At 59.2% G+C, this 48046-nt stretch carries 47 protein-coding genes; 16 read left to right on the forward strand and 31 right to left on the reverse strand.

Features of this window, described 5'->3' with window-relative positions:
- The 10 genes from C0623_03100 to C0623_03145 form a co-directional block, all read left to right on the forward strand.
- Window positions 1–259: hypothetical protein (locus C0623_03100; GenBank protein ID PLY02760.1), on the forward strand; the 259-nt coding region annotated here is incomplete at its 5' end.
- Window positions 260–409: 150 nt separating this feature from the next.
- The gene (hrcA, locus tag C0623_03105) at window positions 410–1459 is read left to right on the forward strand and encodes a heat-inducible transcription repressor HrcA (protein ID PLY02761.1); all 1050 of its coding nucleotides are present in this window, start codon (window positions 410–412) and stop codon (window positions 1457–1459) included.
- Window positions 1460–1463: 4 nt separating this feature from the next.
- A complete protein-coding gene (locus tag C0623_03110) occupies window positions 1464–2117 on the forward strand; it encodes a nucleotide exchange factor GrpE (protein ID PLY02762.1) in 654 nt (217 codons plus the stop codon).
- 44 nt (window positions 2118–2161) lie between these two features.
- Complete coding sequence (locus C0623_03115; protein PLY02763.1) at window positions 2162–4087, forward strand: molecular chaperone DnaK; 1926 nt, start codon at window positions 2162–2164, stop codon at window positions 4085–4087.
- Window positions 4088–4171: 84 nt separating this feature from the next.
- Window positions 4172–5284 carry a molecular chaperone DnaJ gene (dnaJ, locus tag C0623_03120; protein PLY02764.1) on the forward strand — a complete coding sequence of 371 codons (1113 nt, stop codon included), beginning with the start codon at window positions 4172–4174 and terminating at the stop codon, window positions 5282–5284.
- Window positions 5285–5292: 8 nt separating this feature from the next.
- Window positions 5293–7278: a hypothetical protein gene (locus C0623_03125; GenBank protein ID PLY02765.1), complete on the forward strand. Its 1986-nt coding sequence runs from the start codon at window positions 5293–5295 to the stop codon at window positions 7276–7278.
- Between the two features lie 112 nt (window positions 7279–7390).
- A complete protein-coding gene (locus tag C0623_03130; protein ID PLY02766.1) occupies window positions 7391–8047 on the forward strand; it encodes a hypothetical protein in 657 nt (218 codons plus the stop codon).
- A 196-nt stretch (window positions 8048–8243) separates the two neighbouring features.
- Window positions 8244–8648, forward strand: coding sequence for a hypothetical protein (locus C0623_03135; protein PLY02767.1), 405 nt, complete (start codon window positions 8244–8246; stop codon window positions 8646–8648).
- A gap of 107 nt (window positions 8649–8755) precedes the next feature.
- A complete protein-coding gene (locus tag C0623_03140) occupies window positions 8756–10048 on the forward strand; it encodes a B12-binding domain-containing radical SAM protein (protein ID PLY02768.1) in 1293 nt (430 codons plus the stop codon).
- Window positions 10049–10056: 8 nt separating this feature from the next.
- Window positions 10057–11205 carry a hypothetical protein gene (locus tag C0623_03145; protein ID PLY02769.1) on the forward strand — a complete coding sequence of 383 codons (1149 nt, stop codon included), beginning with the start codon at window positions 10057–10059 and terminating at the stop codon, window positions 11203–11205.
- A gap of 794 nt (window positions 11206–11999) precedes the next feature.
- Here the strand turns inward: C0623_03145 and C0623_03150 are convergent.
- The 30 genes from C0623_03150 to C0623_03295 all read right to left on the reverse strand — a co-directional run bounded on the left by C0623_03150 (window position 12000) and on the right by C0623_03295 (window position 40511).
- On the reverse strand, window positions 12000–12266 hold the full coding sequence (locus C0623_03150; protein ID PLY02770.1) for an acyl carrier protein: 267 nt from the start codon (window positions 12264–12266) through the stop codon (window positions 12000–12002).
- A gap of 18 nt (window positions 12267–12284) precedes the next feature.
- A complete protein-coding gene (locus C0623_03155) occupies window positions 12285–13601 on the reverse strand; it encodes an ABC transporter permease (GenBank protein PLY02771.1) in 1317 nt (438 codons plus the stop codon).
- A 7-nt stretch (window positions 13602–13608) separates the two neighbouring features.
- A complete protein-coding gene (locus tag C0623_03160; protein PLY02804.1) occupies window positions 13609–14346 on the reverse strand; it encodes an ABC transporter in 738 nt (245 codons plus the stop codon).
- A gap of 40 nt (window positions 14347–14386) precedes the next feature.
- Window positions 14387–15391, reverse strand: coding sequence for a peptidase (locus C0623_03165; protein ID PLY02772.1), 1005 nt, complete (start codon window positions 15389–15391; stop codon window positions 14387–14389).
- Entirely contained in the window at window positions 15388–15834 is a 447-nt protein-coding gene (locus C0623_03170; GenBank protein PLY02773.1) for a hypothetical protein, read from the reverse strand. The genes C0623_03165 and C0623_03170 overlap by 4 nt, the downstream gene beginning before the upstream one ends.
- 3 nt (window positions 15835–15837) lie before the next feature.
- A complete protein-coding gene (locus C0623_03175) occupies window positions 15838–16422 on the reverse strand; it encodes an acyloxyacyl hydrolase (protein PLY02774.1) in 585 nt (194 codons plus the stop codon).
- Between the two features lie 7 nt (window positions 16423–16429).
- Window positions 16430–17491, reverse strand: a complete 1062-nt coding sequence (locus C0623_03180; GenBank protein ID PLY02775.1) for a beta-ketoacyl synthase — start codon at window positions 17489–17491, stop codon at window positions 16430–16432.
- The gene (locus tag C0623_03185; protein ID PLY02776.1) at window positions 17484–18671 is read right to left on the reverse strand and encodes a beta-ketoacyl-[acyl-carrier-protein] synthase family protein; all 1188 of its coding nucleotides are present in this window, start codon (window positions 18669–18671) and stop codon (window positions 17484–17486) included. Before C0623_03185 ends, C0623_03180 begins: the two co-directional genes overlap by 8 nt.
- Before the next feature lie 3 nt (window positions 18672–18674).
- Entirely contained in the window at window positions 18675–18923 is a 249-nt protein-coding gene (locus C0623_03190) for an acyl carrier protein (protein PLY02777.1), read from the reverse strand.
- A gap of 2 nt (window positions 18924–18925) precedes the next feature.
- Window positions 18926–19873 (reverse strand): lipid A biosynthesis acyltransferase, encoded by a 948-nt coding sequence (locus C0623_03195; protein PLY02778.1) that lies wholly within the window; start codon window positions 19871–19873, stop codon window positions 18926–18928.
- Entirely contained in the window at window positions 19857–21032 is a 1176-nt protein-coding gene (locus C0623_03200; protein PLY02779.1) for a DUF2062 domain-containing protein, read from the reverse strand. The genes C0623_03195 and C0623_03200 overlap by 17 nt, the downstream gene beginning before the upstream one ends.
- Window positions 21022–22470, reverse strand: coding sequence for a B12-binding domain-containing radical SAM protein (locus tag C0623_03205; GenBank protein PLY02780.1), 1449 nt, complete (start codon window positions 22468–22470; stop codon window positions 21022–21024). The genes C0623_03200 and C0623_03205 overlap by 11 nt, the downstream gene beginning before the upstream one ends.
- A gap of 7 nt (window positions 22471–22477) precedes the next feature.
- Entirely contained in the window at window positions 22478–23836 is a 1359-nt protein-coding gene (locus C0623_03210; GenBank protein ID PLY02781.1) for a lipid biosynthesis B12-binding/radical SAM protein, read from the reverse strand.
- Window positions 23833–25092: a radical SAM protein gene (locus tag C0623_03215; protein PLY02782.1), complete on the reverse strand. Its 1260-nt coding sequence runs from the start codon at window positions 25090–25092 to the stop codon at window positions 23833–23835. Before C0623_03215 ends, C0623_03210 begins: the two co-directional genes overlap by 4 nt.
- Before the next feature lie 37 nt (window positions 25093–25129).
- The gene (locus tag C0623_03220; GenBank protein PLY02783.1) at window positions 25130–25840 is read right to left on the reverse strand and encodes a hypothetical protein; all 711 of its coding nucleotides are present in this window, start codon (window positions 25838–25840) and stop codon (window positions 25130–25132) included.
- A complete protein-coding gene (locus C0623_03225; protein PLY02784.1) occupies window positions 25837–26955 on the reverse strand; it encodes a beta-ketoacyl synthase in 1119 nt (372 codons plus the stop codon). Before C0623_03225 ends, C0623_03220 begins: the two co-directional genes overlap by 4 nt.
- Window positions 26952–27416, reverse strand: coding sequence for an acyl-CoA thioesterase (locus C0623_03230; protein PLY02785.1), 465 nt, complete (start codon window positions 27414–27416; stop codon window positions 26952–26954). The genes C0623_03225 and C0623_03230 overlap by 4 nt, the downstream gene beginning before the upstream one ends.
- Window positions 27410–27790: a hypothetical protein gene (locus tag C0623_03235; protein PLY02786.1), complete on the reverse strand. Its 381-nt coding sequence runs from the start codon at window positions 27788–27790 to the stop codon at window positions 27410–27412. The genes C0623_03230 and C0623_03235 overlap by 7 nt, the downstream gene beginning before the upstream one ends.
- On the reverse strand, window positions 27787–28455 hold the full coding sequence (locus C0623_03240) for a hypothetical protein (GenBank protein ID PLY02787.1): 669 nt from the start codon (window positions 28453–28455) through the stop codon (window positions 27787–27789). Before C0623_03240 ends, C0623_03235 begins: the two co-directional genes overlap by 4 nt.
- On the reverse strand, window positions 28455–30827 hold the full coding sequence (locus C0623_03245; GenBank protein PLY02788.1) for a hypothetical protein: 2373 nt from the start codon (window positions 30825–30827) through the stop codon (window positions 28455–28457). Before C0623_03245 ends, C0623_03240 begins: the two co-directional genes overlap by 1 nt.
- Window positions 30827–31501, reverse strand: a complete 675-nt coding sequence (locus C0623_03250) for an outer membrane lipoprotein carrier protein LolA (protein ID PLY02789.1) — start codon at window positions 31499–31501, stop codon at window positions 30827–30829. Before C0623_03250 ends, C0623_03245 begins: the two co-directional genes overlap by 1 nt.
- On the reverse strand, window positions 31458–31880 hold the full coding sequence (locus C0623_03255; protein ID PLY02790.1) for a 3-hydroxyacyl-ACP dehydratase: 423 nt from the start codon (window positions 31878–31880) through the stop codon (window positions 31458–31460). Before C0623_03255 ends, C0623_03250 begins: the two co-directional genes overlap by 44 nt.
- The gene (locus C0623_03260; GenBank protein PLY02791.1) at window positions 31880–33469 is read right to left on the reverse strand and encodes a histidine ammonia-lyase; all 1590 of its coding nucleotides are present in this window, start codon (window positions 33467–33469) and stop codon (window positions 31880–31882) included. Before C0623_03260 ends, C0623_03255 begins: the two co-directional genes overlap by 1 nt.
- The gene (locus C0623_03265; protein PLY02792.1) at window positions 33466–34785 is read right to left on the reverse strand and encodes a CoF synthetase; all 1320 of its coding nucleotides are present in this window, start codon (window positions 34783–34785) and stop codon (window positions 33466–33468) included. The genes C0623_03260 and C0623_03265 overlap by 4 nt, the downstream gene beginning before the upstream one ends.
- Window positions 34786–35538 carry a 1-acyl-sn-glycerol-3-phosphate acyltransferase gene (locus tag C0623_03270; protein PLY02805.1) on the reverse strand — a complete coding sequence of 251 codons (753 nt, stop codon included), beginning with the start codon at window positions 35536–35538 and terminating at the stop codon, window positions 34786–34788. It lies immediately after the preceding gene.
- Between the two features lie 63 nt (window positions 35539–35601).
- The gene (locus C0623_03275; protein ID PLY02793.1) at window positions 35602–35856 is read right to left on the reverse strand and encodes an acyl carrier protein; all 255 of its coding nucleotides are present in this window, start codon (window positions 35854–35856) and stop codon (window positions 35602–35604) included.
- Window positions 35853–37085, reverse strand: coding sequence for a beta-ketoacyl-[acyl-carrier-protein] synthase family protein (locus tag C0623_03280; GenBank protein PLY02794.1), 1233 nt, complete (start codon window positions 37083–37085; stop codon window positions 35853–35855). Before C0623_03280 ends, C0623_03275 begins: the two co-directional genes overlap by 4 nt.
- Window positions 37076–38548 carry a hypothetical protein gene (locus C0623_03285; protein ID PLY02795.1) on the reverse strand — a complete coding sequence of 491 codons (1473 nt, stop codon included), beginning with the start codon at window positions 38546–38548 and terminating at the stop codon, window positions 37076–37078. Before C0623_03285 ends, C0623_03280 begins: the two co-directional genes overlap by 10 nt.
- 3 nt (window positions 38549–38551) lie before the next feature.
- Window positions 38552–39766, reverse strand: coding sequence for a beta-ketoacyl synthase (locus C0623_03290; GenBank protein PLY02796.1), 1215 nt, complete (start codon window positions 39764–39766; stop codon window positions 38552–38554).
- A 13-nt stretch (window positions 39767–39779) separates the two neighbouring features.
- Window positions 39780–40511: a 3-oxoacyl-ACP reductase FabG gene (locus tag C0623_03295; GenBank protein PLY02797.1), complete on the reverse strand. Its 732-nt coding sequence runs from the start codon at window positions 40509–40511 to the stop codon at window positions 39780–39782.
- A 334-nt stretch (window positions 40512–40845) separates the two neighbouring features.
- Here C0623_03295 and C0623_03300 point away from each other — a divergent pair, with 334 nt between their 5' ends.
- Window positions 40846–41433, forward strand: coding sequence for a hypothetical protein (locus C0623_03300; protein PLY02798.1), 588 nt, complete (start codon window positions 40846–40848; stop codon window positions 41431–41433).
- Between the two features lie 140 nt (window positions 41434–41573).
- Here C0623_03300 and C0623_03305 read toward each other — a convergent pair whose 3' ends face one another.
- Window positions 41574–42482, reverse strand: a complete 909-nt coding sequence (locus C0623_03305; protein ID PLY02799.1) for a 2-dehydropantoate 2-reductase — start codon at window positions 42480–42482, stop codon at window positions 41574–41576.
- 167 nt (window positions 42483–42649) lie between these two features.
- On the opposite strand from C0623_03305, the gene C0623_03310 reads away from it, so the two are divergent.
- The 5 genes from C0623_03310 (at window position 42650) to C0623_03330 (ending at window position 47744) form a co-directional block, all read left to right on the forward strand.
- Complete coding sequence (locus C0623_03310) at window positions 42650–43132, forward strand: CarD family transcriptional regulator (protein PLY02800.1); 483 nt, start codon at window positions 42650–42652, stop codon at window positions 43130–43132.
- A 95-nt stretch (window positions 43133–43227) separates the two neighbouring features.
- The gene (ispD, locus tag C0623_03315) at window positions 43228–43923 is read left to right on the forward strand and encodes a 2-C-methyl-D-erythritol 4-phosphate cytidylyltransferase (protein PLY02801.1); all 696 of its coding nucleotides are present in this window, start codon (window positions 43228–43230) and stop codon (window positions 43921–43923) included.
- A 6-nt stretch (window positions 43924–43929) separates the two neighbouring features.
- Window positions 43930–44421, forward strand: a complete 492-nt coding sequence (locus C0623_03320; GenBank protein ID PLY02806.1) for a 2-C-methyl-D-erythritol 2,4-cyclodiphosphate synthase — start codon at window positions 43930–43932, stop codon at window positions 44419–44421.
- A gap of 14 nt (window positions 44422–44435) precedes the next feature.
- The gene (locus C0623_03325) at window positions 44436–46124 is read left to right on the forward strand and encodes a glutamine--tRNA ligase (GenBank protein ID PLY02802.1); all 1689 of its coding nucleotides are present in this window, start codon (window positions 44436–44438) and stop codon (window positions 46122–46124) included.
- Between the two features lie 138 nt (window positions 46125–46262).
- Window positions 46263–47744 (forward strand): cysteine--tRNA ligase, encoded by a 1482-nt coding sequence (locus C0623_03330; GenBank protein ID PLY02803.1) that lies wholly within the window; start codon window positions 46263–46265, stop codon window positions 47742–47744.
- Window positions 47745–48046 lie beyond the last annotated feature (302 nt).

Genomic DNA, 48046 nt, shown 5'->3' on the forward strand with positions numbered 1-48046 from the left:
GACGGACCACGATCCGGCTGAGAGAATCGAATGCTTTAACAAGGCTGCGGCGATGTTTGAAACCCTCTACCTCGGCCTGCGCACAGACCGGGGAGTTGATGACAAAATGTTCTCCAGCCGGTTCGGCTGTACAGTCAACGAAGCTTACCCCGAAGCAGTCGAACATTGCGGTGCCAGGATTGAGCGGAATGAGGGTTTCTGGCGACTCGATATCGAAGGCTGGCTGCTATTCAATACCCTTCTCGCCCGTTTCGATTAAACACCACAAAAACTCCGGATAATACCTCGTAAAGCCTTGACAAAGCAGGGGGCCATTGCTATGTTGAAACCGTTAGCACTCGAACGCATTGAGTGCTAACAAGGGCTGGCCGGTCGGACCGGCTTCAGTTTTTACAGGGATTTGCATGATATGAGCAACGAACTGAATGATCGCGGACGGGCGATTCTCGAAGCAATCGTTGATGACTACATTGTCTCCGGGGAACCGGTCGGATCACGCGCGGTCACCAAAAGACATAATATGGATATTTCGCCGGCGACGGTACGCAATGTCATGTCCGATCTCGAGGATATGGGTTTTCTCATATCACCTCATACCTCGGCCGGCCGGGTGCCGACCGACAAGGGCTACCAGTATTATGTCGACACCCTGCTGCAGATTCGCGACTTGAGCGAACTGGAAAAACAGACGATCGACAGTCATTATCATGGCAAAAAGGGGACGGTCGAAAGTTTATTGCAGGAGACCGGAAAGGCCCTCTCCTCGCTCTCGAATTACGCCGGTGTGGTCATGGTGCCGCGTTTCACCTCGACGGTTTTCCGGCATATCGAGTTTGTCCGGCTCTCGGACGGCAAGGCGCTGGTTGTTTTTGTCTCCCAGACCGGCATGGTTCAGAATAAACTGATCGATCTCGACAAGGAAATCAGCCAGCGCGATCTGGAAAAGATGACCAACTATCTGAACCGTAAGCTTTCCGGCATGACGATTCAGGAAGTGAAGAAGGTGATCGCCGAGGAGATGAAGCAGGAGAAGGCGCTTTACGACAAGCTGATGAAAAAGGCGCTGGAGCTTTCCGGGGCGGCCCTGGCTGAAGATATCGAGGGACAGCTTTTTATTGAGGGGGCATCGAGTTTTCTCGAGCTTCCGGATTTTGCCGAGGTCGGCAAGATGAAGAGACTGTTTCAGGCGTTTGAACAAAAAAACCATCTGATAGAACTGCTCGACAAGAGTCAGGAGGCCAGCGGCGTCCAGATTTTTATCGGCAGCGCCAACAGCTACAATCAGATCGAAGGCTGCAGCCTGGTAACGTCGAGCTACCAGAACGTTCACGGAACCATTGGCACGCTCGGTGTGATCGGGCCGAACCGGATGTCGTATTCCAAGGTCATACCGATCGTTGACTACACGGCCAGGCTGGTGAGTCGACTGCTCGAAACCGGCCTGGGTAAGGAGAAATAAAAAGGTGGGAAAAAAGAAAAAAGAGGAGAATGTTGTGGCCGAAGAAGAGAGCTGGAAATCTCCGGAAGAAGTTCCGGAAGATGCGGAAGAGAACGGGGCGGTGACAGAGTCATCTGAAGCTGATGCCGCGAGTGATGACGCAGTTGATTACCAGAGCGAAGCGCTCCACAACAAGGATCTTTATCTGCGGGCCCTGGCGGATCTCGAAAATTATCGTAAGCGGGCGCAGCGGGAAAAAGAAGATGCGATCCGTTATGCCAACAGCAATCTTCTGCGGGAGATGATCCCGGTGATTGATAACCTTGAACGGGCGGTTGAACACGCCAACGACGGCGATGATCAGGATCAGGGCCTGCTTGAAGGGGTTCAGATGACGCTTGAGCAGTTCCGTAAGGTTCTCGAAGGCTTTGGCGTCAAGATCATTGAGTCGCTCGGTCAGCCGTTCAATCCGGAATTTCATCAGGCAATGGGCGAGATGGTCACCAGCGAACATCCGCCGCACGCGGTTGCCCAGGAGATGCAGAAGGCCTATACCCTGAATGGACGCCTGCTCCGACCGGCACTGGTCATGATTGCGAAAGCACCGGAAGCAGAGACCGAAGAGCTCGGTGAGGGCGCAGATGATAATGAACCGGATTCAACTCAGGAAAACGAATAAGCGAGAAGCTTACAGAATAAACAGACCTTAAAGGAGGATGACTCATGGGTAAAGTAATCGGAATAGACCTCGGGACCACGAATTCGTGTGTCGCGGTTATGGAAGGTGGCGAACCGGAAGTCATCGCCAATGCTGAAGGAGCCCGGACGACCCCGTCGATGGTCGCCTTTGCCGAGAGCGGTGAGCGCCTGGTTGGTCAGCAGGCCAAACGCCAGGCGGTGACCAATCCGGAAAACACGCTGTTTGCGATCAAGCGTCTGATCGGCCGTAAATTTGATTCGGAAGCGGTCAAGAAGGATATCGAGATCAGCCCGTTCAAGATTATTGAAGCGGACAACGGTGATGCCTGGGTTGAAGCCCGCGGCAAGAAATACAGTGCTCCGGAAATTTCGGCGATGATTCTGCAGAAGATGAAGCAGACCGCTGAGGACTATCTTGGCGAAGAGGTTACCGACGCAGTTGTTACCGTGCCGGCCTACTTCAACGATTCGCAGCGCCAGGCGACCAAGGATGCCGGCAAGATTTCCGGCCTCAATGTCCTGCGGATTATCAACGAGCCGACGGCGGCATCGCTCGCCTATGGTCTCGATAAGAAGGAGGATGAAAAAATCGCGGTTTTCGACCTCGGTGGTGGTACCTTCGATGTCTCGATTCTTGAACTCGGTGACGGCGTATTTGAAGTCAAGGCAACCAACGGCGATACTTTCCTCGGCGGCGAGGATTTTGACCAGCGGATCATCGATTACGTTGCCGATGAATTCAAGAAAGAACAGGGAATAGATCTGCGGGGCGACAAGATGGCCCTGCAGCGCCTCAAAGAGGGTTCCGAAAAAGCAAAATGTGAGCTCTCCTCTTCCGTGGAGACCGATATCAACCTGCCGTTTATTACGGCTGACGCCTCAGGCCCGAAGCATCTCAACATCAAACTGACCCGGTCGAAGCTTGAGAGCATTTGCGAAGACCTTATTAAAAAGCTGGTTGAGCCGTGCAAGATGGCACTCAAGGATGCCGGCTTGTCGGCTTCGGATATTGATGAAATCATCCTGGTCGGTGGCATGACCCGGATGCCGGCGGTCCAGGCCAAGGTTCAGGAAATTTTCGGCAAAGCGCCGAACAAAGGGGTCAACCCGGACGAGGTTGTCGCCATTGGTGCTGCGATTCAGGGTGGTGTTCTCAAGGGCGAGGTCAAGGATGTCCTGTTGCTCGACGTTACCCCACTCTCCCTCGGCATCGAGACCCTCGGTGGCGTCATGACCAAACTGATCGAGAAAAACAGCACAATACCGTGTAAAAAGAGCCAGGTCTTTTCGACCGCTGCTGACAACCAGCCGGCCGTATCGGTTCATGTCCTGCAGGGTGAGCGCGAGATGTCGAGCGACAACAAAACGATCGGTCGATTTGAACTGGTCGGTATTCCGCCGGCACCCCGGGGCGTTCCCCAGATCGAGGTCACCTTCGATATCGACGCCAACGGTATTCTCAATGTTTCGGCCAAGGACCTCGGAACCGGCAAGGAACAGTCGATCCGCATTACCGCCTCTTCCGGTCTGAGCGAAGAGGAGATCGACAAGATGGTCAAGGAAGCCGAGGCTCACTCCTCCGAAGATCAGAAGAAACGTGAGCTGATCGAGGTTCGCAACCAGGCTGACGGCATCATCTACACAACCGAGAAGTCTCTCAAGGAGAATCCGGAAGCGGTTGATGCCGAGACCAAGAAGAAGATCGAAGACGCTGTTGCCGAATTGAAAACCGCCATGGAAGGCGATGACAAGGATGCTATAAACAGCAAAATGGAAGCCCTGGCCCAGTCGGCCCACAAGCTCGCCGAAGCGATGTATGCCAAGGCCGAAACCGAAGGCGGTACCGGTGCCGATGAGGCAGCCGGTGGAAGTGATGAAAACGTTGTTGACGCCGAATTCGAAGAAGTCGACGATGACAAGGATGAAGACAAGAATGAAGACAAGAAGTAGAACCTGTCAGTGCTGGAAGCAGCAACAGATTATGGAAGCCGGGCTTGCCCGGCTTCCTTTTAGCTGTAATACAAGGGAACCGTTTTGAGTAAACGCGATTACTACGACATACTCGGGGTCAATCGAAACGCCAGTGAGACCGAGATAAAAAAAGCCTACCGCAAGTTGGCAATCCAGTACCACCCCGACAAGAACCCGGGAGACAAGGCGGCCGAGGATAAGTTCAAGGAACTCTCCGAAGCTTACGCGATTCTCTCCGATCCGCAACAGCGGGCGACCTACGACCAGTTTGGCCATGCCGGTCTTGAAGGCGGTGGCTTTTCGTCCGGCGGCTTTAATTTTGGCGGAGCTCCTTTCGAGGATATTTTCGGTGACATTTTCGGTGATATTTTCGGTAGCAGTCAGGGTCGGCGCGGGCGCGGCCGGCGCGGTGATGATCTGCGCTATAATCTGTCGATTTCGTTTGAGGAAGCGGCCTTCGGGCTGGAGACCAAGATCCAGATTCCGCGCCACCATACCTGTGAAAAATGCGCCGGTAGCGGTGCTGCCGAAGGGACCGAGCCGAGAACCTGTGACACCTGCGGTGGTGCCGGACAGGTCCGTTTCCAGCAAGGCTTCTTTTCCCTGACCCGCCCCTGTCCGGACTGTTCCGGTGAAGGGAAGATTATCGACAAGCCGTGCAAGGAGTGCAAGGGCAGCGGTCGGACCCGGGTCAAGAAATCGATTTACCTGAAGATTCCGGCCGGGGTAGAAACCGGGACCCGCCTGAAGATGAATGGTGAGGGCGAGGTCGGAGAAAAAGGGGGGCTCCCGGGCGATCTGTATGTTGTGATTTCGGTTGACGAGCATCCGATTTTTCAACGCGAAGGGCAGGATGTGATCTGCGAGGTTCCAATCAGCTACACCCAGGCGGCTCTCGGTTGCGAACTGCAGGTGCCGACGCTCGACGGCAAAGTCAAGATGAAGGTACCGCACGGCACCCAGTCCGGTAAAGTTCTGAAGCTCTCCGGCAAGGGGATTCCCTCGTTGCAGGGTTATGGGCGCGGTGACCAGCTGGTTGTCATCCGGGTTGAAACACCGACCAAGCTGACCGCCCGCCAGAAGGAACTGCTCGAGGAGTTTGCCCGTGAAGGGGGCGAAGACGTTAATCCCCTGGGTAAAAGTTTTTTCGACAAGGTTAAGGAAATTTTTGACTGATTTATGATATGCTGTGCCTCTCTCTGGGAAGAATGATGCGCAACCTGTCCGTAAATACTTTGATTCTCCTGCTGCTTCTGGTTCTGCCGTCCGGAACAGTACGTGCCGAAGACCGGGATCTGTTTGGTGCTGAACCGCCGGTGGCCATCGATCTTCTGTCGGAAGGACTGGAGCTTTACCGGGCCGGGCAATATGAGGCGGCCCTGCCGATGCTTCAGTCGACGCTCGATGTCGAATCTGATCCGACCCGGCTCTACCAGGCCCACCTGGCGCTTGCCCGAATCTATCTCCACAAGAAAAAATTTGATGCGGCCCTCTCGGAAGTTGCGGCGATCCCGGTAGCAATGCGGGATGATGAGGCGCGCTATCTCGAAGGCCGCGCCCTGCTCGCGATCCATCTGACCGCGGAAGGGGTTGTCGCCCTGCAGGGGGTGCGTCCGGAGAAAATCGCTCCGGTTGACCGGGTGAACCGTCTGCGCGCTCTGGCCGAGGGGAATGCCGGTCTCGGGCAGTATCAACAGGCCCTCTGGTTTGCCCACCAGGCGATGCGAGGAGCTGCATCGGCCGACATCTCTGCCCTTTACGATTTTTCCCAACAGCTGGTCGATAAGAGAATCAATGGCGAACTGCTTCCGGAAATCGCTTTCATGTTTGCCGATTCACCGGTCGGTGCCGCCGCCCGGCTCCGGCTCGTCGAAAACGCGCTTGCGGATGGCGACCAGCAGCAGGCCCGGACCCAGGTCGCTCAGCTTAATATCGGATTGATTCCGGCCTCACACCGCAGCGAGGCGATTAAGCTCTATACCCGGTTGACCGGCGAGAGTTGGCTCCAGCGTGCGGTTGGCGTTGTTTTGCCCCTTTCCGGGCGTTTTTCGGCTTTTGGTAATCTGGTCAGACGGGGGATGGACCTGGCTCTGGAGATGCAGGACAACGACGAGAGCGGGGTCCGCTTCCTTTACCGTGACAGCGAAGCTGACCCGGTGGCCAGCCGCGAGGTCGTTCGCAAGTTGTCGGTCAGTGATAAAGCGCTGGCGATTGCCGGACCGATTACCGGTTCGGCTTCGGAAGCCGCTGCCGAACAGGCCCAGACCGAAAAGATTCCACTGCTCACCCTGTCGCAGAGGAGCGGCCTGCCGGAGATCGGCCCGTATGTCTTCCGCAACTCCCTGACCAGCCGATTGCAGACCCAGGAACTGGCCCGCTACGCAGTCGAGGAACTCGGAATGAGTTCATTCGGCGTACTCTACCCGGACAACCGGCTCGGCCGGGAAATGGCCCGGCTTTTTTCCGAAGAGGTCAAAAAAAGAAACGGTCTGGTCACCGATATCGAGAGTTATGGCGATGAAGATACCGATTTTGGTCGGCCGATCAAGCTTCTCAAGGGCGATGATCCGGGCTTTAACGAAGAGGAGATGAGCGAACAGGAGATCCTTGAAGATCTTTTCATTCCCGATTTCCCGCCGGTCAGCTTTGATGCCCTGTTTATTCCCGATTATGCTGATCGGATCGGCATGATCGCACCGCAGCTTGCCTATTACGGAATTGAAGATCTGCCGCTGCTCGGCATCAATGGCTGGAATTCACCTGACCTGATCCGCCTGGCCGGGCCTTTTGTCGAGGGCGCTGTTTTTGTCGACGGCTTTTTTGCCTACAGCAAATATCCGTTCGTTGAGGAGTTTGTTAATCGCTATTTTGCCAGGTACGGAGAAGAGCCGACGATTCTCGAGGCCCAGGGTTTCGATGTTGCCAATATTTTCATGACCCTGTTGAACCGTGACGATGTTCGCACCCGCGAAGACTTCCGTCTCGCCCTGAGCCAGTTGGCGAATTATCCCGGGGTGACCGGAGCAACGACCTTCAACCTGGTCGGCGATGCCGAAAAGGTCCTGTTCCTGCTAAAGGTTGAAAATGGCAACATCAGGCAGATAAACGGTCCCGACCACCTTGAGAACGAAATCCCGATCGAGGAAGGTGATGCGCTTTCTGTCGAATAGTCGATTAGCTTCCGCATCAATCCCCCTGTTCCTACTGTTGCTCACGGCATTGGCCTGCAGTCCGCTGTCTGGCGGGCCAGAAACGCCCGGAAGCTCTGCCGTTACAACCGGGGTGACCGGATCTGTACTGAAAAAGGACGGAACCGCCGCCGTCGGAGCCTATGTCTACGCCTACCGTTCGGCCAAAAATGGTTTGCGTGGCCCGGCTGATTTCGCGGCCCGGGTCGATTCCGCCGGCAACTATTTCCTCGATCTTGTCGAAGGCGATTACCATCTGGTCGCCCGCCTGCGCAAAAAAGGTGCTGACTCCGGACCGCCCCGACCGGGTGATGCCTGGGCCCTGTTTGCCAAAAACCCCCTGACAATCGGAGCCGCAAAGGTCGAACAAGTCAATTTCCTGTTGCAGGGCGGTGCCCTGCCGCGCCAGGCACGAAAAGGGAGTCTGACCAGCGGTGATACCGGTTTTACCGGGCTTCTGGTTGACCAGAACCGGGAGCCCCAATCGGGAGCACTGGCGCTTGCTTACCGGACAGCCGAATTCCACCGGATGCCGGATTGGACATCGATGCCGGCTGGTCCCGGCGGTCGTTTCACTCTCTTTGTGCCGAATGGCGGAGTCTACTGCCTGGCGGCCCGGATGAGTAGCCGTGGTCAGCCCCGGGCCGGTGAACCGTATGGGCGTCTCGGCCCGGGTGAAGAGAGTTGTCGGGAGATCTCGGACGGGGAAATGCTTGAAGTCGGCGAGATCGTTCTGCAGCCTTACCGCTGAATCAACAGAATGATTTCGGGTAACGAGGTTCAAAGGAGACGAACCATGCGCTTCCATTTTATATTACTCATTGTTATTCTTCTTTTCCTGTCGGGATGTCAGACCATGGAAGGTCTCGGCAAGGATATGAAAAAAGCCGGAGAGTGGGTCGAAGACAAGGCGGGAAAATAATAACCGTGACAGCAGGGAGGACAGGTTGAACGAGGAAAGTCTGCTGACAGCATTTGACAACCACAACGGACCGGGAGTCATCGCGAGCTCTGACGGCAAGGGCGAGGTCAACGCCGCGGTATTCGGTTCGGTTCGCCGACTCGATGATCAGCACGTCGCGATGGCTCTTGGCGAGGGTCGAACCCTGGATAATCTCAAGGTCAACGGCCGGGCCGTCTACCTCTTTTACCGCGAAGGGAAAACCGTACTCGAATGGCAGGGCGCCCGCCTCTATCTCGATGTCGTCCGTTTTGAAGATGAAGGAGGCCTGTTTGCGAGTCTGGTTGCCGAGGCCGAGCAGCAGGCCGGTAAAATGGCGGCCCGGATGCTCCGATGTGCTGTCGTCTTCCGAATCGATTCGGTGCGCCCGCTGATCGACTTCGGAGCCTGACGAGATCTCTGGTCTGTTTACAAGGATAACCTGGCAAGGTACAATCGGGGTCCGACTGAAGGTGCCTGATCCATTTTTTCAAAATAGGCAGAAATGACCATACTAAGATGAAGATACTCCTCGTAAACCCACCCAACAGCGGCCGATCGATTCCGGAAGAAAACTACGGCATTACCTCAGTCAAGCAGATCTTTCGCGGTGAGCCGTTGGCCCTCGAGGTCCTGGCCGGCAACCTGCCGGAGCACGATCTTGAAATTCTTGATCTCAAGGTTGAGCCGGGCCGTCTCGGCGAAGTGATGACTTCGTTCTCTCCGGATCTGGTCGGCTTCACCGCTATGACCTGTGAAGCGCAGGCCGTGCTCAAGCTGGCGGCCGAGGTGCGCCAGACGAGCCAGGCGGCTATCGTTGTCGGTGGTGTTCACGCTTCGGCTGACCCCGATTTTTTCAACCGGGAGGAGATCGACTGGATCGTTGTCGGCATCGGCAAGCAGAGCTTCCGGGAACTGGTAGATGGGCTTGCAAAAGGGGACGCAGAGTTCACTGTTCCGGGCATTGCCAGAGTCACTCCGGATGGCCCCCTGCAGTACCAGCCGCGCACTTACAGCAGCAAGGATATGGTCGAAGATGTAGCGCCCCGCTACGACCTGGTTGAGCGCTACCGTTCCGACTACTACCTGGAGAGTCTCGGCATAGAACTCGGTTTCGTCAACTCGGCCGCCGGCTGTCCATACGACTGTTCGTTCTGTTGTATCTCACCAATAACCGGCGGCACGTATCTGACCGTTTCTGCCGATACGGTGATTCGCGATATTAAAACGCTACCGACCCCGGTGGTCCGGCTGGTCGATGCCAACACCTTTGGCAACCCGAAACACGCGCTGGCGCTGGCCGATGCCATTGAAGCGGCCGGCATCCGCAAGCAGTTTCTCGCCGATGTCAGGTCCGACTCGGTGGTGCGGTATCCGGAGATGATGGAGCGCTGGAAGCGGATTGGTCTGCGCGCCGTTGTCATTGGATTCGAAGAGATCGACGATAACGCCCTCGGCGCAATGAACAAGGAAAACAGCGCCCTGATCAATCAGCAGGCGATCGAAATCCTGCACCGGATCGGCATCACAATTGTTGGTGACTTTATTATCTCGCCCGACTATACTGAGGCGCAGTTTGACCGGCTCGGTGCTTTTGTCCGGACACAAAAAATCGAGCTGCCGATGTATACGATCCTGACGCCTTTGCCGGGAACCCGGCTTTACCAGGAGATGAAGGATCGTATCAGAATTCATGATCTTGACTACTACACCCTCACTAATGCTGTTCTGCCGACCAGGCTCGATGAAAAGATCTTTTATCAGCGCTACGCAGATTTATTGGTCGAGGGCCATAAAACAGCGAAGGTTTGATATCGAGCATGTCTGTTTTTATTACTGATCTGGCTTATTTTCTGCCGAACGATCCGGTCTCCAACGAGCAGATGGAGAGCATTCTCGGGATGGTCAACGAGCTACCCTCCCGCACCCGCCGGATTATCCTGCGCAACAACGGAATCAAGTCGCGATATTATGCGATTGACCCGGAAACCGGTGCAGCAACCCACACCAATGCCCAGTTGGCGGCCGAAGCTGTCCGTCGGCTCAAGCCACATAGCGGTTTTACGGTCGAAGAGATCGAGTGTCTCTGTTGCGGTACTTCGATGCCGGACCAGATGATGCCCGGACACGCGCCGATGGTGCATGGTGAAATTGGTGGCTCACCCCTGGAGGTGGTCAGCACCTCGGGAGTCTGCCTCTCGGGGATTACTGCACTCAAGTATGCCTGGATGAATGTTGCGACCGGACAGAGCCGCAATGCCGTCGCGACCGGCTCCGAGCTGGCATCGATTTCGATGAAGGCGCGGCAGATGAAGACGATCAGCGCCGAAAAAATCGCCGCCCTCGACAGCGATCCTGCGCTTTCTTTCGAGGAGGATTTCCTGCGCTGGATGCTCTCCGATGGGGCTGGCGCCGCCTACCTGAGCAAGGAGCGCCCGGACGATGACCGCCCTGTCCTGCAGATCGACTGGATCGATATTTATTCGTTTGCCCATGAGTTCGAAGCCTGCATGTATATGGGCGCCAACAAGCTGGAAGACGGGACGCTCAAGAGCTGGCGGCAGTACGAACCGCTTGAAGCCATCCGCAACGGTGTCTTCAACGTCAAGCAGGATGTCAAGCTCCTCAACGCCGAAATCATTCCGACTGCGGCCCGGCGGACCATGCCGCTGATCATGGAAAATCGGAACCTCAGGCCGGAGCAGATTGACTGGTTCCTGCCGCATTACTCGTCCAACTATTTCCGCAAGCCGTTGAAAGAAGGGCTCGATCAGATCGGCATGAATATCCCGGAGGAGAAGTGGTTTACCAACCTGGTCAAAAAAGGTAATACCGGTTCTGCTTCGTTCTACATCATTCTCGAAGAGATGTTCAAGACGGGCCGCTTGAAGAGAGGCGAAAAAATTCTCTGCTTTATTCCGGAGAGTGGACGCTTCTCGATCGGATATGTGCAGATGACGGTTGTCTAGATTGCCGCGATATGAATATTTAAAAAGGGGTCTGAATTGAATCAGACCCCTTTTTTATGGTTCTTCGCAGATGAGAGTGAATACAATGTTAGAGTTCTCCTTCAGCAGGCTCAGGAGAGGCAAGAAAAGTCAGGACGGTCGTTCGATACCGGCGGTCTTGATTGGTCGAATGGGGGCATTTCCCGAAGTTCAGGGAGGTGTCCCCTGAAGTGTCGGATTGCAGAAAAGAGTTTCCTAAAGACAAGGAAACCGCGCGGTCGCGGCCGCGCACTCCGCCATACTCTTTTATTAAGCCATAAAAGAGTATGCAGAAAACGGCTCCCTTGCAGGGGGCTTTTTTGTTCGGTCTGAATTTTTTCTGTTCAATATGCTGCCAGGGAGTTCGCCTTGAGGCGAACGCGGTTCGTCGCTGTGGCGGTTGCGATCGGGCTACGCATTATTGATGCAGGGTAAAAGGGGCGACCTCAAGAGCTCCGGGGGTGAGTCAAAATCATAATTGGATTCCTCCTTCGGCTACTTCGGCGAGCTCAGTACAAGATAACTCGGGACAGGCAAGAAAAGTCAGGAGCAGGCCGGGCGATACCGGCGAACTGGAATGATGATTTCATGGTGAGATTGGAAAAGTCTGGCGGTCTTTGGGTGCGCACAATTTATTCCCGATAAAACGCGATGAACCTTTTTTTGTTGTCGCCCTGACCCGGTTCGGCGCTTCTTGTCCGTGCTCCTGCCGCAACTGTCGAGGCCTTTACAGCGCGGGTCAATGGTCAGTCCAAGGACTACAGATGACCGTCCGCTCAGGCCGGACGGTTCTCTCGTATGTAGTTTGCCAGCGCGGTCAGGGATTGCAGGACTTCGCGACTGGTATTTTCGTTAGCAATTCGGACGCCGTAGGTTTTTTGCACGGCGACGACGATTTCGACGGCGTCGAGAGAATCGAGGCCGAACGGTGAATCGGGGCCGATCAGCGGCCGGTCATGGGGGATTTCATCCGGCTCGGCGTCGTCAACATTGCAGAAATCGATGATCAGGTCGATCAGTTCTCGTTCGAGGTTATCACTCATCGTTCAACTCCAGGCTAATCAGTTGCCGCGCCGGCGGTGTCGAAATACCGTCGAGGCGATCAAGATGCAGACCAGGAAAAATCCGCCGAGTGCTGCGACCCGGGGGAATACGCTGGTCAGGTTACCATTACGCACAAAAATATCAAGAAAGGCATCGAGGCCCCAACCAAGCGGCGAGACGATGCTGAGATTCTGCATGACCTTCGGCATGACATATACCGGGACCATAACGCCACCGAGTGCGGCAGCGATCACGACCGAGACGGCACCAAAGGTTGATGCCTGATCGTAGCTCCGGGCCAGGGTCCCGACCAGGATGCCGTAACCGCAGGCGGCCAGGGCCGCCGCCAGGGCGACCGCCATCAGGGCAAAGGGGGCGGAACCGAGTTCTAGAACCGGGGTGCCGAAGCGGGGCAGGATATAGAGGCCGACCGCCAGCATCAGGCCGAACTGGACCATGCAGATCAGAAGATAGGCGATCACCTTGCCGAGCAATAGCGAGCTGTTGGCAACCGGCATGGTCATCAACCGGGCCAGGGTTCCTTCCTGGCGCTCCCGGATCAGGGTTCCGGCGAGCGGGATAACGATGAAGAACATCCCGAACAGCGTCCAGGCCGGGACATTTTGCTGAACCGAGGTCGGCAGGGTTGAATATTTACCCGGGTAAGCCGATTCTTCCTGCAACTCGATCAGGGAACTGGTTGCCCAGCCGCTCGACAGTTGCGGCAGTTCGACTGCAATACCGCCGCCATAGGCCGCCATCTCACGATCGATACTCTCCTGTAGTTTGATCGGTAGCAGACGGCTGAGCGCTTCGCCCTTGCGTGCGATTTCCAGGCCGAGCAGGCCGCGGTAGAGCGCATTGGTCACCGCCGTCCGGTAGACGCCGCGAACCGTCGGATCGAAATAAAGGGTCAGCTGCTGCGGTGAGGCGTCACTGCGTTCATCGTCGAGCGCCGCCTGTATAGCTGCATTGGTGGCGGTGCCGAGCTGCCTGCTGAAATCTTTCGGGACAACGATCGCAAACTGGTAATCACCGGAAAAGACGGTCTCGCTGGCCAGTTCGGCATCGATGGCGCGGCCGGAAAACTGCTCAACCAGTTCGAGGGCGCCGGTCGTTTCGAGTTGTGCCTTAAGCTCGGCGCCGAGTTTTCCCTGGTCAAGGTTGACAAAAAGAGCCCTGGTCGCCGACTCGCCGGTTGCCCGGAAGAGATTGTCCTGGATCAGCGAGAGAACCAGGACCAGCAGCATCGGCATGACGAACAGGACCAGTAGCCCGGCCCGGTCCCGGCTCAGCAATAACAATTCTTTTTTGATGTTGGCCAGAAGAATCATGGTTTTCTCAGTCGCGGAGCTCGCGGCCGGTCAGTTGAAGAAACAGTTCTTCGAGGTTATCGGCTTCGGCCGACCCGGCGATAAGCGCGTCCGGTTTCCCGGCGGCCAGCGCCCGGCCATGGTCGATGATCACAATGTCATGACAGATCTGTTCGACCTCTTCCATATAGTGCGTGGTATAGAGCAGGGTCATGCCGGCCCGGTTCAGTTCGAGCAACCGGTCGAGAATCAGGTTGCGCGACTGGGCGTCGATACCGACCGTCGGTTCGTCAAGAAAAAGCAGCTCCGGCTCATGCAGAACCCCGACCGCCAGGTTGGTGCGGCGTTTCATACCTCCGGAAAATTCGCTCACCCGCTTGTTGGCGACAGCAGCGAGGCCGACCAGGTCAAGACATTCGTCGACCCTCTGTTCAATCCGGTTGCCTGGAATACGCAGGATCCGGGCAAAGTAGCGGAGGTTCTCCCGGGCGGTCAGGGCCGGATAGAGGGCGATATCCTGGGGAACAACGCCGATCCGGCGTCGGATCTGGTCAGCCCGGCTGGTGACGTCATGGCCAAGAACAAGTGCCTGGCCCGATGTCGGCTGCAGAAGGGTACAGAGAATCGAGATCGTCGTCGTCTTGCCGGCTCCATTCGGGCCGAGCAGGCCGAAAATTGATCCCCGGGGAATTTCGAGGTTCAGATGGTCGATCGCCGGATGATCCGACCCGGGGTAGACCTTGACCAGATCGTGCGTCGAAAGAATATTGTCGGAAGAGGCTTCTGTCAACGGTGGTCCTTTCCGGTCATTTCGATATTGCCGTTTGCAGATCAAGAAAAAGCGCCTCTTCCCGGGCTGCGCATTGCTGAAGCAGTTCAGCCAGGTTGTCAAACGAGTCCTGGATCGTCGCCCGGCCGCGGCATACCCGTGAGGCGATCAGGGCAAAGTCGCGCCAGAGATCGCCGACTTCGGTACAGCTCCGTGAGAGTTCTTCAAGCCTTGAATTTTCGAGAATCCCGGCTGCTTCCTGCAGGAAGGCGGCGTAGATAAAGCGGAAACCGCCGCCGCCGGTTCCGATCTCTTCCTGCATCCGGATAATGTGGCCGAGATGAAGAATCGTTTTCTTTTCGCCGAGCTTGTTCGGCCATTTACGCAGCTGGCGCGAGAGCAAGCGGATGCCGCGGACCCCGGCCAACGGCACCGGCGTTTTCAGCATCACCCGGCAGACTTCACGGATGCCGGCATCGACGGCTGTCGGCAGGTCGAAGCTCTCCGGCATCCTGTCGATGTAGTAGATTTTCCCCTTCGGGGCGAGGGCCCCCTTGGCAAAGCGGGCCTTGCGCAGATCAGGTGCCGGACAACGGACCGTCTCCTCGAAGATCGGATCACTGATCAGGTATTCATTACCTTCCTTGCCGATGACGACGAGGTTGTGACCGTTAAAATGGAAACGGTAGGCCGGCGGGAAAAATGGCAGCCAGAAGACTCCGGTCTGGGCACCGACCGGGGTGCCGGCGGCAAGCAGCCGGTCAAGTTCTCGCTCGGCTGCAGCCGGACTGCGGAAGGTCTGCTTCTTCACTTCGATGCCGAGGCGCCTGGTCGCTTTTCTGAAAATCGACCCCGGACCGGTCCGGAAGGTCGTCAGCGGCAGGAAATTGAGTTTGACGAACGGGACGTAGCCGAAGAACAGGCCGCCGCCGATACCGAACGCCATCGCCTCGGAACAGGGGAACCCGTGGTGGTTCAGAAGATTGGCGGTAACCCCGCTCTCGCAATGAGCAAACTGGCGATGTTGAAAATCGATCATCATCCCGATATTCCTCCCGGGGGATTGAGCTCGTCGAGTGACAGATCGGGCGCCTCCGGGATCTGCTGCAGGGTCTCGACCGAGATGCCGAACAGCTCGGCATAAGGAGTCAGGTCATCCGGGCCAAGCCTGGTGAAAACAGCCGGTTTGAGATGGCGCTTGACCCGCCAGCGGGCGATGCCGGAGTAACGGGCGAGCAGGGCCGGGTCCATCTGGTTCTTGACCATGTGGTAAGCGAGGGGGCTTTTTGCTCCCGATCTGATTTCTTCAAGCACGTCGTTGAGCTGGTCAATAATCTCTTCCCAGGCCTGACGCAGGGCGATGTTCTTCGCTTCCCAACCGACACTCGATTCGAGGGTATAGTGGCCCTGTTCGTCGACAGCGTAGTTGATTTCCCGGCAGCCGGCGTTGAGCCCGCCCTGTTGCGGTACGTCTTTTTTCTTCATCGTCTAGAACATGTAACCGAGCATCAGAAAAGCTGAATTGACACCACGGTTATCCCTGTAGAGGTTGCCGTTTGATAAATGATGCAGCCGTAGAGCGATCGTCCAGTTCTGCTCATGGCCCCGGCGGAACTCGACTCCAACCCCGGCCTGGGGATTGAAATTGAAATGCAGGCCTTGCCCCTCGACCCGGAAACCGGTGTAGATCAGGCCGACGCCGGCCTCGATATAGGGCGTCCAGTGCCGCTGCACAGGCTCAGAAAAATAGTAAAGGGCCAGCATATTCACTGCGGCCAGGCCCTTGTCCCGGCCATCGGTCGTGATTCCGGCATTCGCTTCAAACTTCAGGTAGAGCTGCGCCGGCGCGTCGTGCCAGAAGATCCGATCGTAATCGACCAGCATCTGACCCTGCAGGATGACCATGCCGAAGCGTTCGGGATCGTAGGCACGGCCGACCAGCAGACCGACTCCGTAGCGGTTCGGCCGGTATTCTTCTGCATCTCCGATCGTGGCGGTTTCGGCCCGGACCGAAACCGGAAGCAGGCCGATGATAAGGCCGAGCCAGATGATGCAGATCAGTGCGGAGCGCATCCGACCCTCACGCCGACAGGCGGATCAGACCGTAATCTCCTCCCGGTCCGAACTTGAGGCAGGAGATACCATCCTCTCCGGCGTCATCACCCGAAGCAGCCGGCGCGGCAAAGTGGCGGCCCTCTTTCAGGGAGAGGGCTGCGACCGCCAGGTCGAAACCGGCGGCGGCCGGGAAGCTGCCGTAAAGTGGGGTATAGGATGCCGCCGGTTTTCCTGCCAGGGTTTCGGCGTACCATTGGCCGCAGGCGCGGTGACCGTCGGCGCCGGCGATAATAAAGTCATTTTCGGGCAATGCGAGCGGCGCGGCGCAGTGGTTGCCAAGAGTGACCGTGTCGATATATCCGTAATCCGTCTGCTGCTCGTCGCCGCTCAGTACGAAAAAGGCAGCCCCTTCACCGACCATGGCGCTCTGCCGGTCAAAGTCGAACTGTGCCATCGGACCCTTCTCACCGTCGCCGAAAAAACTCTTGCGGCAATAGCGCAGAACATCGCAGTATTCATCGGTCGCGCCGAACAGAACCTGGTCAACCCGGCCCTCGGCCAGCCACTGCCGGGCTGTCAGCAGGGCCGAAGGGACCGACATTTCGAACTGGGTGACGGTCAGGCTCGGCGCCGTCGCCTTGAACTGCATCGAAACATGAGCGGCCGCGGCGTTGTGGACCGAGTTGGAAAAATGGGTCGGCGAACTGCACGAATAGCCGAAATCGAGGTATGAATCGAGAAAATCGAAGGTTGTCTTCAGGGCACCGTAACCGGTCGCGATGACTACGCCCATGCGCGAACGTTCGGCCTCGAGCAGATCGGCCTCCTTAAGAGCGAGGCTGGCACTGAGAAGGGTCATTTTCGAATAGTGGTCGATGCGGCGCAGGGCCCGTTTCGGGATAAATTCATCGAGTCCGTCGATCGCGGCGCGGTAGCAGGGGAAACGGTCGATCTTGCCGTTGCGCTCGACCGCAGCACTCTGCGGTTCTACCTGCCCGGCCTGCAGGGCCTGGTGCAGCGCTTCGCTGCCCTGACCGAAGCCGCCGGAGATCCCGATACTCTGAATCGCCATCCGCATATCAATCATCCCCCTTGCCGAGAATCAGAACCGCATTGTTGCCGCCGAAGGCGAGCGATTCCGACAGCGCGAAGTCGCCATCGATCTGCATTCTTTCGGTGACCGGTGTACCACTGACCTCCGGGTCGGCATCGCTAAAGCCGATATTCGCCGGCAGCTCGCCGCGGCGCAGGGATGCGACACTGAAGACCGCCTCGATGCCGCCGGCAGCGCCGAGGGTATGGCCGGTATAGCCCTTGGTCGAGAGAAACGGGACGCCGGGGAGCATCGCCGCGAGAACGCCGCTTTCCACCTTGTCATTATCCGGCGTGCCGGTGCCGTGGGCATTGACAAATGCGATCTGCTCCGGGGCGATACCGGCGGTGGCAAAAGCCTCGTTCATCGCCTGCTTGAGGCCGGCGCCATCCGGTCGGGGTGCGGTCAGGTGATAGGCATCACAGGCCGAACCGTATCCGACAACGGTGCCGCGGGCCTTCCTGTCGCCACCGACGGCAGCGCTCTCAAGGATCATGATGCCGGCCCCTTCGCCGAGATTGAGCCCCTTGCGGTTGATATCGAACGGTTTGCACGGCGCCGTATCGGTGATCATCAGCGAGCTGAAGCCGGCATAGGTGACCCGCGAGAGCTCGTCGGCGCCGCCGGCGATAACGATGTCGCAGGCGCCGGCCCGCAGCCACGCGGCGCCGATGCCGATCGCATCGGTGCCGGATGAGCAGGCGTTGACCACGGTCTGGGTCGGCCCGTCGAGCTTGAGCTGGCGGGCGATGACCGCCGCCGGGTTGCTCCGCAGGAAGCGTTCGATGATGTCCATTTCCGGGTCGTCGCCATCCTTGTAGGCGCGATAGAAGTCGTCGCAGTTGAGGGCGCAGCCGACGGTCGTGCCGATACAGACCCCGACCTTCTTGCCGCGCAGCGACGCTGCGTCCCAGCCGGCGTCGGTCAGCGCCTCGAGAGCGGCGGCGAGAGCGAGCTGGCTGGTCCGGGCATAAACCTTCTCCTGGTCGTCGAGCGGCAACTTGAATTCATCGCGCAGCTCGAGCACCGGGTAGCTCGCCGGGTGATCGGTCGAAAAGCGGAATGGCGGCTGCGGGTTGCGTTCGCCGCGCAGCATGCTCTCCATGCATTCGGAGAGATTCATGCCGGCGCCGCAGAGGCAGCCGAGTCCGGTGATGGCAATGCGCCGGTTCATGGTTTACGATTTTTCCTCGATGAATGCGGCGAGGGTGTTGATCGACTGCAGAGCCGGTCTTCCTTCATCCATATCCTTGATCTCAACACCGAAATGCTTCTGCACGACGACCACCAGTTCGACCGCGTCGAGCGAGTCGAGACCGAGTCCGTCACCGAACAGCGGTTCGTCGTCACCAATTTCATCCGGGGTGACATCCTCAAGGTTCAAGTCTTCAATCAGCACCTGCTTCAGTTTTTCCTTGATGTCCATCTTTACTCCTGTTTGTCTTGCCGTATTGATTGCGGCGTCGCCGCCCACATATTGTGAAAGTTGTAAAACTGGTACGGGTAATTCCGGCTGAAGGCTTCAAGGGCCTCAGCAAATTCGCTGGCATACGGTGCGAAGGTCTCGGCTTCACGACCCGGATGATCCGGTACCCGGATGATCCGGGCAATTTCGACCTCGTAGCTGTCCGGCCCGCTCTTGCGGGTAAAGAAGATGATGACCGGGGCGCCGGTCGCCGAAGCGAGCTTGAAGGCGCTGAACGGAAGCGTTGCCCTGGCCCCGAGAAAATCAACCGAACAACTGCTTTTGTCGCTGCCGAGCAGACGATCGCCCATGACGCTGACGACATGTCCCTGCTTGAGGACTCCGAGCATCTCGAGAGTGCCGCCGAGATAACCGGTCGGGTCGATGACCCGGTAAGGAGGTTCGATCCCGGCATGTTCAAAATAATGCCGGTCGATGTCGCCATCTTCCTGTCGCATCAGCATGTGCACCGGCCGTTCGAGAAACTCGAGAACCGACATCGCAACCTGCCAGCAGCCGACGTGGGCCGTCATCAGGATCATGCCCCGGTTTTCATCCCGGATTTTCAGTAGCTCTTCGCGTCCGGCCAGGCTGACCTTGAATGATTTCGGGCCGAGGATGCCGACCACGGCCCGATCAATCAGGACCTTGCCGAAGTTGAGAATCATCCGGTAGCTGTGCCAGAGTCGTTGCCCGCCGGTTGCCCCGGGGAATCTCCGGCTCAAATAGTGGCTCGCTCGTTGCCGGGCCAGACGGCTGAACAGCACGTAGTAACCAACTACGAAATATAACACAAAATAGGCCGCACGACGGCCGCCAATTTTTATCACCAGATAAAAAAACTGGTGCTGCCAGTTCCTGCCGATGCTGCGGCTGCTCCACCGGTTATTCTGTTCAGGCTGTTTCGACATCTTTCCTCTGAACGAGTTGGGCCAGCAGAAGGGTTACAAGACCGACCAGCAGGGCAAGAACCGGGGCCAGCACCAGGGAACCGAGCAGCCATTCATAAACCCGTTCAAGGGCCTGATAGCCGAGGGTCTCCAGAGAGAGTTCGGTCAGCCAATGCCCGTGCCGCATGAAATAGCCGAGCTCGATGCAGAGTGCCGGCACGATCGGCGGCATGCAGAGCTGGCTGCTGCTGACCGCCGCCACCTTGTTCAGGCGGAAAAAGCCGCAGACCATGAGGATGATCACGGTGTGGCAAAAAATAAGCGGCAGGGCACCGAGCAGGACACCGACCCCGGCAGCGACGGCGAGGCGTTGCGGGGTGCTGTTCTCCTGCAGCAGCTGCCGGATCGAACGCAGCGGGTGGATGACCGAAACGGTCCTCGGCTGTCCCTTGTCCGTCTGCTCGATAATTTTCCGGTGCGGCCACGGGATAATCGAACGGCCGGTCAGGTGGGTATTGAGCAGGGTCAGGCGCCAGTTGTCGAGGAACCGGCGGAAATGTGAGATCCGTTGATCAGCCGGCGGGTAATAGACTGAAATATCGAGGTCACGCAGTTCCAGCCCGGCCCAGGCCGAACGGACCAGCACCTCGACTTCAAAGTTGTAGCGGCAGCACCAGAATTTCAGGTGTTCGAAGATCATCAGCGGGTAGGCACGAAAGCCGCTCTGACTGTCCTTGAGCTGGCAGCCGGTCTGGACGCGGAGCCAGAAGTTGGAAAATTTCCGGCCAAAACGGGATGATCCGGGAATCGAGGCCTGGTCGAAGTCGCGATGACCGACGATCAGCGCCTGCGGATGTTGCTCGATAGCGGCCAGGAAACGAGGGAGGTCGGCCGCGGCGTGCTGGCCATCGGCGTCGATCGTGATCATGTGGCTGCAGCCCTGCTCAAGCCCCCATTTTGCAGCGGTCTGTAGAGCCGCCCCTTTGCCGAGATTGCGCGGGTGCCGGATCAGGTCAACCGGCAGGCCGGTGAGGGCCGCGGTGACGTCGTCACTGCTGCCGTCATCGACAACCAGGACCCGGTCATGTTGTGCAAGCACACCCTCGACCACGCCCCGCAGGGTTGCCGCATGGTTATAAACCGGCACCGCGACAAATATGTCAGTTCGCTCAACGGCCATAACGCTTGTTACTCACTGCGAAGCGGAGGAATTGGCCGGCATTGGCAATGAACCGGCGCCAGCTGTCGGGCGATTTCCAGAGCATACTCAGATAGCCGAGCAGCACCCGGTTCCGCTTGAAATGGTTTTTGTAGAATTCGATAAACAGTTTCTCAAGCTGTTGTTCCTCCATGCCGTGCGGCACGAACTGGAAATGCATGCAGTCCATCTTCGGCCAGTCTTCATCGAAAGCTCCGAGTTCGTGAATGTTCTCGTAGATCGGCGAGCCGGGAAACGGGGTGAACTTGGCGAGATTGAAGTCATCGATCGGCAGGGAGTAGACGTAATCCATACTCCGCCGGATCGACTCTTCGGATTCACCCGGCAGCCCCATCATCAGCAGACCCTTGGTCCGGATGCCGCACGATTTGATGGTGCGGATGGTAGTGGCGAGCAGATCGAGGTTGGCGTTCTGTCGATGTTGGGCCAGTAGTGCCTCGTCACCGCTCTCGATGCCGAGGCTGACCATCCAGCAGCCGGCTTTCTTCATCAGCTGCAGCAGCTCGTGGTCGACATGTTCGGCCCGCACCGCGCAGTTGTAGGTCATGCCGAGCGGCTGGTCGATCATCAGTCGGCAGAACTGCTCGACCCGCTGGCGCTGGAAGGTGAACTGATCGTCATAAAAGTTGATATGGCGGATTCCGAAGCGTTGCTTCAGGTACTTGAGATGCTCGTAAAGGTACTCCGCCGAATTGAAACGGAAGCTCCGCTGAAAGACGCTGCGGTCACAGTAGCTGCAGCTGTAGGGGCAGCCGCGGCTCGAGATGCAGCTGCTGTTCGGCGCCTTCGGGTAGTTGAAGATCGGCAGCTTGTAGGCATCGGGGTAGCCTTCAAGTTTTTCATAGGCCGGGAACGGCAGTTCGTCGAGGACCAGAGCGTCGTTGCGGTAGCCGTTGTTGACGATTGCTCCGTCGGTGTCGCGCCAGACGACGCCGCCAATGTCGCGCGGCGGCTCACCGGCGAGCTGCGCCAGCTCGATCATCGTCTGTTCCCCTTCGCCGATAACGGCGTAGTCGATGACCGGGGAGAATTCGAGGACCTTCTCCTGGAGCGCCGAGACGTGGGCGCCGCCGAAGGCGGTCCTGATCTCCGGCAGCTCCATCTTGGCAAGCTCGGCCAGGCGGACCGAATCGTGAAAGCTCGCCGTCGTACAGCTGAAACCGATCAGGGCCGGTTTGTGCTCACGCAACAGTTCGAGCAGACGGCTGTCGGCATCGGGATGGGCATAACAGTCGAGGATGCTGCTGTTCAGCCCCGCCTTGTCGAGGCAGGCGGCGATACTCGCCAGTCCGAGCGGCGGCATAATGTTCGCCTTGCGCGAGATGTCGTTGGCGGCGGCATCGACCTGGTAGCCGAGGGGGTGAACCAGCAGAATATTTTGAGCGTTTAAAGTTGCCATGTTTTGATTATGCGGAGCCTTCTTTTGGAAAGCGGACCAAACTGTTCCACATCAGCCCGCGTAAGCCGAAGTTCTTCATCACCTCAAGCCGTATGGTCCCTTCCGACGGCGGGAAAATCCGGTTCTTCTGTCCGTGGAATCGGGTCTTGATCGTCGCCTCCATCTTCTCGCGATCGATCTTCGGCGAAAAATAGTAGACCGGCTTGAGCAGCGAGGTTTCGGCTGTGATCACGCCATCGTCGATTGCCCGTTGGTGCAGCGGCGAGTCGGGGTGGATGCGGATGCCGGAGAAGCCAAAGACGACCGATGCCCCGAGCCTGTCCATGTTGTCGAGCCCTTCGGCCAGGGTGTCGTCATCCTCTTCCGGGCCACCGAATATGACGAAGTGGGCGGCCGCCATTCTTTCGGCAAGGCAGGCCTCGTTGATCGCCAGAACCTCGGCAAAGGTCAGCTTCTTGTCAAGCCCGGCCAGGGTCCGGTCGCAGCCGGCGTCGGGACCGAGCTCAAGGGCGTAAAGACCGGCCCGCTTCATCAGCTGCAGCTCGTCGCGGCCAAACCCCTGTGGCCGGAAATAGGCCGACCATTCAATTCCGATATCGTTGCGGATCATTGCTTCGCAGAGTTTGAGGTATTCGCCCTGCGGGTCGTTGAAGACCGAATCGGTGAAGAAGATGCGCTCGACGCCGTGTTTCTCCTTGAGGGATTTAAGCTCCCTGATCACCAGCTCCGGATCGCGGCGGCGAAAGCTGTTCCCTTCGAGGTGCGGGTACGAGCAGTAGGTGCAGCGGTACGGACAGCCGCGCTTGGTCTGGAGGTTGAGCATGCCGCTCTGTTCCAGGTAGAACGGCGCCAGCTCCGGGTCGAACAGCGGCGTGCTGAAGGCGTTGCCGTCGAGCGGTGCCGCCCGTTCGATCACCTGCGGAACCTGCTCGCCCCGGGCCAGTTTTTCGACCAGCTGCGGCAGAGCGACTTCCCCTTCACCGATAATCGCGTGGTCGACTTCGAGGTAGCTTGCGATCTCCTCCGGCATAATGGTCAAAGCCGGACCGCCGACAACGATCGGAGCCGGGCAGAATTCCCGGATCGCGGCAACCAGGGTTTTGACCCGGGCCAGATACCAGGCGTCCTCGCCGGAGAACGAGTCGACGTTATCGATATTGCGCAGCGAGATCGAGATCAGATCGGGCATAAATGTGGTGATCCGGGATCGGAGTTTTTCAATATCATCGCCGTTGACCAGGCAGTCGTATTGTTCGACCTCGTGCCCGGCCGCCTTGACCGCACCGGAAACGACCGCCATACCGAGCGGATAGACCGGGTAGGGATCGACGGTAACATTGCTGGAGATGAAAAAAACGCGACTCATGCGGTTTCCTTTTTGAACTGGCGCCGTTTGCGCGGCTCGTAGCGGCGGTAGGTACCGTCCTCGATTTCCCGGCGGATCACCTGCTCGAACAGTTTGCCCATCTTCAGGGCGTGGCCGCTGTCGGCGTTGAAGGTGTCCCAGGCATAGTAATACAGCTCCTGCAATTTCTCCGGGGTCATCTGTTTCGGCTGGAAGACGACCTTGTCGGCGGTGTACCTGGACCAGTCATTCGACAGAATCCGTCCTTCCTGTTCAAGCTTGCGCCGGATTGGTGAGTGCGGGAACGGCGTCATAATCGTGAATTCGGCGACGTCGAGTTCGATCTCGATCAGAAAGTCGACGAGCCGCTTGATATCGTCTTCGCTCTGGTCGTCGGTGCCGAGAATGATCGTGCCTTCGATGCCGATCCCGTGATCCTTGAGCCGCTTGACCCGGTTGCGGATGACGTCGGAGGTGTCGAAGACTGCCTGGTAGACGTACCAGGCGCCGGCATCGGCCGCCAGCTTGAGGACCTCGTCGTCATCGAGGATCGGATGCGAGACCCACTTCTTCTTCAGCGGCGCCATCGCCTTGAACAGGTCGATCAGCCACTGCTTGTCCTGGGCCAGCGAGTTGTCGACGATGAACATCCGGTTATTGCGGATCGCCTCCATCTCGGCGATTACCTTGTCGATCGGCCGCGGCCGGAAGGCCTTGCCGCCGAGGAAGCCGGTGCAGCAGGGGAAGCAATCGAACTTGCAGCCGCGCGAGGCGTGGACGAGGTCGAGCATCTGGACGCCGCGGTAGTTGTAAAGATCGCGCTCGAGGATTTCACGTTTGGCGGTGCCGACCAGGTTGATATCGGGGTGTTTCTGCATGTAGTCGTAGACCGGTTTGAGCTCGCCCCGCTTGAAATCGTCAACGACCTCCTGGAAACGGCCTTCGACTTCGCCGAGGAAGACCGAATCGGCGTGCTGCTGAACCTCCTCGGCGTGCAGCATCGTCGAGATACCGCCGAAGATCACGGTTTTGCCCCGTTCACGGAACTCGTGGGCGATCTCGAAGGCGCGCGGCAGCTGCGAGGTCAGCATGGTCGAAATGGCGACCAGGTCGCAGTCGGCGTCAAAATCGATGGTCTGCAGGTTCTCATCGGTAAAGTTGATCGTCACCTCTTCCGGCATGGCGGCCGCGAAAACAACCGGCCCGTGTGGCGGCAGGTGGAATTCGGTTTGCCGATCAAGCTTGGGCCAGCGGGGGTATATCAGTTCCATGTTCATTGCAGCAACTCCTTGTTTTATTAATGAGGCGATGGCATCAGTTCTTTATTTCGAGGCAGATAGCGATCAGCTCCTTGAGGCTTTCAATCGCCTTGCCGTTGAATGTCAATTCGGCGCCGGAGAGTTCGAGAGTGCCGTACGGTGAGACACCGGGCCGGCCCCTTTTTTCGAGCAGCAGGAAGAGGCTCCCCGGCTGGTCGTCCACCGCGGCGAGCTCCGGCGGCGGCGCCAGGTCGGAAATGCCGGCGACAATCCCGTCCTGATCGGTCCAGGCAAGCTCCTCCAGCCCCAGCCGGATCGCGGCCAGGTAGCTGACGTCGCGCCGGTTGATGATCAGGCTGTTGCCGGTCAGACCGAAGCGGAGAGCCGCTTCACCGAGAAAACAGTTTGGCAGGGTGTAGGCAAAAATATTCGGACTCGCCAGTTTGCCCTGCTCCGGAATCATCGTTTCAAGGTAATCAAGATCGGTTATCAGGCAGCCGTAGCGGCTTGCCGCAATAATGCCGATCGCTCGTTTATTCGTCCACTCTTCGGCGCCACCGTCGCGCAGGCAGAAGGTTGCGGCGGCCAGGCCGATCCGTGAGAAATTATCGAGGCGGCCGAAGCGTCGGTCGATGCAGGAAAAAACCTGCTTGCGTGTCGGGATCGGCAGTTCGCCGTCAATCAGCGGCTGAACGAATGCGGTTCGACCGGCTCCGAGGCCGGCCGGGGTGACCCAGCCGATTCCGTTGATCAATGCCTTCATCATAACACCCCCTGCAGAACGAGCGCACCGTTGATGCCGCCGAAGCCGGAATTGGTGCTGAGCAGGTACTGGCCGGAGATCTCCCGGCCGGAGGAGCTGACCTGCCCCTGCCCTGCCTCTTCCGGTGTCGTGCAGCCGACCGTTCCGGGGATCTGCTGCTGCGCCAGAGAGTATCCGGCGATGATCGCCTCGATCGCCCCGGCCGCACCGAGGGTGTGGCCGATGCTCCCCTTGATGCCGTGCAGGGGCGGCAGGTGATCGCCGAAGATCGTCGCGAAAGCGGTCAGCTCCATGGCGTCATTATATGGGGTTCCGGTGCCGTGAGCACTGATCGCCGCGACCGCCGAGGTGTCGATACCGGCCCGTTGCAGCGCTTCTGTACTGGCGAGAATCAGGCCGCTGCCGTCACGGGCCGGGGCGGTGACGTGGTGGGCATCGTTGGCGGCGCCCCAGCCGGCAATCCTGGCCAGCGGTGCATCACCGGCGCCGGCTTCGTTGGTCAACAGCAGGGCGGCACCCGCCTCGCCGAGGTTCAGACCCTGGCGCCCGGCATCGAAGGGTCGGGCCGGGTCGGGGGAGAGCGCCTGCAACGATGAGAAACCGGAGAAGACGAACTCGCTGAGCAGGTCGGCGGCGTAGACCAGGACCGAATCGGCCTGGCCGTGGGCGATCAGGGCGGCGCCGCGGGCAAGGGCGATGGTTGACGAAGCGCAGGCGGCGTTAATGTTGGTGCCGCAATCATCGAGGCCGAAGCGCTTGGCGATTTTATCGAGCAGCGGTGCAAACAGTACCGCTGCCGGCAGTTTCTGCCCGGCCCGACAGGCGGACTCGAGCCGGTCGATTTCCCCTTTGGTTGAGGCGACCAGCAGCCGACTGGCGCCCGGCACCGGGCCGATCTGGTCGGCGAGCCGGTTCAACAGGTCGTCGTGACCTGAATGGTCAGCCGGGGCGACCAGGTCAGCGATCACGGCGCCGAGATTTGAAACGTAGTTGTCGCAGCTGAACCGGCTGAGCGGCCGGATGCCGCTTTTGCCGGCCAACAGCTCCTGCCAGAGCCGGTCCGCTCCGGAACCGAGGGCGGTTACGCAGGCAACCTTGCTGATAAAGACCTTGTTCACGTTAACTCCCCCGCCTGCCAGCGTTCGCGGAACGCCTGATGAAATGGCGGTGGCACCATCAGGACGTTATGATCGGTGTCCATCAGCAACTGCACCGTGTAACCGCTGGTTGTAATCTCCCCGGCGGCATTGCGCAGAATAAATTCGTGGTTGAGCCTGGCCGCGTCCGACCAATGGAGAATCGCCTCGATGGTGAAGGGATCGCTGAACTGCAGCGGCCGGTGGTAGTCGACGTGCATCTGTTTGATCGGCGCAACGATGCCGGCGCGATAAAAATCGAGATAGCCGATACCGTATTTTTCCCCGAGCAGGACCCGCCCGTCTTCGAAATAGCTCGGGTAGCGACCATGCCAGACGATACCGAGGGCATCGACTTCCTCGAAACGGGCGGTCCGTTCAACCGAGCAGCGCAGCGGCTCCGGCGCGCCTTCTGTCTTTTTGAAGTAGGGTTTCCTCATGATTCCGCACTCTCTTCGAGAATCAGGGTGAAGTTTGAAGCCTCCTCGGCGCCAACCTGCATCCGCGTCGCGCAGTGCAGATATCCATCTTTTTCACGACAGGTCACTTCGACGTCGATCCGGTCATCCGGCCGGAGCGGCCGACTGAACTTGGCTCGCTTAATCTCGCGGAAGGTGACCGGTTGACCGATGATCTGTTCGGCAACAACCTGGGCCAGCAGGTTCTGCAGGACGCCGGGCAGAATCGGGTAGCCCGGGAAATGCCCGGAAAAACCGAGGAACGACTCGGCGAAGCGGAAACTCTGCCGGCCGCTCTCTCCGCTCAGCGTGGCCGGCGCCAGCGCCGACTGCATGATCGCTTTTCGCATTTTGTTCATGGTTCCAGTTTCACCTCGTGAACCTCGAGTGACAACCTGATGTTATCACGTTGGTCGTTCAGAATGATCTCCTGCGGCAGGCGCCATTTTTCGTGTTCCGCATAGCGGTTGTAGAGTACCCGCCAGTTGGTGTCCTTTCCCCGCGTGCGGCTTTCACGCAGGTCGCCGCGGCAGTCGAACAGCCCGGTCCGGGTTATGTCGTCGACGGTCCGGGTCAGTACCCGGTGGCTGCCGATATCGGTCGGCTCTGCATCGCTCGAAGCGGCTGCCAGCAAAAAAATACGGCGCAGGTTTCTGCCGACTGTCGCGAGCATTTGCGGTCGCTTCTGCAGCGGTGGAATCACCCGGTGGACCTCAGTGTCGTCGGCCGTGAACGTGAGGTCGAACAGGACCAGCCCGACTTCATTCATCGCGACCAGGCGCCCTTGACCGGTTTTAAGGTCGAGCCGCAGAAACCCCTGCATCGCCAGTTTGCGAAAGCGGGTCTCGAGCAACATGGTTTGGTGCAAGCGCCAGACCGCTTTTTGCTGCAGCCACTGTTTTTCCTGCAACGAACCGAGCTCATGGTCTCTCGGGCAATCCTGCGGCAGTACCAGCGGCGGGACCGCCGGCGCGCAGGCACTGACCAGAACCAGAGCAAAAAGCAGGAACGCCAGCCACCGCATCAGCCGGACCTCGGCCGGAAAGCCGGGATGACCAGCACCGCCGTCGGAACGGCCGCCGAAATACCGAGCAGCACGGTCAGACCGATTGAATGCAAGGCCGGATGCCGGGCCAGAATCAACGCCCCGAAGCCGACCAGCGTGGTCAGGCCGGAAACCACGATCGCCCGGGTCGAGGCGGTCTCGGCGGTTTGCCGGCTGTGGCAGACCATGAATATTCCATAGTCGACGCCGAGACCGATAATCAGAATCGTCGCGATCACGTTAAACAGGTTCATTTCGATCCCGAGCCAGCCCATGCCTCCAAACATCGCCAGCAATCCGGTCAATACCGGCAGCAGGGCGAGCAGGACATCCTGAATCCGGCGGAACAGCAGGAGCAGAAGCATCAGGACGGCGAGTCCGGCGTAAATGATGAAATTGGCAAAATCGGCAGCAATCTCGCGGCTCAGCTGGCGCCCGAAGCGGCTTTGCGAAACAAGGGTCACTCCGGGGATTGCGGCGAGTGACGGTTCCAGCTTTTCGATCAACTGCGGCCGATCGGGGATGAGCGAAATCAACTGAGCGCCCTCTTTCTTTTTCGGCGCGAGATTGTCAAGCAGGCCACCGAGCCCCCACTGCTCAAGGCTTTTTGTGCTGATCGGTTCGGGGGTTCGTTCCAGGGAATCGAAAAAAGGCTGAAAAGCGTCCCCGGAAAAACCGTACTTGAGACCTGCACTCTGGACCAACCGGCTGGTCCGGTCTCCGTTTCTCTGCCAGAAGCGCTGCCAGTTATCAAGCCGTTGCTGCTGGGTTGCCGGAGCGGCGATAAGCGGTGCCAGGCTGACCGCTTCCGACTCGACCTGCTGCTGTTTGAGCAGCTGCCAGACCTTCTGGTTGGTATCGAGAGCGTCATCCATCGTCTCGGCGGCAACAAAAACCAGGGCGCGGTCACGCATCCGGCCCCAGACATCAGCCAGTGATTGCTCGGCCCGCCGAAGTTCCTCCGGCCGGTAGCTGAGCTGGCGCAGTTCGCCGTTGATCGTCATGTTCTGGGCCTCAAAGGCACTGACCATTGCCACCCCGAACCAGAGCAATACCACGACCCAGCGCAGGTTCGGCTGTTCGCGAAAAACCCGGTTAAGGTCGAACCAAGTCCTTGTTGATCGGGTTGCGCTGTTCGAGCCGACGTAGTGTGGCAGAACCAGCAGCGCCAGCATAAGTGCCGTGATGATGCCGGCCATGGCAAAAATGGCGAGCTGGCGTTGCCCCGGGAGATCCGAATTGAGCAGGATTGAAAACGCCGCCAGTGTCGTCAGGCCACCGAACAGGACCGGTCGGCTCACCGCTTTGAGCAGCGCCGGGCGCAACCCGCTTCCGTGCTGCAGGGCAAAATAGACATGCAGACCAAAATCGATGGTGATGCCGAGCAGGACCGCGCCAAAACCGATGGTAATGCCGGAAACCCGGCCGAACCAGAGCGATGTGATCACCAGCGCCGCGGCAATGCAGAACAGCGGCAACAGGAAGACCGCGACAGCGTGCAGCCGCCGTAAAAAAAGGGTGAACAGGAGCAGGATTCCGACCCCGGAGACGACGAGGACGCGCTGCATATCCTTCTGGATCGCCTCGGCGTTGGCCAGGGTATAGGGATGTCCGCTCAACAGGTCGGCGGTAATACCGACCGGCAGTACCCGGCGCGCCCCGGCAAAGGCGTCGACCAGTTTGCGCCCGGCGACGGCGTCGGTAATCAGGGCCGGGGTGTCGGCGAGGAGCAGGCTGCTCCGGCCGTCGGCGCTGACGAACTGACCCTGTTCGATGCGGACTCCCGGCAGCGGATTAAGATAGCCGAGTTTGGCGAAAGCCAATTGTTGCAGGCCGAGCGGATCGTGGCGTATGGACTCCTTCAGGGCAATGCCCTGGGGCTGTAGCAGTTCGGCAAAACGGGTTGCCAGCTGCCGGTCGATTTTCTCCGGGGTCAGTTGCTGTTCGATCTGCTCGAGATCGTCCGCTTCCAGCAGAAAAGGCAAGGCGTTGCCGAGCCCCCTGGTCAAACCGATCGGATCGATGTCGGTCGGGCCGCTCAACAGGTTGCGGAACAGGTCGGCCGGTAATGCGGCCCGCAGCCGGTCGGTTGCCGCGAGCAGCTGCTCGAGCGGAACATCCGGTTCGGCCCTCAGGTGAATCACCAGCTTGCGGGCGAACGGGGCCTGTTGCAGCAGCCCGAAATCGCTGGCGACGCGCGAGTCACCATCCGGCAGCATGGCGACGATACTCTGTTCGACCTCGAGCCGCGAGAGCAGGCCGCCGGCGATCAGCAGCAGCACCAGCAGGGCTATGGTCAAGCCGGTTCTGCGGTGTTCCAGCTTCTCGTATGTCGTCGCAATCAGCTTCATTAAAATTCCGGTGCCTCAAATACTTTATCCGGCAGGGCCCGGTTGAGTTCGACCTTTTTGAAGTGGAGCAGGGTCTGGTCGCCCGCTGTCTCCTGCAGGAGTACGGTTGCAATATGGCGCAGGTCTTCGGCAAAGGTGATGTCGAGATGCCGGATGAAGCCGGCCTCGCCCCGGTCGCGCGGAATCAGGCGGAGGCGGGGAGGCTGCGTCTGCAGCAGTTCCATCTGATAGCGCTGTTGCAGCCATTCAAGATCAACCCGGGCCCAGGCGAGCAATTGTTTGGCAATCATCCCCATCACCGGGTCGCGTTCGACCGAGAAACGTCCCCGTTCCCGGCTCAGTCCGTTCCAGCGCACGCCCTGGTCGCCGCGCAGAACGAAGCCCGATTTGAACGGCGTCAGCAGCTCCCAGCGGAGCTGATCCGGTTTGCGATAAGCAAACCGCCCCTCCGAGAGCAATTTCTCGGAAAAGATCGCGAGATGCTTTTCCTGGATAAAGTCGCTCGACAGGGTTTGGGTCGCCGCCGCAGCCTGGCGGAGGCGCTCAAGCAGGGAGTCGAGCTCGTTGGCTCGACCCGGCAGGGCGAGCAACAGAAACAGCAGGATTGTCAGGGAGAAAGACTTCATTATTTCAGTTGATCCAGACCTTGATTTCGCCTTCGGCGAGACACTCATCGGCCCGCCAGATTTCGCCCCTGGCGATGGCGAGGTCGTCGAACTCGGCGATCGTCCGGATCGCGATGCGCAGGGTGTCACCGCTGTTGGCCGAGGCCTGGCGGGTCAGTTTCTTGATGCCGACGAGGAAACCCTGCCGCACCGGGGCGGCGTCAAGCAGATCGTTATAGCCCTTGATCATGGCGTAAGCCTGCGCAATCAGCTCGGTCAACGCGATGTCATCGAGAACGCCGCTGGCGTCGACGAGCGGGCAGTCGGCCCTGATATCGGCTTCGATCGTGCCGTTTTTGTCGTCGATATCGACCAGCCGGTCGACCAGCCGCATCGGCAGGCGGTGCGGGATCAGTTCTTCGGCTTCGAGCGGCAGGGTCAGGTCCATTATGCCTCCCAATAGACCGACAGGTCGTCGAACAGCTGGCTCGAAAAGAGCCGCTTACGGAATTTGACCAGATCGTCATGGAAAATCGATTCATTATTGTACTGGTTGAAATCCTCGTTGAGGATCCGGAAAATTTTCCCGGTTCCGGACCCGAGACCTTCGGCGTTGCGGAACGAGAGCGCCTGCAGGTCGGCGAGAACCTCGAGGGTGACGACATGTTTGGCGTTGCTGACCGACTTGAAGGCCTTGCGCGCCGCCACCGTCCCCATGCTGACGACATCCTGGTTCGAGGCGTTGCAGCTGATCGTGTTGGTGCTGACCGGGTTGGCGAGCTGGCGGTTTTCGGCGGTGGTCGAGGTCGCCAGGTACTGCGCCCCCATGAAGCCCATGGTCAGTCCCAGGGTGCCGGGGATCAGAAATTCCGGCAATCCTTCGTTGAGGCTCTTGTCGAGGTACTTGTTGGTGCGGCGCTCCGAGATATTGCAGAGAGTCGAGATCGCCATGCAGAGCATGTCCATGACGAAGCCGATGCTCTGACCGTGGAAATTGCCGCCATGAATGACCTTTTTCTTCTCCGGGATGATAATCGGGTTGTCGTTGGAGGAGTTGGCCTCGATCTCGACGACCCGGCTCGCCTGTTCGATCGCCTCGGCGACCGGGGCGAGGACCTGCGGCGTGCAGCGGACCGAGTAGACATCCTGGACGTTGATACTGGTCTCGTAGACAGGGCCGTCCGATTTCTGGTCGCGGATCTTGTCGTGCATCTCCGAGCGCAGGGTAATATTCTGTGAACCGGAATAGAGCCGGCGGATTGTGTCGGCGATCTGCAGTTGGCCGTGGTGCGGCTTGACCCGGTGCAGATCCTCGTCGAAGGCATCATCAATGCCGCCAAAGATCTCGATCGCGAAGGCGCCGGTTACGCAGCTGATGTTGAGCAGTTTTTTGGCACCGAAGATGGCGAAAGCGGCGAGGGCGGTCATGGCGCTGGTGCCGTTCATCAGGGCGATGCCCTCCTTGAAGCTGAGCCGCATCGGCTGCCGGCCGAGCTTGCGGTAGGTGGCCGCCGCATCGGTCAGTTCGCCGTCGTAGTAGAGCCGGCCTTCACCGATGATCGCCAGCGAGAGGTGAGCAAGGTGGATCAGGTCGCCCGAGGCGCCGACCGAGCCGCATTCCGGAATGTGGGCGGCAAGCCGCTCGTTGATCATCCATTGCATATGCTCGAGCAGTTCAATCCGGACGCCGCTGAACCCTTTGGCCAGGGTATTGAGCCGGACCGCCATCACCGCGATTGCGATGTAGTCCTTGAGCGGATCACCGAGACCGGCGGCGTGACTGCGGATCAGGTTGATCTGCAGCTCCTCGATCTGCTCATCGTCGATGATCTTGTTGCACATCGGGCCGAACGAGGTGTTGACACCGTAGATGACCCGTTTCGCCGCGACCTCCTCCTCGAGAAAGCTGCGGCTGGCCCGGCAGCGCTCCAGCGCCTCCGGATCGAGAGCAACCTTGCGGTCGCCAACACCGATGGCTACTATTTCATCAACAGTCAGGTCGTTGCCGTTAAGGATAATGGCGGAATCTTTACTCATCGTTTCTCACTTTCCTGTTCGCTCTTTCGGTAGTCAAAAAATGTAATCGGTTTGCGCCGGTCCGGCCGCACCGTCTTCTGTGTAATCTGTTCCGGGCTGATCAGGACCACTTCCGGTCGCACCCGGGTTTTTCCGGCAATTTCACCGGCCAGATAATCGGCGGTCAGGGCGGTATCGCTGACACCGATGACGACCCGGACCCGGTCCGAGAGATCGAACTGCTGTTCGACCTCGAGGTAGTGGTTGACAACTCCGGGAATACGGTGCAGGACATTGCCGATTGCCGCCGGGTAGAGGGTTGTCCCCCGGACCTTGAGCATCTGTGATTTGCGACCGATGATCGGTCCGAGACGGGGTGTCTGTCGACCGCAGGCACAGGGCCCGGGATGAAGGGCGGCAATATCACCGGTCCGGTACCGCAACAGCGGCGTGCCCTCGATGCCGAACGGGGTAACAACGACCTCGCCCGGTTCGCCGGGCGGCAGCAGGGACCCCTCTTCATCAATGATTTCAACGGCAATCAGCTCCGGCAGCAGGTGACCGCCGCAGCCGGCCGGGCAGTCGGTAAAGGCGGTTGCCATTTCGGTACTGGCGTAAGTGCCGAAGACCGCCGCATCCCAGGCCCCGGTGAGGGCTTCCCCGAGCGGCGACAGGCTCAGGTCGGGGTTACGGATCGGTTCACCGATGCAGATCAGTTTGTTGATGCCGCAGGCGGCCGGATCGAGGCCGCGGCCCTGCATCTTCCGGGCGAGGCCGAGAAAGAGGCTGGGGACGCCAACCAGCACGTTCGGCCGCTGCTTTTCAATCGCTTCTGCGACCAACGCCGGTTGGCCCGAGCCGACCCGCAGGGCAGTCGCGCCGATCCGGCGCAGTCCGAGAAAATAGGCGAGGCCGGCCATGAAGCCGCGATCGAGAGCGGCACCGATCAGCACTTTGTCGTGGCGGGTGATCCCGGCCGCGGCAAAAGAGAGCGCCTCGTTCAGGGCGAGCCGCTGCAGATCCTTTTCGGTCTGCCAGATGGTCACCGGTTCGCCGGTGGTGCCGGAGGTCTGGCAGATATCGACGACCTGGTCACTGCCGACTGCCAGAAATTGTTCGTTCTGGTTGGCGAGATCCTGTTTGCCGGTCAGGGGCAGCTGCTGCAAATCTTCGAGGGTTTGAATCTTGGCCGGTTCGATCCGGTTGCTGGCAAAAACCTCCCGGTACCAGGGTGATGCTTTATCCAGGTAGCTGAGGTGCTGTTGCAGAAGCTGGCACTGGCGCCCGGCGATGACCTCCGGGTCGGCAAAGCAGATATCGGGCACAACGTCACCCATTCAACGATCCTTCCTGTCGGCCCGCATCTCGACCAGGGCTGCACTCATCCGCTCCTTGGTGAGCTTGCGCAGGCGCAACGGGCCGTCATTGCCGGAAAATTCGGTGGTGTCAATCGGCTCGAGGGCGCGCAACTTGATGCGGCAGGGTCGCAATTGCTTACGGCCGGGCGGCAGCAGGATGTCGGTGCCGTCGATCACCAGCGGGGTCAGCTGCACCCCGGCATCGATCGCCGCCTTGAAGCCGCCGGAATAGAAACGCTGCAGCTTGCCGGTCCGGCTGCGGCTCCCTTCGGGGAAGAACAGGACCGTGCCGCCGTTGGCAAAGGCCCGCTTACAGTTTTCCAGGGTCTCGAACCAGCTGCTGTCTTCGACATTCATATACCTGGCGAGGCGCATGAACTGTGAATACCAGAACATCCGGAACGGCCAGGCCCGGACCGCGAAGATGATGTCATGAACCGGCAGCATGGCCATACAGTAGGTGTCGAAAAACGAGAAGTGATTGACTACGAAAAGAGTCGGTTCTCCCGGCCTGATATGATCCATCTGTTCCCGATGAAAGCGGACAAACGGCCGCATCAACAGCAGCCAGCCGCGGCCGTAAATCCAGATGTACCAGCGCATCAGCCGGTCGACCGGCCAGCGCAGGATGATTTTACAGAGGCCGAGGACAAGGGGAAAGACGAGGATCCCGAGCAGGGTCCAGAGGAACATCATGCCGTAGCACCAGATGTTCATCAGGATGACCGGCAGGCTCCAGCCCCCGGTTTCATCTGTCGATTTACAGGTTTCGCTCACACCAGACATCGTAGATTCTCAGCTGTGTTCTTCAACCTTCTGCAGGACGAAATTATGGATATCACCGAGGGTCCGGATCGCCCGGATCGATTCTTCTTCACGGATTTTGAAGTCGAACGCGCCCTCGAGAACGATGACCATATCGACGGTATCGAGGCTGTCGAGGCCGAGGTCTTCGTAGATGTTCGCATCCGGGGTCATGTCGGCGCGGTCGAGCTCGAACTCCTCGGCGAGGCTCGAGTCGATCAGTTCAATTACTTCCTGTTCAGTCATTCTTTGGTGCTCCTTAGGATAACGGTGGAGTTAATGCCACCCATGGCAAAATTGTTTTTCAGGATGACGTTGGATTCGGTTTTCTTGTTCTGTTTCAAGTGCTCAAGACCGGCACAGTTGTTGTCGATCACTTCAAGGTTCCGGGTCGCAACCAGTTCGCCCCGCTGCATCATGCCGATACAGGCAGCCATCTCGATCGAGCCGCTGGCGGCCATGGTATGGCCGAGATGGCCCTTGAGGCTGCTCACCGGGGCCCGGTCGCCGACCAGATCACGAATCGCTCCGGCTTCCGCGGCATCGCCCTGCAGAGTGCCGGTGGCGTGGGCGTTGACATAATCAACCGCGGCGGCGCTCAGACCGGCATCGGCCAGGGCGAGCTGCATGCACTCGAGCATGGCGTTGGAGTCGGGATTGGCAATGCTCGAGGTGTCGGAGGTTGTCGCGAAGCCGCAAACTTCGGCCAGTATGGTCGCGCCGCGGGCCACCGCCCGGCTTTTTTTCTCGAGGAGCAGGATGCCGCTCCCTTCTCCACAAACGATGCCGTCGCGGGCGGCATCAAAAGGCCGCGGCGAATTCTCCGGCTGATCGTTGTAGCCGATCGAGGCGGCATGCATGACATCGAAGGTCGCGGTGGTCAGGGGGTGAAACTCGTCGGCGCCGCCGCAGAGGATCGCGTCCTGGCGACCGAAGGCGATCTGCTCGTAGGCGTAGCCGATCGCCTGGCAGCTGGTCGCGCAGGCGGCCGAAGGGGCCATCACCCGCCCGGTGATACCGAGTGACTGGGCGACGTTGGCGGCGCAGGAGTGGCCCATAATCTGGAAAAACAGTCCCGATTTCATCCGTTCAAGGCTGTAATCGCGGAAATAGTCGGCAAAGAATTTTTCACTGGTTTCGGTGCTGCCGAGGGTCGAACCGATGATGACGCCGAGGCGGCCGGCCGAGAGCTCCTCTTCCGGCCAGTTCGCCATCTCCAGCGCCTGCTGGCTGGCAAGATAGGCATAAATCGACATGTTCGACATCGAGCGCCTGATCTTGCGCGGCACCGATTTCGGATCGACTCCCTGAACCGTTGCCGCCAGGCGCGAGCGCAAGCCGCCGATCTTTTCGAGGCCGGCCTCGTGGCGGACTCCGCTTTCGCCGGCCAGCAGCGCCGTGACCAACTGATCGTAATCGAGACCGAGCGGCGAGATGATGCCGATTCCGGTGACAACGACATTTTCTAATGACATGATCTGAGTTCTCCACGCAGCTGGTCATGACCGAGGATCGAGCCGCAGGTCAGATAGCTGGAAACAACGGCGCCGAGCAGTCCCGGGGCGGCAATCGCCTGTCCCGAGAGGAAAAGTCCCGGCAACCGGGTCATCGGATGCGGATTATATTGACCGAGGAAGCGGCCGACGCCGTAGACCGCACCTTGCGGCGCCTGCGAATAGTCATGCAGGGTCAGTGGAGTCGCCAGTTCGAGCAACTCGAGGCCGGCCAGTTCCGGGGAGTTTTCGGCAAAAATGGCGAGCAGCTCCGCACCAACCTGCGCCTTGTGCCGCCGGTAATCCTCGCAGCGTTGCCCCTGCGGGGCGGCCCACCGGGAAACTTCGTCGTAAGCGGCCGGCATAATGCCGATAACGCCGTGCGCTCCGCCCTGGTCCGGCGCGGCCGCGGCCAGGTAGTATGCGCGCTGGTTCAGTGGCCGGTCCGTATTCGCTGCCATCAGGCCGGGTTGCGGCTGAACGAACATGTTGGATTGCTGCAGAAAACTGATCGGTCGGTCGCTCCGGGCAAAAACGATATAGGCCGAGCAGGTCTGTTCGAGCCGGCTCAGGCGTTTGCGGTAGGCCGGTCGCAGCAGGCCCTCCGGCAGCAGTTCCGGCAGCAGCGCCGGATTGATCGTTGCAACCACTTCCGATGCGGAAATCGTCTCGCCACTGCTCAGGGTGACCCCGGTCACGGCCTCAGGCTCCGCTTCGATCGCCGTCACATCGGCCCGACAGCGGATTTCGGCTCCCGCTTCGGCGAGCAGCTCGAGCAGCGCCTCAATCAGGGCCCGACCGCCGCCGCGGATGCCGTGAACCGAGTGGTAGTATGATCCGGCAACCTGAGTGTTCAGGGTCAGCGGCGCCGATTCGGCCGGGATGCCGTAAAGCAGGCTGTGCATCGACAGCAGGCTCTGCAGCTCCGGGGTCCCGGAAAACTGATCGAGGCTCTCCTTGAGCGATCTGCCGTGGACCGTCTGCATAGCGTAATCGGCAATGTCGGTGTCGAGGTTGAGATAGGGCAACCGATCCCAGGTGGTCTCGATTTCGCTGATAAAGCGGTCAACCTTCTGCCGCTCCTGCGGGAAGCGATCACCGAGTTTTTCCCGGATTGCAGCAAAGCCGACCGGCAGAGTAAAGGTTTCGCCGGTCGCCATGATCTTCAGCTGGTCAAACCGATCAGCGGCAAACGGGTAGAGTTCCAGCTTGTCATCGAGACCAAGATGCCGGAACAGCGGTCGGAAAGGACCACCGTCGCCGAGGCCGCCGGCGTAATGGAAGCCGCTGTCGAAATAAAGGCCGTGGCGCGAAAATCCGCGAACGACCGGCGCCGGCTGCGGGTGCTGCTCGAGCACCAGAACCTTGCGGCCGCTGCGGGCGAGCAGCAGGGCCGAAGTCAGGCCGGAAAGGCCGGCCCCGATAACGATCGCATCATATTGCATGGGTCAGCTGAAATCCAGAACCAGCGCGGCGTTGGTACCGCCGAAGCCGGCCGAGTTGCAGAGCACTTTCCGTGGTGCCTGCGGGATGGTCTCACGGATAATATTGAGGCCGGCGGTTTCCGGGCACGGCCTTTCGAAGTTGGCGCTGGCGGCGATAAAATCCTGTTGGGCCATAATCGTCGTATAGACGACCTGTGATGCCCCGGCCATCCAGAGTTCGTGGCCGGTCAGCGCTTTCAACGCTGAAACCGGCGGCGTCCGTTCGCCGAACACAGCATGAATGTTTTTCGCCTCGGCGGCGTCACCGGCCGGGGTCGAAGTCGCATGGGCGCAGTAATAGTCGATCTCGGCTGCGGCGAGGCCGCTGTCGTCGAGGGCCATCCGCATTGCCCGGCTCATACCGTCGTCACTCGGCACCGAAAGCTGGCCGCCATCGGACGAAAAGCCATAGCCGAGGACTTCACCGAGAATCGTCGCTCCCCGTTTTTCGGCGAGGTCGTAGCGCTCCAGTATCACCGTCGCCGCGCCGCCGCCCGGAACCAGGCCGTCCCGCCCGGCATCGAATGGTCGGCTCGCCCCGGCCGGGTCGTCAATCCGGGTTGAAAAGGCGCCGAGGCCGTCAAAGCTGCACATCGACTCCCAGTTGATTTCCTGGGCGCCGCCGCAGAACATTCGCTGCTGACGGCCGAGCCGGATCAGGTCAGCCGCCTGGCCAATGGCGTGACCGCCGCTCGAACAGGCCGAGCTGAGCGACCAGCAGGCACCGCGGGTCTGCAGCAGGGTGTTGAGATTCATGGTGATAACCGAGGTCATCGAGCGGAAGATGTGGCCGCTGCCGATCGCCTTGGTCTCCCCTTTTTTGCGCAGGGCGTCGACCTGTTCGATGGCGGCGATGCAACTTGAATCGCAGCCGTAGAGCAAACCGGTCTGCTCGTTGGCGATATCGGATTCTTCGAGACCGGCCATCGCCATGGCGTCACGGGCCGTGGCGTAGGTCCAGACGGCGAAGTCGGTCATGCTCTTACGCTGTTTACGCGACAGGATCGACTTGTCGAAACCGTCGATCTGTCCGGTCAGCGGGCTGCGAAAGCCGAGCTTCCGGCGTTCCTCGTCGACGACAATACCTGAAAGGCCGGCGCGCAGGGCGGTGCCGACCGTTTGCGGGTCATGGCCGAGACAGGAGACGATTCCGAAACCGGTGATGGCAACTCTGTGCAAAACGGTTTCTCCCTTAAATATGGATGCCGCCGTTTACGGCGAAAACCTGGCCGGTGATATAGGTCGCCCGATCGGAACAGAGAAAGCCGACCAGACCGGAGACCTCCTCGGCATTGCCGACCCGGCCGAGTGGAATCATCGGCAGAATCTGGTCCATCGGCAGCTCCGAGGTCATGTCGGTGGCGATAAATCCGGGCGAGACGGCATTGACCAGAACATTGCGGCGGCCGACCTCGGCAGCCAGCGAACGGGTCGCCCCGATCAGCCCGGCCTTGGCGGCCGAGTAGTTTACCTGGCCGGCGACGCCCGATTCACCCGAGGTCGAAACGATATTGATAATCCGGCCCTCTCTTTTTTTCTGCATCCGCGCGACGACCAGGCGGGTAACGTTGAAGAAGCCGTTGAGGTGAACCGCCAGAACCTTCTCCCAGCTCTCCTGGCTCATCATTGCCATGATGCCGTCGCTGGCGAAACCGGCGTTGTTGACCAGAACGAAGGGCACGTTGTCAGCGAGCAGCGGCTCGAGCGCTGCCGATGTCGCCGCGGCATCGGCGACGTCAAACGGCAGGAGGTCGCAGCTGCCGCCGGCTGCCGTCATTTCGTCGGCAACCTGCCGCGCCGCATCATGGTCGCTGCGGTAGTTCAGCCAGATATGAAAACCATCGGCCGCCAGCTCTTTTGCAATGGCCGCGCCGATTCCTTTGCTCGCCCCGGTGACCAGGGCAATTTTCTTTTCTTCAGTCAAAATGGTTTCGCCTTTTCCGCCTGTCGAGCAGTGACAGCCCGGTAAGAAAGGCTGCCGACAGGCACTTGATCGCAGGTGCTTGGAAAGGGGTGAAAAAGATCCCGAAATCCTCCTGCTACTGCTCTGTTGATGGTCGATTCAGTGCTGTTGGACAATAAACCTGCATACTATGACAAGTCATCCAAGAATTCAACATTCTTGAGCGTTTTCCGACCGGTTTCAGCCGGTTCAGATAATTGCTGGAAAAAGGTGATTTACAATGACAGCCGACCGGCTAGAATTCAGGGAGGTGAATTGATCTGCGTAATCTTTCAAGAGACAGGGAGGCGTTCCCATGAAGATGAAGTTCATTCCTGTTCTGGTGCTGGTTCTGCTATTTTTCCCGGCCAGCGGTTTCGCCGCCGGCTGGACCGGTAATGTCAACGGATTCCTCGGTGCAAAGAGCCTCGATGAGGATGACTGGGAACCGCTGGACGAACATGGCGAAATCGGCGTGCGCTTTGATTTTGCCCCGAAAACCGATTTCCCGATCAACTTTGCTATCGACTGGTATGTTTCCGGGACCAGCGAGGCCTACTCCGACCCCCGCTTCGGCGGCTTTGCCGACGTTGATGCCGCAACCAGCGAATTTGCCATCGGCTTTCGCAAATACATGCCGATTCCGCAGACCACTTTCAGCCCTTATCTCGGGGCCGGCTTGACCTCGATCGCCGCCAGCATTGAGGCTGATGACGGCTTTTTCACCTACAAGGATGATGATGTCGACGGTGGTCTCTGGCTCGAAGGGGGCATCGTCTGGACGATCAGGCATGTCAACCTCGGCCTTTGTCTGCGCTATTCCGATGCCGAGGTGACGCTGTTCGGTGAGGATCTTGAGGTCGGTGGCGGCCATGCCGGTTTGATCGCCGGGTTTCATTGGTAGGGGCAGTAATCAGAAATCAGTGGACAGTTGGCAGTTGTATGAGCTGTAAGCCGGAAGGGCTAACTGCCGGTTTCCTGGTTGGAGCGTTGCAGGTACCAGACGATCGATTTAGATTTCCAGCCTCCAGCCTCCAGCGGCTCTCATTCTCCCAGATCGAGCAGGCTGTACAGCATCCGGATATGCGGTGTCTCGATCCCGGTAGCGGCGGCCCGTTCAAGCGGCTTCTCGTAGATGGAGTCGAGCTCGAGGGGGCGCCCTTCGAGGCGGTCGATCATCATGCTCGGCCGGTAGCCGCCCATGGTCCCGGTCGCCCCGATCATCTTTTCGATGAAGGGTGGGCCATCGATTGGCGACGTCAGGGGCTGGGCATTGGCGGCGGTGACTACCTCCTGCATGAGATCATTGATCAGCTGTCTTGACGGCGCATGGGCCAGCAGCTCGGCGACGTTCTTTCCGGTCAGCGCACAGAGACCGTTGAACGGAATATTCCAGACCAGTTTTTCCCAGCGCGTTTTGAGCAGATCCCCGACATATTCACAGCTGATCCCGGCAGCACTGAAGGTTTGCGCAACCTTTTCGGCCGCTTGACTCCGGCCGCCGCCGGCGAGTCCGATCCGGATTGCGCCCTGGCCGAGGTGGTGCACTGTCCCCGGCTCGCCCCGGTTGGCACAGAGAAAGGCGACGCCGCCAATGACCTGTTCCGCCGGGAAGGCGCCGGTCAGTAATTCTTCATTGCCAAGGCCGTTCTGCAGCGTCACCAGCATGGTTTCCGGCCCGACCAGCGGCCGCACCAGATCGACCATCTTTTTGTTACTGAAGGTCTTCAGACCGATCAGCACCAGCTCAACCGGTCCGATCGCGGTGGTGCTGCGGTAGCCCTTGACCGGTTTGAGGTGGAAATCGCCGTCGACCGAACAGACCTGCAGGCCCCGTCTGGTAATCGCGTCGTAATCACGGCGCAGCAGGAAGTGCAGCTTGTTTCCCGATTTTTGCAAGAGAGCGCCATAGTAAAGACCGAGAGCGCCGGCACCGACAACCGCGATTTTCATAAAAGGCCCCTTCCGGAAAGACTCGGGAAGCTTTATATCATTTTTTATTTACGATGAACAATGTCGCAATAACGGTTTTCGGAAATTGATTTTGTCAGATGCAGGCGCGCCTTGACGAAAGTTGACAATTTTGATAATATGAACCCTTGTCCTAAGGAGTCTAATTCATGTTTAAAGTTGGAGATAGCGCCGTTTACCCGACCCAGGGGATCGGTGTGATCGAGGCAATAGAATCGAAGGATTTCGGCGGGGTCACGGCCGATTTTTATATTCTGCGGATTGTCGACAGTGATATGACAATCATGGTGCCGACCACGAATGCATCGCACATCGGCATGCGCAGTCCGATTGATAAAAAACGGGTCAAATCAATTTTTAACGTACTCGGTGAAAAAACCAAGGTTTCGGCGATCGCATCATGGAGCCGGCGCCAGCGTGAGTACAACGACAAGCTGAAAACCGGTGACCTCTTCGAGGTGGCCGAGGTCTTGCGTGAGCTCTACTGTATCCGCGAGGGCAAGGAGCTCTCCTACGGTGAGAAGAAGGTTCTCGAACTGGCCCGCAAGCTGCTGGTCAAGGAAGTAGCGCTGGCTGAAGGTGCCGATGAAGACGCGGTGACCCAGCGGGTCGAGAAAATCTTTATCAACTGATTCGATCATGGCCGGGCCGGATGCCAAGCATCTGGCCTTTTTTGTATATGTAACAGTTCCCTTTCGGGGTTGGACAAGGAACCCGGCAGATTCCAATGAACGTACATGTGCTGATTCCGGCCGCCGGCGCCGGCCGCCGCATGCGGGCGGACGTCAACAAGCAATACCTCTCCCTCGGGTCGCGGCCGATTCTGGCGCATACCATCGACCTTTTCGAACAGCATTCCGCTGTTGACAGCATCACCCTGATCGCTCCTGAAGCCGAAATTCCCTATTGCCGCGACGACATCGTGGCGCGCTTCGGTTTTGCCAAGATCCGGCAGATTGTCGCCGGCGGTGCAGAGCGCCAGGATTCGGTGCGCAATGGTCTCAGGGCGTGTGCCGCAGACGACGATGATATCATCCTGATCCACGACGGCGTGCGGCCGCTTCTGCCGGGCGGTTTGATTGACTCCGTGGTCGCGGCCGCTGTTGCAAACAGCGCCGCCCTGATCGCCGTTCCGGCCAAGGATACGATCAAGGTGGTGGTCGACGGCAAGGTCACGGCGACGCCCGACCGCAGCACGATCTGGCTCGCGCAGACGCCGCAGGCTTTCCGTTATCGGCTTATTGCCAGCGCCCATGAAAAAGCGTATAACCACAACTATCGGGCGACCGATGATGCCCAGCTCGCCGAGTGGATCGGGGCGCCGGTCGCGGTTGTCCCGGGAAGTTACGCCAACCTCAAGATCACAACACCGGAGGACCTCGAACTCGCGGCATCGATACTGCAGCGCGAAGAGGATGAGTAAACCATGATGCGGATCGGCCACGGATACGACGTGCACCGGCTGGTGCCGGGGCGCCAGCTGATCATCGGCGGCGTCGAAATCGATTATGATCGCGGCCTGCTCGGCCACTCCGATGCCGATGTGCTCCTGCATGCGATCTGTGATGCCCTGCTCGGCGCGCTCGGCGCCGGTGATATCGGCAAGCATTTTCCCGACACCGATCCGGCCTACCAGGGAGCCGACAGCCGGCAGCTGCTCAAAAAGGTCGCTACCCTCGTCAGCACCGGCGGCTACCTGATCGCCAATATCGATGCCACCATCCTCGCCCAGCAGCCGAAAATGGCGCCGCACATCGGAGAGATGATCGAAAACATCGCGGCCGCTTGCGGAGTCGCCACCGGGCAGGTCAATGTCAAGGCGACGACGACCGAAGAGCTCGGTTTTGTCGGCCGCAAGGAAGGGATCGCCGCCCACGCCGTCGTGCTGCTGCAGCGCGCCGACGACCAGGAAATTATTTAACCGGCCCGGCCGGATTGAAAGGATCACCCACTATCGTGAGCCAGCAGGAACCGACGACCAGTACCAACTTTATCCGCAACCTGATTAAGGAAGATCTTGCCGAGGGGCGCCGCAACCAGGTGATCACCCGCTTTCCGCCGGAACCGAACGGTTATCTTCATATCGGTCATGCCAAATCGATCTGTCTCAATTTTGGGCTCGCCGCCGAGTTTTCCGGGCGCTGCCACCTGCGGTTCGATGATACCAATCCGATCAAGGAAGAGGATGAGTATGTCGAGGCGATCAAGGCCGATGTCGAGTGGCTCGGCTTCGATTGGTGCGACCATCTCTACTTCACGTCCGATTACTTCGAGACGCTTTACGCGTATGCGGTTCGTTTGATCGAAAAAGAAAAAGCCTACGTCTGCAGCCTGCCGGCCGAGCAGATCCGTGAAACCCGCGGTACCCTGACCGAGCCGGGGAGTGAAAGCCCGTATCGCGAGCGCCCGGTTGAGGAAAATCTCGACCTGTTCCGGCGCATGCGAGCCGGCGAATTCGCTGATGGTGAACATGTGTTGCGGGCGAAGATTGATATGGCCTCCGGCAACCTCAACCTGCGTGACCCGGTGATCTACCGGATTCTCAAGGCGTCGCATCACCGCACCGGTGATCAATGGTGTATTTACCCGATGTACGATTTCGCGCACGGCCAGTCCGACTCGATCGAGGGAGTGACCCACTCGATCTGCACCCTCGAATTTGCCGATCACCGGCCGCTCTACGACTGGCTGGTGCAGGAGCTCGAAATCTTCGCGCCGCAGCAGATTGAATTTGCCCGGCTCAACCTCGGTTTCACCGTGATGAGCAAACGCAAGCTGTTGCAGCTGGTCAGCGAAGGCCAGGTCTCCGGCTGGGACGACCCGCGGATGCCGACCCTGGTCGGGATGCGCCGGCGCGGCTACCCGGCGGCAGCAATCCGGACCTTCTGCGAGCGCATCGGGGTCGGCAAGAGTGATTCGCGCATCGATCTCTCGGTGCTCGAGGACTGTGTCAGCGAGCAACTCAACGAAACGGCGCCGCGGCGTCAGGCGGTGCTCGATCCGCTCAAGGTGGTGATCACCAATCTGCCGGAACAAGAGATTGTCTGTACGGCGGCCAACCACCCGCAGAAACCGGAACTCGGGCAACGTCAATTACCGTTGACCTCCGAGATCTACATCGAGCAGAGCGACTTCATGGAAGACCCGCCGAAGAAATTCTTCCGGCTCGGTCCCGGGCGCGAGGTGCGGTTGCGCAACGCCTGCATTATCCGCTGTGACGAAGTTGTCAGGAATGACGCCGGTGAAGTGACCGAGCTGCGCTGCAGCTGCGATCCCGAAACCTTTGGCGCCAATCCGAAGGACGGGCGCAAGATCAAGGGGACGATTCACTGGGTGTCGGCACACCGCGGGATCGAGGTGCCGGTGCGGATTTACGATCGCCTCTTCCGCGACGAGAATCCGGACAAGCTCGAAGATTATCGTGCCGGTCTCAATCCCGAATCGCTCCTCGTGCAGCGGGCCATCGTCGAACCGTCCCTGGCTTCCGCCGAACCGGGCACAACCTTCCAGTTTGAGCGGGTCGGGTATTTCACCGTCGATCCGAAGGATTCGACAGCAGGCTCCCCCCTGTTCAACCGGACGGCGACCCTGCGTGACACCTGGGCCAAGCTGGCGTCAAGCTGACCTCTCACCGTCTGCCGGAAACAGATGCAACGGGTTGATCCGACACACCATTTGCCCCCTTCAAAAGTTCCGGCAACTGTGCTATGAAAGAGCGCGGGTACCCTGCCGGTATCTGAAAACAATCAGGAGTCAGTACCAATGTCACTACGCCTTTACAACACGATGAGCGGTCAGAAAGAGCAGTTTGAACCGCTGGTTCCGGGCAAGGTCGGGATGTATGTCTGCGGCGTCACCGTCTACGACTACTGCCACATCGGCCATGCCCGCGCCAACATCGTCTTTGATGTGATCTACCGTTATCTCAAATATGCCGGCTACGAAGTCAACTATGTCCGCAACTACACCGACGTTGACGACAAGATCATCAACCGCGCCAACGAGCGGGGGATTTCGAGCAAGGAGCTCTACGAGGAGTTCATCCGCGCCTTCGACGAGGATATGGCCGCGCTCGGGCTCGAGAAACCGACCCACGAGCCGAAGGCGACCGAGTATATCGACGAGATCATCGCCATCGTCGAAAACCTGATCGCCAAGGGGATCGCCTACGAGGCGGATGGTGATGTCTACTACGCCGTCGACACGTTCGACGACTACCTCAAGCTCTCGAAGCGCAACATGGACGAGATGCAGGCCGGAGCCCGCATCGCCCCCGGCGAGCAGAAACGCAACCCGATGGATTTCGCGCTCTGGAAGGCGGCCAAGCCGGGCGAACCGGCGTGGGAATCGCCGTGGGGACCGGGCCGGCCGGGCTGGCATATCGAATGCTCGGCGATGAGCTCGTCGCTGCTCGGCGACTCGTTCGATATCCACGGCGGCGGCAAGGACCTCGTCTTTCCGCACCACGAGAACGAGATCGCCCAGTCGGAAGGGGCCAACGAGAAGCCGTTCGTCAAGTACTGGATGCACAACGGCTTCGTCAATATCAACCAGGAGAAGATGAGCAAATCGCTCGGCAACTTCTTTACCATCCGCGACATTCTTGAAAAGTACGACCCGGAGGTCGTCCGCTTTTTCATCCTCTCGGCCCACTACCGCTCACCGATCGACTTCTCCGACCAGAACCTCGAGGAGGCCAGGGCCGGCCTGAGCCGTTTTTACGAGGCGCTCAAGGCCGCCGACGAGATCCTCGCCGCCCATCCGGTGCCGGGCAAGGCGCCCTGTCCGGCGATCAAGGACGAGGAGCGCGAGGTTTATGACCGGGTCGAGCTGCTCGAGGAGAAGTTCGCCGAGGCGATGGACGATGATTTCAATACCGCCCTGGCCCTCGGCCACCTGTTCGATGCGGTGCGCGGCCTCAATCGCCTGATCGGCGAGAAGCGCTTTGATGACTGCCCGCTGTCGCTGGCGGTCCTGCACGACGGGGCGCGGAAGCTGCGCGCCCTCGGAGCGGTGCTCGGCTTCTTCGGATCCGACCCGACGGCCTGGCTCGAAAAACAGAAAAACGCCGGTCTTGAAGGGGGCGAGTTGACGTCGGAGCAGATCGAGGCGCTGATTGCCGAGCGCAAGCAGGCGCGGGTCGACAGGGATTTCGCCCGCGCCGATGAGATCCGCGATGAGCTCGAGGCGAAAGGGGTGATCCTGCTCGATTCACGGGAGGGGACGACCTGGAAGATCAAGTAGGGTCGGGTTAGAGTGAAGAGTGAAGAGTGAAGAGCCAGGGGGGCGGGAGTTGATCCTGCCCCCTTCTTTTGTTGGACGGGGACACTGTTGGACAGGGACACTACCCGAATCTCAGGGAAGTGTCCCCCTGAAGACAGAAAACAGGAAGAACCGCCGGGTCCCGGCCCGGCAGCCGGGTTCATTTCTTTATTGAGCGATAAAGAAACGAACCAAAGAAACCGCTCCCTTACAGGGGGCTTTTTCGTGCGGACTGAATTGTTTCTGTTTAACTGTGTTGCCGGGGAGTTTGCATTGAGGCAAAC

The organism is Desulfuromonas sp. (genome assembly GCA_002869615.1).
GTDB lineage: Bacteria > Desulfobacterota > Desulfuromonadia > Desulfuromonadales > UBA2294 > BM707.

What these genes read in the sequence shown, in the direction of transcription:
- hrcA (PLY02761.1), top strand. Translation starts at nt 410, where the DNA reads ATGAGCAACGAACTGAATGATCGCGGACGGGCGATTCTCGAAGCAATC.
- C0623_03115 (PLY02763.1), top strand. Translation starts at nt 2,162, where the DNA reads ATGGGTAAAGTAATCGGAATAGACCTCGGGACCACGAATTCGTGTGTC.
- C0623_03125 (PLY02765.1), top strand. Translation starts at nt 5,293, where the DNA reads ATGCTGTGCCTCTCTCTGGGAAGAATGATGCGCAACCTGTCCGTAAAT.
- C0623_03140 (PLY02768.1), top strand. Translation starts at nt 8,756, where the DNA reads ATGAAGATACTCCTCGTAAACCCACCCAACAGCGGCCGATCGATTCCG.
- C0623_03145 (PLY02769.1), top strand. Translation starts at nt 10,057, where the DNA reads ATGTCTGTTTTTATTACTGATCTGGCTTATTTTCTGCCGAACGATCCG.
- C0623_03150 (PLY02770.1), bottom strand. Translation starts at nt 12,266, where the DNA reads ATGAGTGATAACCTCGAACGAGAACTGATCGACCTGATCATCGATTTC.
- C0623_03155 (PLY02771.1), bottom strand. Translation starts at nt 13,601, where the DNA reads ATGATTCTTCTGGCCAACATCAAAAAAGAATTGTTATTGCTGAGCCGG.
- C0623_03165 (PLY02772.1), bottom strand. Translation starts at nt 15,391, where the DNA reads ATGATGATCGATTTTCAACATCGCCAGTTTGCTCATTGCGAGAGCGGG.
- C0623_03170 (PLY02773.1), bottom strand. Translation starts at nt 15,834, where the DNA reads ATGAAGAAAAAAGACGTACCGCAACAGGGCGGGCTCAACGCCGGCTGC.
- C0623_03175 (PLY02774.1), bottom strand. Translation starts at nt 16,422, where the DNA reads ATGCGCTCCGCACTGATCTGCATCATCTGGCTCGGCCTTATCATCGGC.
- C0623_03180 (PLY02775.1), bottom strand. Translation starts at nt 17,491, where the DNA reads ATGATTGATATGCGGATGGCGATTCAGAGTATCGGGATCTCCGGCGGC.
- C0623_03185 (PLY02776.1), bottom strand. Translation starts at nt 18,671, where the DNA reads ATGAACCGGCGCATTGCCATCACCGGACTCGGCTGCCTCTGCGGCGCC.
- C0623_03190 (PLY02777.1), bottom strand. Translation starts at nt 18,923, where the DNA reads ATGGACATCAAGGAAAAACTGAAGCAGGTGCTGATTGAAGACTTGAAC.
- C0623_03195 (PLY02778.1), bottom strand. Translation starts at nt 19,873, where the DNA reads ATGTCGAAACAGCCTGAACAGAATAACCGGTGGAGCAGCCGCAGCATC.
- C0623_03200 (PLY02779.1), bottom strand. Translation starts at nt 21,032, where the DNA reads ATGGCCGTTGAGCGAACTGACATATTTGTCGCGGTGCCGGTTTATAAC.
- C0623_03205 (PLY02780.1), bottom strand. Translation starts at nt 22,470, where the DNA reads ATGGCAACTTTAAACGCTCAAAATATTCTGCTGGTTCACCCCCTCGGC.
- C0623_03210 (PLY02781.1), bottom strand. Translation starts at nt 23,836, where the DNA reads ATGAGTCGCGTTTTTTTCATCTCCAGCAATGTTACCGTCGATCCCTAC.
- C0623_03215 (PLY02782.1), bottom strand. Translation starts at nt 25,092, where the DNA reads ATGAACATGGAACTGATATACCCCCGCTGGCCCAAGCTTGATCGGCAA.
- C0623_03220 (PLY02783.1), bottom strand. Translation starts at nt 25,840, where the DNA reads ATGATGAAGGCATTGATCAACGGAATCGGCTGGGTCACCCCGGCCGGC.
- C0623_03235 (PLY02786.1), bottom strand. Translation starts at nt 27,790, where the DNA reads ATGAACAAAATGCGAAAAGCGATCATGCAGTCGGCGCTGGCGCCGGCC.
- C0623_03240 (PLY02787.1), bottom strand. Translation starts at nt 28,455, where the DNA reads ATGCGGTGGCTGGCGTTCCTGCTTTTTGCTCTGGTTCTGGTCAGTGCC.
- C0623_03245 (PLY02788.1), bottom strand. Translation starts at nt 30,827, where the DNA reads ATGAAGCTGATTGCGACGACATACGAGAAGCTGGAACACCGCAGAACC.
- C0623_03250 (PLY02789.1), bottom strand. Translation starts at nt 31,501, where the DNA reads ATGAGTGTCTCGCCGAAGGCGAAATCAAGGTCTGGATCAACTGAAATA.
- C0623_03255 (PLY02790.1), bottom strand. Translation starts at nt 31,880, where the DNA reads ATGGACCTGACCCTGCCGCTCGAAGCCGAAGAACTGATCCCGCACCGC.
- C0623_03260 (PLY02791.1), bottom strand. Translation starts at nt 33,469, where the DNA reads ATGAGTAAAGATTCCGCCATTATCCTTAACGGCAACGACCTGACTGTT.
- C0623_03265 (PLY02792.1), bottom strand. Translation starts at nt 34,785, where the DNA reads ATGGGTGACGTTGTGCCCGATATCTGCTTTGCCGACCCGGAGGTCATC.
- C0623_03275 (PLY02793.1), bottom strand. Translation starts at nt 35,856, where the DNA reads ATGACTGAACAGGAAGTAATTGAACTGATCGACTCGAGCCTCGCCGAG.
- C0623_03280 (PLY02794.1), bottom strand. Translation starts at nt 37,085, where the DNA reads ATGTCATTAGAAAATGTCGTTGTCACCGGAATCGGCATCATCTCGCCG.
- C0623_03285 (PLY02795.1), bottom strand. Translation starts at nt 38,548, where the DNA reads ATGCAATATGATGCGATCGTTATCGGGGCCGGCCTTTCCGGCCTGACT.
- C0623_03300 (PLY02798.1), top strand. Translation starts at nt 40,846, where the DNA reads ATGAAGATGAAGTTCATTCCTGTTCTGGTGCTGGTTCTGCTATTTTTC.
- C0623_03305 (PLY02799.1), bottom strand. Translation starts at nt 42,482, where the DNA reads ATGAAAATCGCGGTTGTCGGTGCCGGCGCTCTCGGTCTTTACTATGGC.
- C0623_03310 (PLY02800.1), top strand. Translation starts at nt 42,650, where the DNA reads ATGTTTAAAGTTGGAGATAGCGCCGTTTACCCGACCCAGGGGATCGGT.
- ispD (PLY02801.1), top strand. Translation starts at nt 43,228, where the DNA reads ATGAACGTACATGTGCTGATTCCGGCCGCCGGCGCCGGCCGCCGCATG.
- C0623_03320 (PLY02806.1), top strand. Translation starts at nt 43,930, where the DNA reads ATGCGGATCGGCCACGGATACGACGTGCACCGGCTGGTGCCGGGGCGC.
- C0623_03330 (PLY02803.1), top strand. Translation starts at nt 46,263, where the DNA reads ATGTCACTACGCCTTTACAACACGATGAGCGGTCAGAAAGAGCAGTTT.